The sequence below is a fragment of the Cupriavidus basilensis genome (assembly GCF_029335485.1).
GTDB lineage: Bacteria > Pseudomonadota > Gammaproteobacteria > Burkholderiales > Burkholderiaceae > Cupriavidus > Cupriavidus basilensis_E.
In genome coordinates, this window is sequence record NZ_JARJLM010000324.1 from 1 (window position 1) to 48,855 (window position 48,855).

Annotated in this window: 44 protein-coding genes; 20 read left to right on the forward strand and 24 right to left on the reverse strand. The window is 66.5% G+C overall.

Annotated elements, in window-relative coordinates:
* Positions 1-6: 6 nt before the first annotated feature.
* Positions 7-1,329: an MFS transporter gene (locus P3W85_RS19040; RefSeq protein WP_276265964.1), complete on the reverse strand. Its 1,323-nt coding sequence runs from the start codon at positions 1,327-1,329 to the stop codon at positions 7-9.
* Between the two features lie 264 nt (positions 1,330-1,593).
* Here P3W85_RS19040 and P3W85_RS19045 point away from each other — a divergent pair, with 264 nt between their 5' ends.
* The 3 genes from P3W85_RS19045 to P3W85_RS19055 all read left to right on the forward strand — a co-directional run bounded on the left by P3W85_RS19045 (position 1,594) and on the right by P3W85_RS19055 (position 4,053).
* On the forward strand, positions 1,594-2,139 hold the full coding sequence (locus P3W85_RS19045) for an ureidoglycolate lyase (RefSeq protein ID WP_430869570.1): 546 nt from the start codon (positions 1,594-1,596) through the stop codon (positions 2,137-2,139).
* 179 nt (positions 2,140-2,318) lie between these two features.
* Entirely contained in the window at positions 2,319-3,221 is a 903-nt protein-coding gene (locus P3W85_RS19050) for a Ku protein (RefSeq protein WP_276265937.1), read from the forward strand.
* Positions 3,222-3,228: 7 nt separating this feature from the next.
* Complete coding sequence (locus P3W85_RS19055; RefSeq protein WP_276265938.1) at positions 3,229-4,053, forward strand: tetratricopeptide repeat protein; 825 nt, start codon at positions 3,229-3,231, stop codon at positions 4,051-4,053.
* Between the two features lie 57 nt (positions 4,054-4,110).
* Here P3W85_RS19055 and P3W85_RS19060 read toward each other — a convergent pair whose 3' ends face one another.
* Positions 4,111-5,436: an MFS transporter gene (locus P3W85_RS19060; protein ID WP_035815317.1), complete on the reverse strand. Its 1,326-nt coding sequence runs from the start codon at positions 5,434-5,436 to the stop codon at positions 4,111-4,113.
* Positions 5,437-5,601: 165 nt separating this feature from the next.
* Here P3W85_RS19060 and cyoA point away from each other — a divergent pair, with 165 nt between their 5' ends.
* From cyoA to P3W85_RS19085, 5 genes are read left to right on the forward strand one after another with little or no spacing between them, the layout of a single operon-like run.
* Positions 5,602-6,675 carry a ubiquinol oxidase subunit II gene (gene cyoA, locus P3W85_RS19065; RefSeq protein WP_276265939.1) on the forward strand — a complete coding sequence of 358 codons (1,074 nt, stop codon included), beginning with the start codon at positions 5,602-5,604 and terminating at the stop codon, positions 6,673-6,675.
* Positions 6,676-6,732: 57 nt separating this feature from the next.
* Positions 6,733-8,736 carry a cytochrome o ubiquinol oxidase subunit I gene (gene cyoB / locus P3W85_RS19070; protein WP_276265940.1) on the forward strand — a complete coding sequence of 668 codons (2,004 nt, stop codon included), beginning with the start codon at positions 6,733-6,735 and terminating at the stop codon, positions 8,734-8,736.
* On the forward strand, positions 8,729-9,400 hold the full coding sequence (cyoC, locus tag P3W85_RS19075) for a cytochrome o ubiquinol oxidase subunit III (protein WP_017229466.1): 672 nt from the start codon (positions 8,729-8,731) through the stop codon (positions 9,398-9,400). The genes cyoB and cyoC overlap by 8 nt, the downstream gene beginning before the upstream one ends.
* On the forward strand, positions 9,397-9,801 hold the full coding sequence (gene cyoD / locus P3W85_RS19080; RefSeq protein ID WP_017229465.1) for a cytochrome o ubiquinol oxidase subunit IV: 405 nt from the start codon (positions 9,397-9,399) through the stop codon (positions 9,799-9,801). Before cyoC ends, cyoD begins: the two co-directional genes overlap by 4 nt.
* Positions 9,798-10,604, forward strand: a complete 807-nt coding sequence (locus tag P3W85_RS19085; RefSeq protein ID WP_430869571.1) for an SURF1 family protein — start codon at positions 9,798-9,800, stop codon at positions 10,602-10,604. Before cyoD ends, P3W85_RS19085 begins: the two co-directional genes overlap by 4 nt.
* A gap of 42 nt (positions 10,605-10,646) precedes the next feature.
* Here the strand turns inward: P3W85_RS19085 and ligD are convergent, their stop codons facing one another.
* The 10 genes from ligD to P3W85_RS19135 all read right to left on the reverse strand — a co-directional run bounded on the left by ligD (position 10,647) and on the right by P3W85_RS19135 (position 20,764).
* Positions 10,647-13,211 carry a DNA ligase D gene (gene ligD / locus P3W85_RS19090; RefSeq protein ID WP_276265941.1) on the reverse strand — a complete coding sequence of 855 codons (2,565 nt, stop codon included), beginning with the start codon at positions 13,209-13,211 and terminating at the stop codon, positions 10,647-10,649.
* Between the two features lie 66 nt (positions 13,212-13,277).
* Positions 13,278-14,405 carry an extracellular catalytic domain type 1 short-chain-length polyhydroxyalkanoate depolymerase gene (locus tag P3W85_RS19095; RefSeq protein WP_276265942.1) on the reverse strand — a complete coding sequence of 376 codons (1,128 nt, stop codon included), beginning with the start codon at positions 14,403-14,405 and terminating at the stop codon, positions 13,278-13,280.
* Between the two features lie 47 nt (positions 14,406-14,452).
* Complete coding sequence (locus P3W85_RS19100; protein ID WP_276265943.1) at positions 14,453-14,884, reverse strand: CopG family transcriptional regulator; 432 nt, start codon at positions 14,882-14,884, stop codon at positions 14,453-14,455.
* Between the two features lie 86 nt (positions 14,885-14,970).
* Entirely contained in the window at positions 14,971-15,432 is a 462-nt protein-coding gene (locus P3W85_RS19105; protein WP_017229394.1) for a RidA family protein, read from the reverse strand.
* A gap of 74 nt (positions 15,433-15,506) precedes the next feature.
* The gene (locus tag P3W85_RS19110) at positions 15,507-16,172 is read right to left on the reverse strand and encodes a helix-turn-helix transcriptional regulator (RefSeq protein WP_035815178.1); all 666 of its coding nucleotides are present in this window, start codon (positions 16,170-16,172) and stop codon (positions 15,507-15,509) included.
* Between the two features lie 157 nt (positions 16,173-16,329).
* On the reverse strand, positions 16,330-17,085 hold the full coding sequence (locus tag P3W85_RS19115; RefSeq protein ID WP_035815189.1) for an ABC transporter ATP-binding protein: 756 nt from the start codon (positions 17,083-17,085) through the stop codon (positions 16,330-16,332).
* An 86-nt stretch (positions 17,086-17,171) separates the two neighbouring features.
* Entirely contained in the window at positions 17,172-17,888 is a 717-nt protein-coding gene (locus P3W85_RS19120) for an ABC transporter permease (protein WP_035815192.1), read from the reverse strand.
* The gene (locus tag P3W85_RS19125; protein ID WP_017229398.1) at positions 17,885-18,571 is read right to left on the reverse strand and encodes an ABC transporter permease; all 687 of its coding nucleotides are present in this window, start codon (positions 18,569-18,571) and stop codon (positions 17,885-17,887) included. The genes P3W85_RS19120 and P3W85_RS19125 overlap by 4 nt, the downstream gene beginning before the upstream one ends.
* Before the next feature lie 66 nt (positions 18,572-18,637).
* Complete coding sequence (locus P3W85_RS19130) at positions 18,638-19,882, reverse strand: NAD(P)/FAD-dependent oxidoreductase (RefSeq protein ID WP_276265944.1); 1,245 nt, start codon at positions 19,880-19,882, stop codon at positions 18,638-18,640.
* A gap of 93 nt (positions 19,883-19,975) precedes the next feature.
* Positions 19,976-20,764, reverse strand: a complete 789-nt coding sequence (locus tag P3W85_RS19135) for an ABC transporter substrate-binding protein (protein ID WP_017229400.1) — start codon at positions 20,762-20,764, stop codon at positions 19,976-19,978.
* Between the two features lie 409 nt (positions 20,765-21,173).
* Here P3W85_RS19135 and P3W85_RS19140 point away from each other — a divergent pair, with 409 nt between their 5' ends.
* From P3W85_RS19140 to alr, 5 genes are all read left to right on the forward strand, one after another.
* A complete protein-coding gene (locus P3W85_RS19140) occupies positions 21,174-22,136 on the forward strand; it encodes a helix-turn-helix domain-containing protein (RefSeq protein ID WP_276265945.1) in 963 nt (320 codons plus the stop codon).
* A gap of 173 nt (positions 22,137-22,309) precedes the next feature.
* Positions 22,310-23,332 carry an arginine N-succinyltransferase gene (locus tag P3W85_RS19145; protein WP_017229402.1) on the forward strand — a complete coding sequence of 341 codons (1,023 nt, stop codon included), beginning with the start codon at positions 22,310-22,312 and terminating at the stop codon, positions 23,330-23,332.
* Positions 23,333-23,381: 49 nt separating this feature from the next.
* Positions 23,382-24,422, forward strand: a complete 1,041-nt coding sequence (astA, locus tag P3W85_RS19150; protein ID WP_276265946.1) for an arginine N-succinyltransferase — start codon at positions 23,382-23,384, stop codon at positions 24,420-24,422.
* Positions 24,415-25,836, forward strand: coding sequence for an N-succinylarginine dihydrolase (astB, locus tag P3W85_RS19155; RefSeq protein WP_276265947.1), 1,422 nt, complete (start codon positions 24,415-24,417; stop codon positions 25,834-25,836). Before astA ends, astB begins: the two co-directional genes overlap by 8 nt.
* A gap of 121 nt (positions 25,837-25,957) precedes the next feature.
* Positions 25,958-27,124, forward strand: coding sequence for an alanine racemase (gene alr, locus P3W85_RS19160; RefSeq protein WP_276265948.1), 1,167 nt, complete (start codon positions 25,958-25,960; stop codon positions 27,122-27,124).
* Between the two features lie 181 nt (positions 27,125-27,305).
* Here the strand turns inward: alr and P3W85_RS19165 are convergent, their stop codons facing one another.
* The 3 genes from P3W85_RS19165 to P3W85_RS19175 form a co-directional block, all read right to left on the reverse strand.
* Complete coding sequence (locus P3W85_RS19165) at positions 27,306-28,295, reverse strand: Bug family tripartite tricarboxylate transporter substrate binding protein (RefSeq protein WP_276265949.1); 990 nt, start codon at positions 28,293-28,295, stop codon at positions 27,306-27,308.
* Between the two features lie 69 nt (positions 28,296-28,364).
* The gene (locus tag P3W85_RS19170; RefSeq protein ID WP_346430276.1) at positions 28,365-29,591 is read right to left on the reverse strand and encodes a CaiB/BaiF CoA transferase family protein; all 1,227 of its coding nucleotides are present in this window, start codon (positions 29,589-29,591) and stop codon (positions 28,365-28,367) included.
* A 9-nt stretch (positions 29,592-29,600) separates the two neighbouring features.
* On the reverse strand, positions 29,601-30,584 hold the full coding sequence (locus tag P3W85_RS19175) for a hydroxymethylglutaryl-CoA lyase (protein WP_276265950.1): 984 nt from the start codon (positions 30,582-30,584) through the stop codon (positions 29,601-29,603).
* A gap of 321 nt (positions 30,585-30,905) precedes the next feature.
* Between P3W85_RS19175 and P3W85_RS19180 the strand changes: the two genes are divergently transcribed.
* Positions 30,906-31,808, forward strand: coding sequence for a LysR family transcriptional regulator (locus P3W85_RS19180; RefSeq protein WP_276265951.1), 903 nt, complete (start codon positions 30,906-30,908; stop codon positions 31,806-31,808).
* Positions 31,809-31,869: 61 nt separating this feature from the next.
* On the opposite strand, the gene P3W85_RS19185 is transcribed toward P3W85_RS19180, so the two are convergent.
* The 8 genes from P3W85_RS19185 to P3W85_RS19220 form a co-directional block, all read right to left on the reverse strand.
* Complete coding sequence (locus tag P3W85_RS19185) at positions 31,870-33,273, reverse strand: amidase (protein ID WP_276265952.1); 1,404 nt, start codon at positions 33,271-33,273, stop codon at positions 31,870-31,872.
* Positions 33,274-33,366: 93 nt separating this feature from the next.
* Entirely contained in the window at positions 33,367-33,861 is a 495-nt protein-coding gene (locus P3W85_RS19190) for a MarR family winged helix-turn-helix transcriptional regulator (protein WP_017228696.1), read from the reverse strand.
* 144 nt (positions 33,862-34,005) lie between these two features.
* Positions 34,006-34,584, reverse strand: a complete 579-nt coding sequence (locus P3W85_RS19195; RefSeq protein ID WP_276265953.1) for a hypothetical protein — start codon at positions 34,582-34,584, stop codon at positions 34,006-34,008.
* A gap of 253 nt (positions 34,585-34,837) precedes the next feature.
* Positions 34,838-36,337: an aldehyde dehydrogenase gene (locus tag P3W85_RS19200; RefSeq protein WP_276265954.1), complete on the reverse strand. Its 1,500-nt coding sequence runs from the start codon at positions 36,335-36,337 to the stop codon at positions 34,838-34,840.
* Between the two features lie 34 nt (positions 36,338-36,371).
* Entirely contained in the window at positions 36,372-37,613 is a 1,242-nt protein-coding gene (locus P3W85_RS19205) for a Zn-dependent hydrolase (protein WP_017228694.1), read from the reverse strand.
* A 2-nt stretch (positions 37,614-37,615) separates the two neighbouring features.
* Complete coding sequence (locus P3W85_RS19210) at positions 37,616-39,391, reverse strand: thiamine pyrophosphate-binding protein (protein ID WP_276265955.1); 1,776 nt, start codon at positions 39,389-39,391, stop codon at positions 37,616-37,618.
* Positions 39,392-39,501: 110 nt separating this feature from the next.
* Complete coding sequence (gene gabT / locus P3W85_RS19215; protein WP_276265956.1) at positions 39,502-40,764, reverse strand: 4-aminobutyrate--2-oxoglutarate transaminase; 1,263 nt, start codon at positions 40,762-40,764, stop codon at positions 39,502-39,504.
* Between the two features lie 175 nt (positions 40,765-40,939).
* Positions 40,940-41,086: a hypothetical protein gene (locus tag P3W85_RS19220; protein ID WP_276265957.1), complete on the reverse strand. Its 147-nt coding sequence runs from the start codon at positions 41,084-41,086 to the stop codon at positions 40,940-40,942.
* A 182-nt stretch (positions 41,087-41,268) separates the two neighbouring features.
* Here P3W85_RS19220 and P3W85_RS19225 point away from each other — a divergent pair, with 182 nt between their 5' ends.
* From P3W85_RS19225 to P3W85_RS19240, 4 genes are all read left to right on the forward strand, one after another.
* Complete coding sequence (locus tag P3W85_RS19225) at positions 41,269-42,006, forward strand: FadR/GntR family transcriptional regulator (RefSeq protein ID WP_276265958.1); 738 nt, start codon at positions 41,269-41,271, stop codon at positions 42,004-42,006.
* 477 nt (positions 42,007-42,483) lie between these two features.
* The gene (locus P3W85_RS19230) at positions 42,484-43,836 is read left to right on the forward strand and encodes an MFS transporter (protein ID WP_276265959.1); all 1,353 of its coding nucleotides are present in this window, start codon (positions 42,484-42,486) and stop codon (positions 43,834-43,836) included.
* A gap of 37 nt (positions 43,837-43,873) precedes the next feature.
* Positions 43,874-44,500, forward strand: a complete 627-nt coding sequence (locus P3W85_RS19235; protein WP_276265960.1) for an RraA family protein — start codon at positions 43,874-43,876, stop codon at positions 44,498-44,500.
* Positions 44,501-44,545: 45 nt separating this feature from the next.
* Positions 44,546-45,466, forward strand: a complete 921-nt coding sequence (locus P3W85_RS19240) for an HpcH/HpaI aldolase/citrate lyase family protein (RefSeq protein WP_276265961.1) — start codon at positions 44,546-44,548, stop codon at positions 45,464-45,466.
* A 181-nt stretch (positions 45,467-45,647) separates the two neighbouring features.
* On the opposite strand, the gene P3W85_RS19245 is transcribed toward P3W85_RS19240, so the two are convergent.
* Positions 45,648-46,643: a LysR family transcriptional regulator gene (locus P3W85_RS19245; protein WP_017228686.1), complete on the reverse strand. Its 996-nt coding sequence runs from the start codon at positions 46,641-46,643 to the stop codon at positions 45,648-45,650.
* Positions 46,644-46,768: 125 nt separating this feature from the next.
* On the opposite strand from P3W85_RS19245, the gene P3W85_RS19250 reads away from it, so the two are divergent.
* Together P3W85_RS19250 and P3W85_RS19255 are read left to right on the forward strand one after the other, a co-directional pair.
* Complete coding sequence (locus P3W85_RS19250; RefSeq protein ID WP_276265962.1) at positions 46,769-47,530, forward strand: hypothetical protein; 762 nt, start codon at positions 46,769-46,771, stop codon at positions 47,528-47,530.
* A 52-nt stretch (positions 47,531-47,582) separates the two neighbouring features.
* The coding region (locus tag P3W85_RS19255; protein ID WP_276265963.1) for an NAD(P)/FAD-dependent oxidoreductase at positions 47,583-48,855 on the forward strand (1,273 nt) is incomplete at its 3' end.

Below are 48,855 nucleotides of genomic sequence, written 5' to 3' on the forward strand. Positions count from 1 at the left end.
CTCCCCTTATTTGTTCACCAGCCGTGCCGGCACCGTATAGGTCAGCGCGGCGCCGCAGAGCAGCACACCCGCCAGCACGAACATGGCCATGTTCGTGCTTTGCGTCGCGTCCTTGATCAGGCCGATCATGTACGGGCTGACGAAGCCGGCCAGATTGGCGAACGAGTTGATCATGGCGATGCCGGCCGCGGCGCCGGCGCCGGACAGCAGCGCAGTGGGCAGGCTCCAGAACAGCGGCGAGGTGGCGAGGCTGCCGCCAGCCGCCAGCGCCAGCGCCGCGAGGGACAGCACCACGTTGTCGCTGAATATGGCGCTCAGCGCGAGCCCGGCGGCGCCACAGCAGAACGGCACGATCAGGTGCCAGCGGCGCTCGCGCATACGGTCGGAGCTGCGGCTGACCAGGATCATCGAACACACCGCGACGGAAAACGGAATCGCGGTCAGCAAGCCGATATTCAGCGCGCCGGTCACGCCGGCCTGGCGGATCAGCGAGGGCAGCCAGAACGTCAGCCCGTACTGCCCCATCACCGTGCAGAAGCAAATGCAGGCCATCTTGACGATGCGGCTGTCCGAGACCAGCTGGCGCAGGGACATGTGGCCGTCCTTGGCCGCGTTCTCGCTGGCGATGTTGCGCTCGAGCAGGTCTTTCTCGGCCTGCGTCAGCCAGCGCGCCGAGCGGATATTGTTGTCGAGATAGGCCAGTACGGCAATGCCGACCAGCAGCGAAGGCAGCGCCTCGATCAGGAACATCCATTGCCAGCCCCGCAGGCCGGCGAGGCCCTGCATCGACTCCATGATGAAACCGGAGAGCGGCCCGCCGAAGATGCCGGAGACCGGGATCGCGCACATGAACAGCGCCACCATGCGGGCGCGGCGATGCGACGGAAACCAGTAGGTGAGATACAGGATCATGCCGGGATAGAAACCGGCCTCGGCCGCGCCGAGCAGGAAGCGCAGCACATAGAACTGCGTGGTCGTCTGCACGAACACCATCGCCGCGGAGATCACGCTCCACATGATCATGATGCGCGAGATGGTCGCCTTGGCGCCGATCCGGTGCATCAGGACATTGCTCGGCACTTCGAAGAAGAAATACCCGATGAAGAACAGGCCCGCGCCCAGCCCGTAAGCGGACTCGCTGAATTGCAGGTCGGCCAGCATATGCAGCTTGGCGAAGCCCACGTTGACGCGGTCCAGATAGGCCACGACGTAACACAGCATCAGGAACGGCAGCAGCCGCCACGCTACCTTGCGGTAGACGGCTTTCTCCTGTGCCGCGGCGGCACTGGCGGCAGCGGGCTCGGGGGCCAGCGATGGGGCGGTGGTCAGGGACACTGCGGTTTCCTCCTCGGATGGTGTGGCGAGCCACTCTACTGGTATTACCAGTATGATTTGTTAGCGATGAAGGAGAATACGTCCACCAATAATCTCAGGAAACCGGCGTAAACCCTGTATTTTTGCCGACTTGACGATGTCGGCATTAGACCCGATACTGACATTACTGGTACTACCAGTTGAAATGTACAGATCTGCACCAGCCCAATAGCCGCCCTTCCGGCGCCCGTTGAATATCAGGAACCAAGAGGAAATAACGTGTCACCTCCCGACGAAACGGCGATCGATCGCCCAACGCCTTCCAGGCCGCCGGCGGCGCGCCTGCCGGTCGAGCCGCTGAGCGCAGCCGCCTTCGCGGCGTTTGGCGATGTCATCGAAAGCGAGGGGCGTGCGCCGATGGTCATCAATGGCGGCATGACGTTGCGCTACAACGACCTGGCCGGGATCGACGTCGGCGCGGGCGGCGGCCGCGCCTTGATCAGTTTCTTCGATGCGCAGCCCTACGCGCTGCCGCTCGTCATCGCGTCGATGGAAAGGCATCCGCTGGGCAGCCAGGCATTCGTGCCGATGGGAGAAGCGGTATTCCTGGTGGTCGTGGCGCCGGCGGGCGACCAGCTCGACGAGACCGCCATCCGGGCATTCGTCACCAATGGCAGGCAGGGCGTCAACTACGCGCGCGGCGTCTGGCACCACTCGCTGATCGTGACACAGGGCAGCGCCCGTTTCGTGGTCGTGGACCGGGGTGGCGAAGGGCACAACTGCGACGTCACCGAACTGCGGGCCGGACTCGAGATTTCGCCATGACCGGCGGGCCGGGGTGAAACCTCCGTGGCCAGTTCCCCGGCGGCGCCTGCGCCTCTTTTTCGGGCCGGGTTTTTCCAGGCGCGGACAGGAGTGCTCCCCACGTCACGGCAAGCGGGCTTTCCAAGCCCCGGGCACGGTATAAGCTGGTCAATATCGTTCGTGTTACCAAGGGGACTGCCATGGCCGCGCGCTCCATCGCCTCCCTCTCCCTGAGTTTTGGACTGGTCTCGATCCCGGTAAAGGTGTATTCCGCGACCGAAAGCAAAGCCGGGGTGAGCTTCAACCTGCTGCACAAGGGCTGCGGCTCGCGCCTGAAGCAGCAATACGTCTGCCTGCGCGAAGGCGTGGTTGTCGAGCGCGCCGACATGGTCAAGGGCTACGAGTTCGAGAAGGATCACTACGTAGTCTTCGAGCCGGACGAACTCGACGCGCTCGAAGCGTCGGCGCAGCACACCGTCGACATCGTTTCCTTCATGCCCGCCAGCGCCATCGACCCGATCTACTATGAGAAGGCCTACTATCTCGGGCCCGACAAGCGGGGCGCCAAGCCGTACCGCCTGCTGGCCGAGGCGATGAACCAGACCGGCACCTGCGCGCTGGCCAGGTGGGTATGGAAAGGCAAGCAGGCCATGGTGCAGGTCCGCACCGGCGAGGACGGCCTTGTCCTGCAGCAACTGCTGTACGCCGACGAGGTGCGGTCGATGGCCGAATTGCACGTGGAAAAGGCCGACCTGCAAGCTGCGGAACTGGCACTGGCCCGGCAGCTGATCGAACAGAACGCCGTGGCAGGCTACGACCCCACGGCCTACGCGGACGAAGAGAAGGAACGCATCCTCGCCGCCATCGACAAGAAGATCGCCGGCAAGAAGATCACCGTTACCGAAGAGCACCGGGCCGAAGGCGGCGGCGCCGAGGTCATCGACCTGATGGCAGCCCTTCGCGCGAGCGTGGGACAGAAAAAACGGGCGGCCGGCGCGGCCGCCACGTCGCATCTCGAACCCAAGGAGCGCAAAAGCGCGAAGCGTGCCACGCCGGCGACATCCGCACCGGCCCCCGCACGGCGCGCAGCGTCGAAGAAGTGACCAGCGGATGCCGACCTATACCTATACCCTGAGGGAAATCCAGGCGATGCTTGGCATCTCCCGGGGCATTGCCTCCCGGCTGATTGCGGCGGGGATCGTGACCCCGGCCAGGGGGCCGCGGCGCGAGTTCCTGTTCACGTTCCGCGATGTGGTCATGCTGCGCACGGCCCATTCCCTGCGCGCGGCAAACATACCGGGCCGGCGGATCCTTCGCGCATTGGCCCGGCTGAAAACATCGCAGGGCAGCGAACAGCCGCTGAGCGGAGTACGCATCGTCGCCGTTGGCAATGAGGTGGTGGTGAGAGAAGGCAACCGGCAATGGCACGTGGAATCGGGCCAGCAGCTGATGGATTTCAATGCCCAGGCAGGCAGCACAGCCAGCGCGACTGTGGCCCCGCTGCAACGGCAAGCCCCGACCGACAGCGCAGCAGGCTGGTTCCGTGCGGCCTGCGACCTGGAAAGCGCGTCTCCCGCCGAAGCCGAGGCGGTCTATCGCCAGGCCATCGCCGCCGATCCGGACTATCTCGATGCCTACCTGAACCTGGGCTGCATGCTATGCGACGCTAAAAGGTACGCCGACGCAGTGGACCTGTACCGCAACGCGCTGGCGCGTTTGCCGGACGAAGCGCTGGTCCATTTCAATCTGGCGGTGGCACAAGAGGACGACGGCCGCAGGCAGGAAGCACTGGCCAGCTATGAACGCTGCATTGCCCTGCAGCCTGACTTCGCGGATGCCCACTTCAATGCCGCGCGCCTGCACCAGGAACTGGGCGACACGCGGCGAGCGATCCGGCATTTCAACCGGTACCGCAAACTGCAGCCACGCGCGTGAGCCCGGTTGGCGCCGGTAGCGCCAACCCCATCACTCCATCCTGAATAAAACAGCCCCTCAGTCCCGCGACCCCAGCACCCGATTGATCCGCAGCGCCAACATAGTGCACGCAGTGCCCGAAAGCAGGTAAAGACTGACGGCGACAAGGCCAAACCTGGACGACAATCCAAGCGCCACCAGCGGCGCAAAAGCCGCACCAAAGAGCCACGCAAAATCGGAAGTCAGCGCCGCGCCGGTATAGCGGAAGCGCGTCTCGAAGTTCGACGTGACCGCACCCGCCGCCTGCCCGTACGACAAGCCCAGCAAGCCAAACCCGACCACGATGAAAATGCCTTGCCGGCCAAGGCCGCCGCCCATCAGGAACGGCGCGAACAGGCTGAAGATGCCGATCAGGACCGCCAGCACGCCGAGCGTGGTGCGCCGCCCGATACGATCCGCGATCCGCCCGGAGGCAATGGTGCCGAGGATGGCGACCGCGGCACCGACGATCTGGATCACCAGGATGCTGTTGACATCCTCATTGGTATTCAGCTCCACCCAGGACAGCGGAAACACCGTGACAAGGTGGAACAGCGCATAGCTCGCCAGCCCGGCGAACGCGCCCAGGAAGACGTTGTAACCCTGCCCGCGCACGATCGTCATGGTTTCGATCGGCTCCAGTTCGCCTTCGTCCAGCAAGCGGGTGTACTCTTCGGTCAGCACCAGCCTGAGGCGCGCGAACAAGGCCACCACATTGATGGCGAACGCGACGAAGAACGGATAACGCCAGCCCCAGTCGAGGAAGTCCCGGCCGTCCAGGTTGGTATGCAGGAACAGGAACAGGGCGCTGGCGACCAGGAAGCCGATCGGCGCGCCGAGTTGCCCAAGCGAGGCGAACCAGCCTCGCCGGTTGGGCGGTGCGTTGAGCGCAAGCAGCGAAGGCAGCCCGTCCCACGAGCCGCCGAAGGCGATGCCCTGCAGCACGCGGAAGAACGACAGCAGTACGATCGATGCGCCGCCGAGCGTGGCGTAGGTTGGCAGGAAGGCAATGCCGACGGTGGCGGTGCCAAGCAGGAACAACGCCGCCGTCAGCTTGACGCCGCGCCCCCACCGGCGCTGGATCGTCATGAACAGCGTGGTGCCGAACGGCCGGGCGATAAAGGCGAATGAGAAGATGGCGAAGGCATACAGCAGGCCTTCCAGGCGGTCCGCGAACGGAAAGTAGACGGACGGGAAGACCAGCACCGAGGCAATGCCGTAGACGAAGAAATCGAAGTACTCCGACGCCCGGCCTATGACGACACCGGCGGCGATCTCCGTCGGCGCCACGTGGGCGCGGTGCGAGGCGACTTCAGGCGCCGGGGGTACGGAAGGCGAGTGGTGCTGCTGTGTGACGCTTGGCATCATCGTCCCTGCTCGTGAGTCGTCGGGATCGTGCTTCGTATTGCAACCATAAGAATAGGCGAGAGCGATGCCGATGCGCCATAGGGAAAAGGTCCAATGCACGCAAAAAAATCGGCGGCGTAGAGTCAGCGGTCACCGTGACGGTCACGCTACCCCTTGCCGGCAATGCCCATTCTCCAAGCCAAGCGCGGACTGCTGTTACTTCCCGCCGTTGCACTGTTGACCGGCTGCAACGCCGTCCTCCTCTCCCCTTCCGGCGACCTCGCGGTTCGCCAACGTGATCTGATCATCATTTCAACCGGCCTGATGCTGTTGATCATCGTGCCGGTGATCGTGCTGACCCTGCTGTTCGCGTGGCGCTACCGCGCCTCCAACCAGCAAGCCGAATACGCTCCCGACTGGGATCACTCGACCCTGCTGGAACTGCTGATCTGGGCGGCGCCGCTGCTGATCATCATCGCGCTGGGCGCGCTCACCTGGGTCAGCACGCACAAGCTCGATCCCTACCGGCCACTGGCGCAGCTCGATGCCGAGCGCGAGCTGCCACCGGACAGCCAGCCGCTGACCGTGGAAGTCGTGGCGCTGGACTGGAAGTGGCTGTTCTTCTATCCGGAGCAGGGCATCGCCACCGTCAACGAGCTGGCGGCTCCCGTGGACCGGCCGATCCGTTTCAGGATCACCGCCTCCACCGTGATGAACTCCTTCTTCATCCCGGCCCTGGCGGGCCAGGTCTATGCCATGCCCGGCATGGAGACCAAGCTGCATGCGGTCATCAACCAGCCTGGCATCTACGACGGCTTCTCGGCCAACTACAGCGGCGCGGGCTTCTCCGGCATGCACTTCAAGTTCCACGGCATGAGCACCCGCGAGTTCGAGCAATGGGTGCAGCAGAACAAGGCCGGCGGCACCGCACTGACGCGCGACGCCTACCTGAAACTGGAGCAGCCCAGCGAGCGCGAGCCGGTGCGCCGCTACGCCAGCGTGGCGTCCGGCCTGTACGACGCGATCCTGAATCGCTGCGTGGAAGCCAACCGCATGTGCATGAAGGACATGATGGCCGTGGACGAGCGCAACGGCCGCGGCAGAGCCGGCGCCGACAGCTTCGCCGTGCCCGCGGCCGCCACGCGTACCAGCCTGGGCCTGTCGGACATGCCGGCGCGCACCTACGCCGGCCCCGTCTGCACTGCCAGCGACCCTGCCGGCACGGCCGGCGCGCCCGTCCCAGAGCGGGCGCAATGACGAACCGCAAGACGCCTCCCTGTTCTCCTTAAACGTGCCTAGCCGGTGTGGACCAATATGCCTGAGCGCCTAGACTTCACCAAGCTGATCTTCGGCCGCCTGACATGGGAGGCGATTCCGTTCCACGAACCGATCCTGCTGGCGACCTTCGCGGCCGTCGCGCTGGGCGGCCTGGCGCTGGTCGGCGCACTGACCTATTTCCGCGTCTGGGGCTACCTCTGGCGCGAGTGGTTCACCAGTATCGACCACAAGAAGATCGGCATCATGTACGTCATCCTCGGCATCGTGATGCTGCTGCGCGGCTTCTCCGATGCGATCATGATGCGCTTGCAGCAGGCCGTCTCCTTCGGCGACTCCATGGGCTACCTGCCGCCGCACCACTACGACCAGGTGTTCACCGCGCACGGCGTGATCATGATCTTCTTCGTGGCCATGCCGCTGGTCACCGGCATCATGAACTTCGTGATGCCGCTGCAGATCGGCGCGCGGGACGTGGCCTTTCCCTTCCTCAACAACTTCAGCTTCTGGATGACCGCCGGCGGCGCCGTGCTGGTGATGATGTCGCTGTTCGTCGGCGAGTTCGCCCGCACCGGCTGGCTGGCGTATCCACCGCTGTCCGGCCTGATGCAGAGTCCGGACGTGGGGGTCGACTACTACATCTGGTCGCTGCAGGTGGCGGGGATCGGGACCCTGCTCTCGGGCATCAACCTGCTGGTGACCATCGTGAAGATGCGCGCGCCGGGCATGACCATGATGAAGATGCCGGTATTCACCTGGACCGCGCTGTGCACCAACGTGCTGATCATCGCGGCTTTCCCGGTCCTGACGGCGGTGCTGGCGCTGCTCTCGCTCGACCGCTACGTCGGCACCAATTTCTTCACCAACGATCTCGGCGGCAACGCCATGATGTATGTGAACCTGATCTGGATCTGGGGCCATCCCGAGGTGTATATCCTGGTGCTGCCCGTGTTCGGCATCTTCTCGGAAGTCGTCTCCACCTTCAGCGGCAAGCGCCTGTTCGGCTACACGTCCATGGTGTACGCGACGGTGGTGATCACGGTGCTGTCCTACCTCGTATGGCTGCACCACTTCTTCACCATGGGTTCCGGGGCCAGCGTCAACTCCTTCTTCGGCATCACGACCATGATCATCTCGATACCGACCGGGGCCAAGATCTTCAACTGGCTGTTCACCATGTACAAGGGGCGCGTGCGCTTCGAGGTGCCGATGCTGTGGACCGTCGGCTTCATGATCACCTTCGTGATCGGCGGCATGACCGGCGTGCTGCTCGCCGTGCCGCCCGCCGACTTCTCGCTGCATAACAGCCTGTTCCTGATCGCGCACTTCCATAACGTGATCATCGGCGGCGTGCTGTTCGGCCTGATGGCCGGCATCACCTACTGGTTCCCCAAGGCCTTCGGCTACAAGCTCGACCCGTTCTGGGGCAAATGCTCGTTCTGGTTCTGGCTGGTCGGTTTCTATCTCGCCTTCATGCCGCTGTACGTGCTCGGCCTGATGGGCGTCACGCGCCGCCTGAGCCATTTCACGGACACGTCGCTGCAGATCTGGTTCCAGCTGGCGGCGGTCGGCGCCTTCCTGATCGCGCTGGGCATCGGCAGCTTCCTGATCCAGCTGGTGGTGAGCTACCGCCGGCGGGAATCGCTGCGCGACCTGAGCGGCGACCCGTGGGGAGGCCGCACGCTGGAGTGGTCGACCTCCTCGCCGCCGCCCCAGTACAACTTCGCCTTCACTCCCCTGATTCACGACAACGATGCATGGTGGCAGATGAAACAACGCGGATATGTCCGTCCCCGGGAGGGCTTCGTGCCCATCCACATGCCGAAGAACACCAGCGCCGGCATCATCCTGGCCGGTCTCAGCACGCTCTGCGGCTTTGCCCTGATCTGGCACATGTGGCTGCTCGCCGGCCTGTCGTTCTTCTCCGTCCTGGCCGTGGCCATCGGGCATACCTTCAATTACAAGCGGGAGTACTACATCCCGGCCGACGATGTGGTCCGCACCGAGGCAGAGCGCACGCGCCTGCTTGCCGGCCATGCATGACGCCATCGCGCCAGCCGGCCCAGGCGACTTCGACGCTGGCATCACCAGCACGCCGGGCAGCACCCGCCCCGAAGAACTGAGCTTCCACGTCGCCGGCGACTACCACCCGCCCAACGGCACCCTGCTCGGCTTCTGGCTCTACCTGATGAGCGACTGCCTGGTCTTCGCCTGCCTCTTCGCCACCTATGGCGTGGTGGGCCGCCGCTACGCGGCCGGCCCGTCGGGCGCCGACCTGTTCGACCTGCCGCTGGTCGCACTCAACACCACGTTCCTGCTGCTGTCCTCGATCACCTATGGCTTCGCCATGCTGGAGATGCAGAACAACCAGGTACGCAGGACCATGTCCTGGCTCACCGTTACCGGCTTGCTGGGCGCCGCCTTCATCGGCGTGGAACTCTTCGAGTTCGGGCACTTCATCCACGACGGAGCCGGGCCGCAGCGCAGCGCCTTCCTGTCCTCGTTCTTCGCCCTGGTGGGCACGCACGGGCTGCACGTGACCTTCGGCATTGTCTGGCTGATCACCCTGATGACCCAGCTTCGGCAGCACGGCCTGATCCCCGCGAACAAGCGCCGCCTGATGTGCCTGTCCATGTTCTGGCACTTTCTGGATGTGGTGTGGATCGGCGTGTTCACCTTCGTCTACCTGATGGGAGTGTTGCCATGAGCGCGCACGACAGTACCCTCCCGGCCCACGGCCAGGACGGACACCATGGCCACGAGGGCCATGACGACGGCGCCAGCCACAGCACCTTCAAGGGCTATATGACGGGCTTCGTGCTGTCGGTGATCCTGACGGCGATCCCCTTCACGCTGGTGATCGGCAAGGTGTTCGACAAATCCAGCACCACCGCCCTGATCCTGCTGAGCTGTGCCGCCGTGCAGATCGTGGTGCACATGATCTATTTCCTGCATATGAATTTCAGGTCGGAGGGCGGCTGGAACATGCTGGCGCTGATCTTTACGATCGTGCTGGTGGTCATCGCGCTTAGCGGCTCGCTCTGGGTGATGTTTCACCTGAATGAGAATATGATGCCGTCTTTGCACGACATGAAAAACCTGCCTTGACCACCCGACATCCGCACCAAGCACACGACGCCGCCAGTCCGGACCGCCCTTCCCGTTCCCGTGGCACCGCCACGCTGGTGGTGTTTGCACTGATCGCCGCCCTGGTTTTCGCTGGCTTCTTCGCGCTCGGCACCTGGCAAGTCCAGCGCCGGGCCTGGAAACTGGACCTGATCGCCCGCGTGGACCAGCGCATCCACGCGCCCGCCATCGCCGCGCCAGGCCGCGACCAATGGCCGCAGCTCAACGCGGCCAACGATGAATACCGGCGCGTGCGCGCCACCGGCACCTTCCTGAACGATCGGGAAACCCTGATCCAGGCCAGCACCGAACTCGGCACCGGCTTCTGGGTGCTGACGCCGCTGCGCATGGCCGATGGCGCCGTTGTGCTGGTCAACCGGGGCTTCGTGCCGCCCGAGCAGCGCGACCGCGCGGCGCGCGGCGCGACCGAAGCCAGCGGCGAGACCACCGTCTCCGGCCTGCTGCGGATCAGCGAGCCCAGCATGGCCTTCCTGCGCAGGAACGATCCCGCCACCAACCTCTGGTACTCGCGCGATGTGCCGGCGATTGCCGCCGCCCGTGGCCTGACCAATGTCGCGCCCTATTTCATCGATGCCGATGGCCCCGGCGTCCAGCCGCCGGCCGAAGGCGCCCAGCGCGCCTGGCCGGTTGGCGGCCTGACGGTGGTCTCCTTCTACAACAACCATCTCGTCTACGCGATCACCTGGTATGCGCTGGCCATCATGGTGGCCTGGGCCGCCTGGTACGTGGGCAGGGATATGTGGCGGAACCGCCGGAAACCATAGGCGCAGTGAAGACAAGCCCGCTTGCCGCCGGACGAGCGGGACTCATGCCCCCAGCATTCTGATCGCTGCCGCCAGCCGCTGGCCGGCCCGGACGCGGGGATACCCGGCCCACGGATCCGCCCGGGAGAAGGCCTCGGCACGCGCCGGAGCGCTCAGGATGGTCCACTGGTTGCCCGCCTTCAACTCCCCCAGTTCGTCCCACGACACCGGCATCGAGACGCCCAGCCCGGGACGCGCCCGGGCCGAGAATGCGGACACCGTGGTGGCGCCGCGGCCATTGCGCAGGTAGTCCACAAAGATCTTGCCGACGCGATTGCGCGGGCCGCTCCTGGAAACGAAGCGTTGCGGGATCGTGCCCGCCATATGGATCACGACGCTGCGCGCAAACGCCTTCACGTCTTCCCAGGGCAGCCGGGGCGCGATCGGCACCACCACGTGCAGGCCCTTGCCCCCGCTCGTCTTGAGAAAACCCTGCAGCCCCAGTTCGTCCAGCATCGTTTTCGTCAGCGCGGCGGCGTCCAGCACGTGTTGCCATGGCACGCCCTCGCCGGGGTCGAGATCGAAGACGAGGCGATCGGGCTTGCCAATGCTGCGCCTGGTTGCGTTCCAGGTATGGAACTCCACCACATTGAGCTGGGCCGCGGCGGCGATCGCCGCTTCGCCGTCGATCTCGAGCAAGGCCGGATGCCCGGGCCACAACGCGGGGTCCAGCAGCCTGATGCCGGGAATCCTGAGGGTATCGGCATGCTTCTGGAAAAACAGTTCACCCTGGATGCCGGCCGGCGCGCGCACCAGCGACACGGGACGGCCGCGCAGGTGCGGCAACAGCCAGGAGGCGATGCCCTCGTAGAAACGTACCAGGTCGCCCTTGGTCAGGCCGGTGGCGGGATCGATCACGCGGTCCGCGTGGCTGACGACGGTCTTGCGGCGTGCCGGCCGGCTTTCCGGCACGACCGCGACGGCCTTCTCGACCGTCACGGATTGCGGCGGCTTGTCGCTGCGCAAGCCGTGGTAGACGGCCTGGCGCACCCGCCGCTCCCTGGTCCAGTCGGCGAAGGAAACCTCCGCCACCAACCTGGGCTCGACCCAGTGCGCCTTGAGCGCGGGCGGCCGACCGAACGGGCACGCATCGGTGCGCAGCTTGCCGAGGCGCGCGCCCAGGTCTGCCAGCGTTCGCTCGTCAAACCCGCTGCCCACATTGCCCGCATAGGCCAGCCGCCCCTGCTCGTCATGCACGCCCAGCAGCAGCGAACCGAACCCGTGCCGCCCCCCCTTGGGATCGGTGAAGCCGCCGATCACGAACGCCTGCCCTTGCGTGCATTTGAGCTTGATCCAGCTCTCGGTACGCGCCGACACATAGGGCGCATCGGCACGCTTGCCGATCACGCCCTCCAGCCCCAGCCTGCACGCGGCGTCCAGCAGCTCGCCGGGCTCCGCGTCGAAGCTCTCGCTGAAATGCAGGCTGCCGGCCTTTGTGCCGTCCAGCAGGCGGCGCAATACGTCGCGCCGTTCGGCCAACGGCACCGCCCGAAGATCATGCCACTGGCAATACGGGATGTCGAAGAGGAAGTACTGGATCGCCTCCACGTGCGCGCTTTCGAAGGCGTTCTGCAGCGCCTGGAAATCGGTTGCGCCACGCGGGTCCAGCATCACGATCTCGCCGTCCAGCCAGGCGGAATCGAGCCCCAGGCCGGCGATCTGCGAGGCCAGCCCCTTCAGCCTGGATGTCCAGTCGTGGCCATTGCGCGTAAAGAGGTGCACCTGGGCGCCGTCGATGCGCGCCAGTATGCGGTAGCCGTCGAACTTGATCTCATAGCTCCACCGGCGCCCGCGCGGCGCGGCGGTGGCGAAGGTCGCTAGCTGGGGAGCGAGGGTCAGCGGCAAGGCCGCGGGGCTGGCTCCGCCTGGCAGGGACCGGCCGGCCCTCTCGCTTGACCCGGAGCGCCCGGCGGTGGCCGGCCGCGCCGTGCTACGGCCAGCGGCGGGCGCGGCCATCGCCCCCGACAGCACGCTGTCCGGCAAGGCCGCGGTAATGTCATATTCCGCCGCCGGCCGCGCGAATGCATCGCGCTCCTTGATCAGCAGCCACGGCGGCTGCCGCTCGTCCTGGCGGCCATGCATGCGCACCAGCGTCCAGTGGCCCTGCAGCTTGCGCCCGCGCAATTCGAACTTGAGCTTGCCATCGCGATAGCCGGCCACGGGATCGCCCAGCGGGATCCACAGGCCGCGGTCCCAGACGATGACCGTGCCGGCGCCATACTGCTTTTCCGGGATCACGCCCTCGAAGCCGGCGTACGCCAGCGGATGGTCCTCGACCTGCACGGCCATCCGCTTGTCCGCCGGATCCAGGCTCGGGCCCTTGGGCACGGCCCAGCTCTTGAGCGTGCCGTCCAGTTCCAGCCGGAAGTCGTAATGCAGGCGCCGCGCCGCGTGCCTTTGCACGACGAAGGACAGGGCCGGCGCCTCGGCTTCGCGCCCGCGCTGCCGGCCGCCGGGCTCCGCGCTGATGCCGAAGTCGCGCCTGGCCCGGTATGCATCGAGCGGATCGAGGGGATCCGGGAGATGCGCAGGCGGCTGCTCCGCCTTGCCCTGCTTCGTCTTCGCCATGTCGCCTCCGGCCGCCGGCGCGTGCCTTGCGCTATCCGCAAGGATAGCGGCAGCCCTTGCGCCGGGCTACTTCCGCATCGGGTGCGCGAGAAAGAAGCGCACCATCTCCGCACTGGCGTCGGGGCCGCTGGCATCGGTGTAAGACCCGCGCGCGCTGCCTCCCGCCCATGCGTGCGGCGCCCCGTGAATCAGCCAGTACTCCGCATCGATACCGTCGGGCGAAGTCAGGTGCCGCAAGGTAAAGGTGCGCCCGCCGCGGCTGCGTTGCGGCTTGCCGTCCAGGGAAACCCCGCCCTCGAACGCAAGCAGCAAGCGGCCGGCATTGGACACGTGCACCGTGGTGTCCGCATCGCCGTGGAAGACGATCAGGGGCCGCCGCGGCCCGGCCTCCGCCGCTCCCGCACCGGCGCCCATCTTCCCGCCATGCATCGCGGCGAGCGCCGACGGCAGATCATGCGCGCTGCCGCAGGGCAGGCCGGAATGAACTCCCGCGGCGGCATACAGTTCGGGATAGGCCTGGATCATCACGGCGGCCATGGCGCCGCCGGCGGACAAGCCAGCCACGTACACGCGATCGGCATCGACCTGGTGGCTGGCCATCACCTCGCGGGTAATGCCCGCGATCAGCGCGGGCTCGCCAAGGGCGCGCTGCTGATCGGCCGGGTTGAACCAGTTCCAGCATCGGGATGGATTGGCCGTCATCGGCTGGACGGGATAGGCAACCAGGAAGCCATGCCGCTCGGCCAGCGCGTTCATGCGGGTGCCCACGGCAAAATCGTCGGCGTCCTGGGTGCATCCGTGCAGCATCACGACCAGCGGCATGGGCCGGCCCTTGTCGCCGCCGGGCACATAGAGCTTGTAGCCGCGCTGCCCGGCGTGGTTCGCATAGGTCCTGGCACTGAAATGACCCGCGCCGTGGCTATCGCCATGCGGCGCGTGCTCCGCCTTGTCGGGCCGGACGCGCGTCTCCTCCCTTGCGGCGGGACGTTCTGCCCCGGCCGGGCGCGGCAGCAGCGCCTCGACCACCTGCGCCGGCTGCACCCTGGTCTCGGGCTGCGCCCGGGGCTGGGCACCGGCATCGATACCGCGCAGCGCGCGCTGGATAAACCCGGTGGCCTCCAGAGGACCCGCAGTACGCAGCAGTTCCATGGCTTCCCGCATCGAGGCCAGGAATTCTTCATTCATTTTCGTCATCGGGGTCCGCCGGTGGAGCTTCGGTTGCAGTCAGGTTGCAGTGCGGCTCAACGGATCCGCCCGGCCAGCGCGGCCTTGACGGCGGCGGGGGCATGAAAAGCGCCCAGCACCGCGACCGACTGGATCGTGGCAAGGGCAAGCTCGGGGGTCACGTCGGAGGCGATGCTGGCCAGGCCAAGCACGTGGATATCGAGACGCTGGCGGGCGGCCTGCGCGGCCTCCAGGTCCTGGCGGGAAAAGTGCTGCAGGCCGAGCACCAGCGCGCGGCGCGTCACGGTCTCGCTGACGGCCTGGGCATGCACGGCCAGCTGGTTGCGGATTGCCGTGCGGATCAGGTCCGTGCGGTTGGAGTAAAAGCCCTCCTCGACCAGCAGGTCGATCTGGCCGAGGTCGACGGGGCCGAGATTGATGGTGATCTTCTCGGTCTCGCCGCCTTTAGGCCTGGAAACCGAAAAAAGCGCCTCTTGCTGCTCCAGCATGATCAGATTCCATCCAAATCCCATCCAGTGGGATGGTTATAGGATGGATGGGGCTGCGGGTCAAGCAGGATGGGGCTTTGTTCGGCCTAGGCCACTTCCACCACAAGCTCGATCTCCACGCATGCCCCCATCGGCAACTGCGCCACGCCAAAAGCGCTGCGCGCATGGCGGCCCTTGTCGCCAAAGACCTGCCTCAACAGCGCGGAGGCGCCGTTCGTGACGATATGCTGCTCGGTGTAGTCCGGCGCGGAATTCACCAGGCTCATCACCTTGACGATGCGCGCGACGCGGTTCAGATCGCCAAGCGCTGCGTGCAATGTACCGATCAGGTCGATGGCCGCCGCTCTTGCTGCCAGGCCGCCCTCTTCCGTGCCCATGTCCTGCCCGAGCTTGCCGACCCACGGGGCACCGTTCCTGCGCGCGATGTGGCCGGAGACAAAGACGGTCTTGCCCGTCTGGGCCGTCATTTCAAACAGGGCGCCCGGCGCCGATACCGGTTCCAGCGTGATTTCCAGCTGGGCCAGCTTGTCATATACCGATTCACTCATGTTTCTCTCCGTCAGGTGATTGCGTTGATAAAACTGATTCGTCTAACTTCCGTGCGAGCGGATCCACCGCAGCGCTAGCCAATCGCATCCAGCGCCGCGTCGGCATCCTCGCGCATCCCCTTGAGGTGCTTGTAGACGGTAGCCCGCCCCATGCCCAGAATCGTCGCCACATAGTTCGCGGCGCTCTTGCCGTTGAACGCGCCCTCCGCGTACAGGGCCTCCACCAGTTCGCGCTTGTGGTCGCGGGTCAGCGTGTTCAGCGCCAGCTGGCGCTTCTGCAGCCATTCGTGCAGGAAGATATTGATGCGCTCCTGCCAGTCGTCCTTGAACAGGTCGACCGGACGGGACGCCACGCCAACCCCCTTTACAAACAGTTCCAGCGCGGCACCGATATCCTCGAACACGGCGATATTGAAATTCACGCACATGACGCCTGCCGGCTTGCCGTCTTCCCCATCGATCGTGACGCTGATCGACCGCATGCGCCGGCCGTCCCAGTTCAGCTTTTCATAGGGCCCGTAGATCTTCTTGCTGGCGTTGATATCCAGTTCATCGATCGACGAATCGTCGCCCACCTCGCGCCGCGACAGATTGTTTGCGATATGGATGACCTTACGGTCCGTCGTGTCGTGGATGACCACCTCGGCATATGGAAAAAACAGCGTGGAAATGCTGTCCGCAATGGGCGCATAGCGCTTCAGCAGCATCGCTCTCCTTGTCGTATCCCTGGCTTTCCTCATTGTCGTTCCCCGTTGGTATCTCTGGCCCGGCCCCGAGGGGCGCGCTGCGCGCCCCTCTCCATGTCCGCATCGTGCTGCATGGGTGCCAAAACCTCGAACGATACCTGATGATGGCGCCGCTGCCTGCCGAGCGGTAGCCCCCGGAGGAACGCCTGCGCTACTTGAGGTTGCTCGACAGGAATTGCTGCAGCCGCGGCGACTGCGGATTGGAGAACAGCGTCTCGCCGGCGCCCGTCTCCTCGACCTTGCCCTTGTGCAGGAACATCACCTGCGTCGACACCGAGCGCGCGAAGCCCATTTCATGGGTCACCACCACCATGGTGCGCCCTTCCGCGGCCAGTTGCTGCATCACCTTCAGCACTTCGCCCACCAGTTCCGGGTCCAGCGCGGAGGTCGGCTCGTCGAACAGCAGCACGTCGGGACGCATGGCCAGGGCGCGGGCAATGGCGACCCGCTGCTGCTGCCCGCCCGAGAGGTGCGCCGGGTAGGCGCTCATGGCCTGCTGGGTCAGGCCGACCTTGTTCAGGCAATGGGCCGCCCACTCCTGCGCTTCCTTCTTCTTCACCCCAAGCACGTGCTGCGGCGCTTCCGTGACGTTCTGCAGCACCGTCATATGGGACCAGAGATTGAAATGCTGGAAGACCATCGCCAGCCTGGTGCGAATCTGGCGCAACTGCCTGGCGTCCGTGACGCGGCGCTTGCCGTCCTTGCCAGTGTGCATCCGGACCTGCTCGCCATTCACCACGATCTGCCCGGCATCCGGCTGCTCGAGGAAGTTCATGCAGCGCAGGAAGGTGCTCTTGCCGGAGCCGCTCGAGCCGATGATGGAGATCACGTCGCCCGGCACGGCACGCAGCGAGACGCCGGTGAGCACCTGATGGCTGCCATAGCTCTTATGGATATCGCTTGCCATCAGCGCGGCGCGCGCCTGGGAATCCTGTGCGGCAGGCGCGTGGCGCGCCGATTCTTCCACCTTTGACTTCATGGCCAATGAGGGCATTATTTTTTCTCCACGGGCCGCAGGAAAGCGAGCCATTTGTGCTCCGCGCGGCGGAACAGGTGAACGATTGCGAGCGAGACGATCAGGTACAGCACGGCGGCAAAGCCAAAGGACTCGAACGAACGGTAAGTCGCGGCATTGGCGTCACGCGCCACCTTGAGCAGATCGGGAACGGTGGCGACGAAGGCAACCGTCGTGGCGTGCAGCATCAGGATGACCTCGTTCCCATAGTTGGGCAGCGAGCGGCGCAGCGCCGAGGGCAGGATCACGCGCAGGTAGAGCGTCAGGCGCGACATGCCGTAGGCCTTCGCCGCCTCCACCTCGCCATAGGCCGTGCTCGCAATCGCCCCCGCGAAGATCTCCGTCGTATAGGCGCAGGTATTCAGGCCGAACGCCAGCACCGTGCAATTGAAGCCGTTGCGGAAGAATTGGTTGAGCAGGTCCGCGTCCCTGACCACGGACAGCCCGTACACTCCCGAGTAGATCAGCAGCAGCTGCACGTACAGCGGCGTACCGCGAAAGAGGTAGGTATAGAGGCGGACCGGCATCGACAACGCACGGCACGACGAGGTACGCGCGACGGCCAGCGGCACGGCGGCCGCGAGGCCGATGGCGAGCGACAGGACCAGCAGCCACAGCGTCATGGCCAGGCCGGTCATCCTGGCGCCGTCCGAGTAGAGGTAAGCCTTCCAGTATTCGAGTAGCAGGTCCATCAGATTCTTGCCTCCCTTACGCCGAGCGAATAGCGCTTGCCCAGCCACACCAGCACCAGGTTGGAGACGGACGTCAGCGCCAGGTAAATGACCGCCGCGATCAGGATGAAGTTGAACATGCTGAACGTGCTCTTGCCGGCATCCAGCGCGACCTTCACCAGATCGGTCAGCCCGATCAGCGAGACCAGCGCCGTGGCCTTGACCAGCACCTGCCAGTTGTTCGCGATGCCCGGCAGGGCAAAGCGCATCATCTGCGGAAACAGGATGCGCCGGAACACCTGCAGCCCGCTCATGCCGGTGGACACACCGGCCTCGATCTGGCCCGCCGGCACCGACATGAACGCGCCGCGGAACGTCTCGGTGAAATAGGCGCCGTAGATGAAGCCGATCGTCATCACACCGGCCACGAAGGGATCGATATCGACCTGGTCGATCTGCATATAGTCCGTCATCCGGTTCAGCCACATCTGGATGCTGTAGAACAGCAACAGCATCAGCACCAGGTCGGGCACGCCGCGTATCAGCGTCGTATAGACCGACGCAACCTTGTTCAGGGCGGCGACCCTGGACACCTTGGCGCTCGCGCCAAGCAAGCCCAGCACGACCGCCAGCAAGAGGGAAAGCAGCGCCAGCTTGACGGTCTGCCAAGTCCCTAGCGCTATCACCCAGCCATATCCATGCAGCATTGGTAACTCCTGTCATCCTGTGTCTGTGGCCGGCGCCCCGGCCAACACCCGGCTCTTCTGCTTCCGCTATGCAAAGCGCCCGGGGCTGTACGGCGCCGGGTCCGTAAAGGGCTTGCCGTCCGTCATCATTTCCGCCAGCAGCCGCCCCGTGACCGGACCCAGCGTCAGGCCGTGGTGGTTATGCCCGAACGCAAACCAAAGCCCCTTGTGCCGCCCTGCCGCGCCAATCACGGGCCGCATGTCCGGCGTGCAAGGCCGGCGCCCCATCCACGGCTGCGCGTCCAGCCGCTCGCCCAGCCTGAAGATCCCCTTCGCCTTGCGCTCCGCCCGCTCCAGCTGGACCGGGGTCGGTGGGCACGAATCCGACGAAAGCTCGACCCCGGTCGTCAGCCGCAGCCCTCTTTCCATTGGCGCGATCACATAGCCGACTTCGCAGTCGGCGATCGGGAACCGTTGGGCGGTACCGGCTTCGGATCGATAGTGCATGTGGTACCCCCGCTTGCCCACAAGCGGAATGCGGTAGCCCAGTGGCGCGATCAGTTGGGTTGACCACGGCCCCTGCGCGATGACGACTTCGCTGGCCGCCATCTCTCCGCTGTCCGTATGCACACGCCAGGCGCTCCCGCTTTGCGCGAGCTGCGAGACAGCCGCCCGGACGATCGTCCCGCCCATGGACTGCAGCAGCGAGGCATAGCCCTTTGTCAGCTCGCCTGGGTCCGTCACACACTTCGGATCCACCCAGTGAATCGCACCGATGAAGCCAGGTGCGAGACCGGGCTCGGTCTGTTCCAGCGCCGCCTTGTCCAGCAGTTTCATGTCCAGCCGGTAGCGCAAGGCCAGCGGTTCGCAGACCGCCCGGCGCCGCGCAAAGGCTTCCGGGGTGCGGAACGCCTCGATCCATCCGCCGGATCTGACCAGGGGCTGCACGCCGGCAAGCGCGATCAGCTTGTCATGCTCGGAAACGCTGTGCGCTATCAGGGGCACCATGTCATGGCTCGCACGCGCCAGCCGCTTTGGCGCGGACTGATGCCAATAGCGCGCCAGCCACGGCAGGAACGACGGCAACGCCCGCGCGTCGTAGCGCAGGGCAGTCTGCCGGTTGCCCGCGTAGCGGACCAGCGTCGCCAGGTCCCGCGGAAAACCGTAGGGAACCACCGACGCCCGCTCGATCAGCCCCGCGTTGCCAAAGCTGGTTTCTTCCCCGGGAGCCCGCTTGTCCACCAGGATCACCTTGCGGCCACGCTGCGCCAGGTGAACCGCAACACTGACGCCGACGATCCCGGCTCCGATAACAACGACATCTGCATCCACGCCAACACTCCGAAAATCAACGCCTTCCGCCGTACTCCGCCGCACCGGTCCCGAGCGGCGGCAATGCCCGGCCTGCAGCCGGGCCCGCCCCGCTTACTCTTTGACGATGATGTCGCGCTTGAAGTACTTGTTGGACAGCGCCGACAGCGTCCCGTCCTTTTTCAGCGCGGCGATGGCACCGAGCAGCCTCTCCCGCAACGCGTCGTCGCCCTTGCGAGTGCCAAGGCCGGTGCCCACGCCAAGCGTGGCGGGGTCGACCAGCGCCGGGCCGGCGAAGTCGAAATCGCGTCCCTCGGGCTTGCCCAGCAGGCCGTCCAGCGCGGTCTGGGACTCCTGGACCGCGCCATCGATACGCCCGGCGATCAGGTCGGCGAACACTTGTGCCTGGTCCTGGTACGAGACGACCTCGACGCCGGCCTTGGCCCAGTGCTTCTGCAGATAGGCTTCCTGGGTCGTGCCGCGCATCACGCCAACCGTCTTGCCCTTCATGCTCTCCACGGTCGGCTGGAGTTTCGCCGAGCGCCTTGCCACCAGCTGGATCGGCACGATATAGAGCGGCGGCGTGAAATCGATGATCTGCCTGCGCTTCTCGGTGATGTTCATGGCCGAGTTCACGACATCGAACTTGCGCGCCTGCAGCGCGGGAATCAGTCCGTCGAAGTCGTTCTCCACCCACACGCATTTGACGTTCAGCTTCTTGCAGATGGCGTTGCCCACATCGATGTCGAAACCCTGCAGATCGCCCGACGGCGACTTGCTCTCGAACGGCGGGTAGGTCGGGTTCAGGCCCATGCGCAGGACCTGGGGCGGCTGGGCACTGGCGGACGACAGCATCGCACCCGATGCGATCAGTCCAAGGAAGAGCTTCATATTCCACTTCATAGCGTTTGCATCTCCGATGTCTTGCGAGCCTCGCGGCTCCCTGGAAGCACCTGACACCCAAGGGCGCCGCAGGCCTGTCAGGCTGTGGATCGACGTTCGCCGCGATTTCTCCTGGCGGATGGAATCGGCCGAACCCGGTATTGCGCGGCTTGGCGATATGCTGGCCTGACGCGGAAACGAAATATAGACACAATTTCCATTATGGACAATCGGGTATACGCTAGCATCCGGTACCGGCTCACGCCGTCGCCGGTCCCGCGCAAGGCGTGGCCTTATACCGGACCGGGAAATTGGCCCTTACCCGCGGCCGGGACTTTGATTAGGATGGATTGCGGGTGCGTCGCCGACATCGGCCCATGCATGGCCCGGGCACGCCCACCGGCACAAAGAAGCAAAGGAACAAGGAACCATGAGCGCGAGGATAGAAGCCGCTGTTGGCGGCCCCCCCTGGCGCAAGCTGCTCGGGGCAACCGGCATGGACGTGCTGCTTTACGGATGGAGCGCCCCCTTGCCCGCGGAGATCGCGTTCCTGCACCGCATCCTGCAGCTTGCCCAGGCACTCGGCAGCAATCACGGCATGCGTGTTTCCACGGCGATCGCTTCGGAAACCGGGGCTTGCCCGCCCTGCGATGTGCTCATCCTGTGGGAGCAGCCGCAGCCGTACAGCCCGGGCGCGCCCTCCGGCCGGCTCGACGAACTGATCGAGAAAGCCACCTACGTATGCGTGATCGGCAAGGCGGTGCTGTGGCTGCTGCAGACCCGCTGGTCAGCCGGCATGCGCGTCGCACTGCACTGGCATGACGCCATGGTGCTGGACGCGCCGGCGGACGATGCCATCCTGTCGCCGGCCATCATCGAGCACACGGGCAAATGGACAACCTGCTGCGGGGGCACGGCTGCCATCGACCTGGCCCTGGGTCTTGTGCGCGATACGCTCGGCACGCAACTGGCCAGCACCATCCAGGACATGCTGTGCATCGAGCGCATCCGCGAACCAGCCGAGCGCCAGCGTGTTGCGCTGCAGACGCAGTTCAGCGGCCTGACGCCCAAGCTGTCCGAGGCGGTCGCGCTGATGGAAGCCAATATCGAGGAGCCGCTGCAGGCAGAGGAAATCGCACGCCTGGTCGGCGTGTCGCGGCGCCAGCTGGAGCGGCTGTTCAAGCAGCACCTCAATGCCGTGCCGTCGCGCTATTACCTGGACATCCGCCTGGCCAGGGCGCGCCGGCTGCTGCGGGAATCCCGCCATTCCCTGCTGCAGATCGGCCTGATGTGCGGCTTCTCGTCGGGTCCGCACTTTTCCACGACCTACCGGACGGTCTTTGGGCTGACCCCGCGCGAGGAGAGGCAGCGGATTCTCCGCCCGGAGGCCTGAGCCGTTCGGCGAAGCCGGTTTCAGCCATGACGGCGCAGATCTGAAATGCGACGTCGCATCCGTGGATTGAGCGGCGTCCCGCAGCACGTACAGTTCGGGACGCTGCCAGGCCAGCCACACAGGCAGATTCACCGCGACCGATCGCGGCTCATCGTGACTTATGCAGGAACACCATGTGGATAGCCCGCCCCGCCGTTGAAAAGGATGCGTCCGCGCTGTTTGCACTTGCACAGCGCGCGACCCCGCACGTCCACACGCTGCCCCGCACGCGCGAGCGTATCGACGATGCCGTCTCGCGCTGCGCCGAAGCCCTGGCACGATCCGTCGACATGCCGGGAGACGAACGCTACCAGATGGTGCTGGAGCGCCCTGACGGCACGCTGGCCGGTGCCGCGTCCATCTCGGCCACCGCCGGCGCGGCGGGCGCCTATTTCTCCTACCGGAACGACGTCATCCACCATGTGTCGCGCGATCTTGGCATCAGCAACAACGTGCATGTGCTGACGCTGAGTTCGGATCTCACCGCGCATTCGCAACTGTCCGGCTTCCTGGTGGATGCGCCCGGGGAAGACGCCTGGGCGGGCCCCCTGCTGTCGCGCTCGCGCCTGATGCTGGCGGCGGCCGACCGGCGGCGCTTCGCCGACGAGTTCTTCGTCTGCCTGGCTGGCCAGACCCGCGCGGATCATTCATCGCCTTTCTGGGATGCGATCGGGCGCAAGTTCTTCAACATGGATTACCTGTCGGCCGAACGCGTGGTGCAGGGTGCCCGCAACGGCACGCTTTTCGTGGAACTGATGCCGCACTACCCCGTCTACGTTTCCCTCCTGCCCGACGAGGCCCGGGAGGTGATCGGCCAATTGCACCCGGCTGCCACCTATCCGTTCGACATCCTGAGCGCGGAAGGCTTCGAGGCGGAGCGCTATGTCGACATCTTCGACGGCGGCCCGGTGCTGGAAGCCCACGCATCCCGCCTGCAGACCCTCGCCACCGCCCGCACGCTGACCGCCGGGCTTGACGCCGGGAACCAGCCCGCCGAGACCTGCCTGGTGGCTTCCACCGGCCCGCTGGCCACGTTCCGCTGCACCATCGCCAGCGGCGTGGTCGAGCTGGACCGGGGCAGGATCTCCCTTGCCGCCCGAACGCTGGAATCGTTGCGCGTTTCGCCCGGCGATGCCGTCATCGTGGCGGCCGCATGACCCGGCCAGACACAGCGCGACACACTGTGATGCCCCCCCAGGAGCCCGCATGATCGTTCTACGCGCAATCCATGCCACCCACCTTCCCGCCCTGCTCTCGCTGGCGCAGAAGGTTGGCCCCGGCATGACCACCCTCAAGGCGGATGCCGCCGTACTGGGCAAGCGCATCGCCACCGCCGAGGCGTCGTTCAGCGGCGAACTGCCGCCCGAGCAATGCGACTATGTCTTCGTCCTCGAAGACACGGCAACCCGCCAGGTCTGCGGCGTCAGCGCCCTGAAGGCCGCGGTGGGCCTGGAAGATGCGTTCTACAGCTTCCGCCTCGGCCAACTGGTGCATTCCTGCCGCGAGATCGGCGTCTACTCCAACAAGAAGACGCTCTTCCTGTCGAACGACCTCACCGGCTGCGCGGAGCTTTGCACCCTGTTCCTCGACCCCGCCTACCGCAGCGGCAACAACGGAAAACTGCTGTCGAAAGGCCGCCTGCTGTTCGCCGCCAGCTTTATCGACCTGCTTCCCGAGGTGATCTGCGCCGAGCTCAGGGGATTCCTCCGCCCGGACGGCACTTCGCCGTTCTGGGAGAGTCTCGGCAAGCACTTCTTCAAGATGGATTTCTCCGTGGCCGACGACAAGAGCGGCGGCGGCGCCAAGTCGTTTATCGCGGAGCTGATGCCGCGCTTTCCCATCTACACCGACTTCCTGAGCGACGAAGCGCGCGCGGTGATCGGCCGCGCGCACGCCGATACCGAGCCCGCGCGGCGCATGCTGGAACAGGAGGGCCTGGACTACGAAGGCCTGGTGGATATCTTCGATGCCGGCCCGGTGGTCCAGGGGCACGTCAAGCATCTGCGCATCACCAAGGACAGCATGCTCGCGATCGCCCGCCCGGCAGCGGGCAGCGAACCCGCCGGCGCGCACCCGGTGCTGGTCGGCAATACCAGGCGCGGCGACTTCCGCGCCATCGTCAGCCATTCGGCGCCCGCCTTTGGCAGCCTGCCGCTGACCGGCGAAGAGCGCGAGGCGCTCGCCGTCAACGCCGGCGACCCCGTCCGCGTCGTCACGCTCAAGCCGGGAGAGAAGCTCAATGGATAACCATTGCGATCCGCAAGGCCAGCTACCGGACGATCCGTTCACGCTGGCAGGGAGCTTTGGCGCAGGAGGCAGACCGCGCGCGCAAGAGTTCAACTTCGACGGACTCGTGGGGCCCAGCCACCACCACTCGGGCCTCGCCACCGGCAATATCGCCTCCATGCGCAATCGCGGCACTGCCGCGAATCCGCGCAAGGCGGCGCTGCAGGGCCTGGAGAAGATGCTGGCCCTGCACCGCCGGGGCATTCCCCAGGCCGTGCTGCCACCGCTCGCCAGGCCGAACCTGCGGCTGCTGCGGGCGCTCGGCTTCAACGGCAGCGACGCGGCGGTGCTTGCCAAGGCTGCACAGCTGGAGCCGCAACTGCTGTCGGCGGCCTACTCCGCTTCGTCGATGTGGACCGCCAACGCCGCCACGGTCTGCCCTGCGGCGGACTCCGCCGACGGCAAGGTCCATTTCACCCCGGCCAATCTCAGCGCCAAGCTGCACCGGTCGCTCGAGCATCCGGACACGGCGCGGCTGCTCCGTCAGATCTTCAGCAACGAGCAGTATTTCGCCGTGCACGACGCCCTTCCCGGCGTTGCCGCCCTCGGCGACGAAGGCGCGGCGAACCATACGCGCTTTGCCCGCGCCCATGGAGAGCCCGGCGTCCAGTTCTTCGTCCACGGCGAAGACGCTTTCGCCGCCGCGGACGCGGCCCCGCGCAGGTTCGCTCCCCGCCAGTACGCCGAAGCCAGCCGCGCCGTGGCCCGGCTGCACCGGCTCGACCCGGCACGGACGGTCCATGCGCGGCAATCGGCGGTGGCAATCGATGCCGGCGTCTTTCACAACGACGTGATCGCCGTCGGGCACCTGGATACCTTGTTCTATCACCAGGCCGCCTTCGATGACGAGCCCGGCACAATCGCTGCGCTGACCAGGGCCTGCGACACAAGCGGCCTGGCGCTCAATTGCATCCGCGTAGCCGAAGACCAGCTCTCGCTGCAGGACGCCGTTGCCACCTACCTGTTCAACAGCCAGCTGCTCTGCGCTCCCGACGGCGGCAAGCTGATGGTCGTGCCCGCCGAGTGCCAGGATAATGCCGCGTGCCGGACCTATCTGGAGCAACTGTCGGCACCCGGGGCGCCGATTGCCGAAGTCCTGTCCTTCGACTTGCGCGAAAGCATGCGCAATGGCGGCGGCCCGGCCTGCCTGCGCCTGCGGGTGGTGCTGGACGCCGCGCAAGCGGCCTCCATTGGCAGCCATGTGTTCTTCAGCGAAGCGCTGCACGACACGCTGGTTGCGTGGGTCGCCCGCCACTACCGCGACCGCCTGCTGCCCGACGACCTGCGCGACCCGCAACTGCTGGATGAAATCCGGGTGGCGCTGCACGAGCTGGAACACATCCTGAATCTGCCGGGGTTCTACACCGTGGACTGACAGCGCGCCCGCACACGGCCACCCGGCCATTCCAACCATTTCCACTCCATCACCGCCCGATGCGGTGCGGCTTCGTACGCGCCGCATCCGGCCATCGCCACATCAGGAAACAAGAGTTCATATGGAAAGCAACGCGTGGTTTGAAGTCGATCTCGACAAGTTCGAAGCGAATGTTCGCGGCATCCAGGCGCTGATCGGCCCCCGGACCGAGATGTGCGCGGTCATGAAGGCCGATGCATGCGGGCATGGCATGGCCCTGCTGGTAGCCTCGGCGATAGCGCTCGGCGTTGCATCGATCGGCATCGCCAGCAACGAAGAGGCGGAAATTGTCCGCCATGCAGGCTTTCGTGGCCGGCTGCTGCGCGTGCGCGCGGCCACGCCGGTGGAAATCGAGGATGGCCTGCAATACCGGCTGGAGGAAATCGCCGGCAATCTCGAGTACGCGCACAAGATGAACGAGATCGCCGGGCGCCGCGGGCGTTCGGTGCGGGTGCATCTCGAGCTGAACTCCGGCGGGATGAGCCGGAACGGCTTCGACCTCAAGGCCCCCGAGGAACGCCGCAAGGCGCTCGCGGCGGCGGCGCTCGCCAACCTGGAAGTGGTTGGCATCATGACGCATTTCCCGGTCTGCGATGTCGCGGACGTGGAGCGCGGGCTGGCCAGCTTCCGCGAGGAAGCCGGCTGGATCGTCGAGAACGCGGGGCTGGACCGCGCCCGCGTGCAACTGCACTGCGCCAACTCCTTCGCCACCCTGGAAGTGCCCGGCAGCCACCTGGACATGGTGCGAACGGGCGCCATCCTGTACGGCTGCATGCCCGCCTACCCGGCGTTCCAGGCCATCGCCAGCCTGAAGTCCCGCGTGGCTTCGGTGAACGCCTACCCCGCCGGCAACACCGTGGCCTACGACCGCACCCTCACCCTGGAGCGCGACTCCCGGCTCGCCAATATCCCGATCGGCTACGCGGACGGGTACCGACGGGCCTTCTCCAACAAGGGATTCGCCCTGATCCGGGGCAAGCGGTTTCCGGTGGTCGGGCGGGTGACGATGAATACCCTGATGGTCGACGTGACCGCGTGCGAAGCGGTCTTTCCCGGCGACGAGGTTGTCCTCTGCGGCCGGCAAGGCGACGGCCGGATCGATGTGGCGGACATCGAAGCCATCTCCGGCACGATTTACCCAGACCTCTGCGTTGGCTGGGGCAATTCCGTCAGCAAGATTGCGACGCGCTCCGGGCAGCCAGGCACGGGAGACGCGCTCCCGGCATCTTTCCAGTCACCCGGCCGATAGCAGCGGGTCCCCTGCCTCCGATGCGCAGATCGGTTCTCCGCCGGCGGCCCCAACACCTCTCGCAAGGGGTTCATGCCTGGCCTGCGCGGCCTCCTTCGGCGTGCGTGCCCGATGACGTCGAGGCGGCGCACGCCGCAGCCCGAACACCGCGGCACCACCGCCCCTCGCCCGGACGTGGCGCCTACTCAAGGCTCACATTGGCCTTCCTGACCAAGGCCGCATAGCGCGCCGCTTCGCTCTGGAAGAACCTGGCGGCCGCCTCCGGCGTTCCCGGATTGATCGTATTGCCTTGCTTCTTCATGGCGTCCAGGACATCCGGACTGGTGAACGCCTTCGCGAATGCGGCCTGAAGGCGCTTGACTTCGGCCGGCGCAAGCCCGGCGGGGCCCACCACCGCGAACCAGCCCTCGACGGCATAAGCCGGCAACCCTTGCTCGGCGATGGTGGGAATCTCGGGCGCGGCGGGCGAGCGCGTCGCGCCGCACAGTCCGATCGCGCGCAGGGTGCCGTTCTTCAGATGCGGCGCAACGGCATTCAGCGCCACCACGCCCATCTCGACCTGACCGGCGATCAGGTCGGTGATCATTGGCCCGGTCCCCTTATAGGGAACGTGCCGGGCCTTGACGTGCGCCTCGTCGAGGAACATTTCGGCTGCAAGCTGGAGAATGGTGCCGTTGCCCGACGATGCATAGTTGAATGCATCTGGCCTGGCCTTGAGGAGCGCAACCAATTCCTGCACGTTCTTCGCCGGGACCCTGGCGTTGACCACCAGCACCAGCGGCGTCGAACCGATCACGCTGATGGGCGTGAAGTCCCTGATCGCGTCGAACGGCAACTTCCTGTACACGCTGGGATTGATGACGTGGTTGTTGGAGAACAGCCCCAGCGTCGTGCCGTCGGGCGAGGCCCTGGCTACGGCCGTGGCGCCGGTAATGCCGCCGGCGCCGGGCAGATTCTCGATCACCACCGGCTGGCCCAGGCTCCTGCCCAGCGCAGGCCCGGCGGCGCGTGCGATCGCGTCCACGCCGGAGCCGGCGCTGATCGGCAGGATCAGGCGCAGCGGCCGGCCCGAGCCCTGGGCCAGCGCGGTGCCGGCCGGCCAGGCGAGCGTGAGTGCCGCGGCCGATACGGCCATGCCGAGTGCTGCCCGGCGCGAAAGGGGGAATGCCATGTCTGTCTCCGTATCGTTATCGTCCTGGTCCGCGTGGCCGTCCAGGGCCACGCGGCAAGGCGGCAGTATTCAGCCCTGGGCCCGCGTGTCCAGGGCTGACAGGATTTCGTCGTTGTGCTCGCCGATGCCCGGCAGCGGCATGCGCACGCCGGGCCTGCGCCCACCCATCAGCAGCGGCAGCAGCACCACATCCGTCGTTCCGCCGTCGTCGATCTGCATCGGAACCAGGCCGCCGCTGGCTCTCAGGTGGGGATCCTCCAGCAACTGCTCCGGGCGCATGATGGGCGCATAGGGAATGCCGGCGGCTTCGAGTTTTGGCGAGAGGGTCTCCACCCGATGCGCCTTGAGAATCGCGCCCAGCCGCTCCAGCAATGCCGGCCGTACCGCAACACGCATGGCGTTGGTCGCGAGTTCGGGATCGGCAGCCAGGTCTGGGCGCTGCAGCACGTCGCACAAGGTGTTGAACTGCTTGTCGCTGACGGCGCCGATAAACAGTTGCTCGCCGTCGGCCAGCGTGAACACGTCGTAGACGCTCCAGGCGGAGACGCGGGACGGCATCGGCGGCGGCGGCTCGCCGGTCATCGAAAACTGCTGCATATGCTGGGACGACAGGAAGACGCAATTCTCGAACAGCGCGCTCTGCACTTCCTGCCCCTTGCCGGTACGGTCGCGTTCGCGCAAGGCGGCCATCACGCCGATGGCGCCAAACATGCCGCCCATGATGTCGTTCACCGAGGTGCCCGCGCGCAGCGGGCGGCCCTTCGGGCCGGTCATGTAGGACAGCCCCCCCATCATCTGCACGACTTCGTCGAGCGCCAGGCGGTTTTCATAAGGGCCGGGAAGGAAGCCCTTGTGCGACACGTAGATCAGCCCCGGGAACCTGGCGGACAAGGTGGCATAGTCGAGCCCGCATTTCTCCATCAGCCCCGGACGGAAGTTCTCCAGCAACACATCGCACTGGCCAACCAGTTCCGCCGCCGTGGCTTGTCCCTGCGGCGAGGTGATATCGATGACAACGCTCTTCTTGTTGCGGTTGAACGAGCGAAAGAAGCCAATGCCAAGGCCGGGCAGGTTGCGGGTCTTGTCGCCGCCAGGCGGCTCGACCTTGATGACTTCAGCGCCCAGGTCCGCCAGGATCATGCCGCAGGTCGGGCCCATCACCATATGGGTGAACTCGACGACGCGAACGCCGGCGAGCGGCAAGGCGGCATGCTCGGCGTGTGCAGTTTGTTCGGTGTGTTCCGTGTGTTCGGTGTGTTCGGTGTGTTCGGTGTGTTCGGTGTGTTCCGTGCTCATGGTTCGCTCTCAGGCGCTGGCGCCGGTGGTCTCGGTGGCGGTGGCCGCATCGGCAAGCGACGCAGGGAATGTCTTGGGCAGGCCGGCGCGCCACAGCGTGCCATGCAGGGTTTCATCCGTCAGCCAGCCGGCCACGCGCGCGCGCAATGCCAGCAGGCGGCCGATATCGATGCCGGTCTCGAAACCCATGCTCTCCAGCAGGAAGGCCAGGTCCTCGGTAGCGACGTTGCCGCTGGCGCCGGGGGCGTGCGGGCAGCCGCCGATCCCCGCGAGGCAGGCATCGAAGCGGGTCACCCCGGCCTCCAGCGCGGCATAGACGTTGGCCAGGCCAAGCCCGCGCGTGTCGTGGAAATGGCCGCACCAGAAGCGCTCGCCGGCAGTCGCCGAGGCACGTTCGAACAGGCTGCGCACCATGGCGGGGTCGGCGTAGCCCACCGTGTCCGCCAGGCTGACGCGATCGGCACCCGCATCCAGCAAGGCCTGCATCAGGCGCAGCACCTCGTCCGGATCCACATAGCCCTGGATGGTGCAGCCGAAGGCCGTGCCCACGCCGCCTTCGATCAGGGTCCGGGAGCCGGCCGCATCGCGGGCGGCACGGATCCTGGCCACTTCGGCCACCACCTCGCCGGGGGTCTTGCGCAGATTGGCCAGGCTGTGCGCGTGGCTGGCGGACAGCGGCACCAGCATCAGGTCAGCGCCGCTGGCAATGGCGTTCTCCGCGCCCCGCAGGTTCGGCACCAGCACCGAGACCAACAGTCCCGGCAGCGACCTGGCAAAGTCCACTAGTTCCGCGGTATCCGCAAGCTGCGGCAACCGCTTCGCCGGGACAAACGAGCCGACTTCGATTTCGCGCTGGCCCGCCGCATAGGCCGCCTGGATCCACTCGCGCTTGGCGGCAGTCGGCAGGATGGTGGCGATGCTCTGCAGCCCGTCGCGCAATCCAACCTCGCGGATCACGGCGCGGCGCGGCGCCAACTCAGTGAGCCTTGTCATTTTGTCTGTGTCCCCTCGGATGCCCGTGTTTCGGCCTGGCATAGGCACGCATCGCGCTCATGGCGCTCATTGGCACTCTATGCCGTTCCAACCCAAGCCTGAAGCGGTAAAGAGGAAGCGCTAGCATTCCAGATCGGAAAGCCTGTGCAGTCGCCCCGGACCTGTTGGCGGTATTCGGCGCAGCGGACTCCGGATAGCGTCTTGCCACCCCGTCTGGTCCCACTTCAGGGATTCCGGGACCAGTAAGGAAGCGCTAAGATGGCGGCACCAAGTTTCCAGATCGGAAACCCTGACCACGCCCCTCAACGTTGAAAGATCTCGATGCGCGATCTTGACCTGACCTCACTGCGCCTGTTCGTCGCGGTTTGCGAGACACGCAATATGGCGCGTGCCGGCGAGCAGCAGCACATCGTGGCTTCGGCCATCAGCAAGCGGCTGGCGCAACTGGAAGACACCGTAGGCGCCACGCTGTTCGAGCGGCGCCGGCGCGGGGTGATCCCGACCGCGGCTGGCGAGATCCTGCTTGAGCACGCGCGCGCCATGCTGGCCGCGGCCGACCGCGTGGAGCGCGACATGGCCGACTACGGCACCGGCATCAAGGGGCAGGTCCGCCTGCTGGCCACCGTCTCGTGCATGGCCGAATCGCTGCCCGACGATATCGCGAGCTTCCTGCAGGTGCGCGAGCATCGGGATATCCGCGTCACCGTCGAGGAGAGCCTCAGCCGCGACCTCGTCCGCTCATTGCGCGAAGGATCCGCGCCGCTGGGTATCTGCTGGGATGCCGCGGATCTCGAAGGATTCCAGACCCGCCCCTACCGCGGCGATGCCCTGGCAGCCATCGTGCACCCTTCGCATCCGCTCGCGCGCCAGGCGGGCTGTTCCTTCGAGCAGACCCTTGCATTCGACCACATCGGTCTGCCCGGGCAGACCGCGGTGCACACCATGCTGGCGCGCGCCGCGGCCATCATCGGCAAGCCGATGTCCTACCGGGTCGTGGTCTCCTCCTTCGATGCGTCCCTGCGCTGCGTGCGCGCCAATCTCGGCCTGGCGATCATGCCCCGCGAGGTGGTTGAACCGATTTCCGCCGGTCTTGGCGTACAGGCGATCCCGCTCACGGAGGTGTGGGCACAGCGCCGCTTCGCGATCTGCTTGCGCGACGAGGCGAGCCTGTCGCCGGCGGCAAGACTGCTGGTGGATTATCTGGTACGGAAGGCAGCGGCCTGACGGCCGCTCGGATTCAGCGGCGGAGCAATCCGCGCGGAATCAACCCGCCGCCCCGGCACGCTCAGGCTGTCGCCGCCGGCAGCTGCGGCCAGGGCCGTTGCGCGGGACGCATCTGCTCCCAGGCCCTCGCCATCTGCAGAACGCCCAGATCGTCGAAGCGCCGTCCGGCAATCTGCAGGCCGATCGGCAGGCCATCTGCCGCGTATCCGCAGTTGACGGACGCCGCGGGCTGCTCGGAGAAGTTGTAGACGACGGTGAAGCTTGCCTGGTGAATGGGCTCGACGCCCTCGTAAGCCACATGCGTCTGTTCCGCCCCGAACGCGGGCTGGGGAAACACAGGGGAAAGCACATAATCGAAATCGCGCGTGGCGGCCACGGTCGCCGCGCGTAGCGCCAGGCCCTGCGCCTGTGCCTTGTAGACCTGCTCGGCGGTAAAGTCCCCGCTCCTTTGCGCCGCCCACTGGATGAAGGCAGACGCCTTGGCGCGCCGTGCCTCGGGCAGCGAAGCCAGGTCCATGCGCGTGCGCATGGACCAGAAGGCGCCGACGCCCTCGAGCATGCCCGGCTCGATCCACGAGCGGATGGGTTCGACCACCGCGCCGGCCGCTTCGAATGCCCTGGCGGCCTGCGCCACCGCTTCGCGCACTGCCGGATCGACCGGGATGCCGCAGTCGAGTTCGAGCCACAGGCCAATGCGCAGGCCCTTGAGGCTGCGCTCCAGCCGGCTCCACCCGATGGGCTGGTAGGGCAGGCTCATATGGTCGCGCGCGTCAGGCAGGGACAGCACGTTCATCATCAGCGCGGCATCCGCCACGGTACGCGTCATGGGGCCGGCAGCGCGCCCCGTATAAGGCGGATCGATCGGAATACGGCCAAGACTAGGCTTGAAACCGAAGATGCCGCAGAAATTGGCCGGCCCGCGCACCGAACCGCCGATGTCCGTGCCGACATGCAGCGGGCCATAGCCGGCCGCCGCCGCCGCCGCCGCGCCCGAGCTGGAGCCGCCCGGATTGCGCCCGAGGTTCCATGGATTGCGCGTCAGCGGGTGAAAACTGGACATGGCGGCGCCAAGCATGCCGAGGTCCGGCATCGTGGTCTTGCAGACGAACACGGCGCCGGCTTCGCGCAGGCGCGCAGCCGGGGGAGCATCCTTCGCAGCCGGAATCAGCTCGGTCGCGGCGCAGCCCAGCGGCGTCGGCACGCCTTGCGTGGCAAGGTTTTCCTTGATGGTCACCGGCACGCCGTCGAGCGCCCCCTGCGGCGCGCCGCGCAGCCATCGCGCCTCGGACTCGCGCGCCATCGCCAGCGCGCGCTCCGCGTCGAGCGCGTAGGTCGCATGGATATGCGGCTCCCATGCATCGATGCGGGCCAGCACGGCTTGCGTCACCTCCACCGGCGATAACGCCTTGCTGGCGTAGAGGTCGAGCAGCGTCGTGGCGCTCAGTTCATTAAGGGCAGTTGTCATGGTGTCATCCCTGGGTGAAGGTGCGTCAGCCGGCACCGGATTGGCAGCCCCGGCCGGATAGCGCATGGGTGGCTATCCAGGGGCATGAAGAAACTAGGCAGCCCGCTTCCGCCCGACCCTGCCCGGCTCGCCGGCGGCGCCCTGCGCGCGGCGCTCGAGCGTCTCCGTCAGCTTGTCGATGCAGCGGTTGAAGGTCTTGAGCTCGGCTTCGGTCAGCGTGGCAAGCAGTGCTTTCTCGAGCGTGTTGCCACGCTCGTAGGTCCGCTTCACCATGCGCTCGCCTTCGGCGCTAAGGAAGAGATTGATCTGCCGGGCGTCGAGTTCGCCGATCTGCCGGCACAGGAGCCCTTGCCGCACCAGCGCGCTGACGAGCTTCGACACCTGCGTCTTCTCGAGCAAGGAGAGTTCGATGAGCCGGCTCAGGGTCAGCCCCGGCTCCAGTGCAACCAGCCGCAGCACGCGCAGATCACGCACCGTGACGCCAAACTCGTCTTCGTAGTATTTCGAACCCGCCGCTTTGCTCAGCTCGCTCAGCCGATCGAGTCGGAACGACAGGTATTCGAGGATGGGGTGATCGGAGGCGGACATGGCGGGCTTCGAGAATTTAGTCGATATCGACAATAAATTCTCTTAGCAATAGTTGATCGTTGCAACTAAGTACAAACACCTAGCCCGAGATGGGCCGGAGGATGCCGGGGATGCCTCAGCCCTTTGCCGGCCGCTCCACCCCGCCTATTCCACCCGATCCGCCGCCTGCCACAAGCCGGCATCCCCCCGTGCAGCGTTCCATGCTTCGAACCGGCTTCGCCAATCTTCAAACGGCTGGGTCAACGGCCGGCGGGGATCATCGCTCAGCGAATAGGCCATGCCTTCGATCAGCCACTTCGGCTTGCGCAACAGGGCAATGTTCCCGAGTTCCTCCGCTTGCCGGAAATGAATCAGCTCGTGGACAACGAAATAGGGCTTCCAGCCCCGGGGCGCAATGGCGACACCCCAGTCGGCCACGGCGGCCGCGGCCCTGTTGCCCAGGCCAAAATCCTCGCGGCATGCGTTCGTCGCGCAGAAGACAACGCTTGGCGGCTTGTGGAAAGGGCCAACCTTGCGAGAGGTGGCATCGACCGCCGCCGAGTAGAGGGTACGCGCCTGCTCGAGGCGGCTCATGTCATCGATGCAGATCCCGCTGTCGACACAGTGCACGCCCGGCACGAACTGAGGCGCCGCCGCCCGCAATGGCTTGACGAACGCCAATATCGACGCTGGCACGAAGACCGCCGCCGCCAGCACGCCCAGCACCATATTCCGCCTCTTCATCCTTCTCTCCTCTGCCGTTCAGGAATGCGCGTGGGAACAAAGCCCGGCATGATAGCGGATGGGTCCCTGTAGATTCTCCCTGGCGAGAGCCGGCGATACGCAATGCGCCGGAAACCGGTGAATAAAAAAGCCGGAGCAAGCTGCGTTGCGGCAGCGTCGCTTCCGGCCGGTGGCGGCAACGCTTCGCATGAAGGCTGCCGGCTCTCGGTTGTAGCCTGCTACGGCGATGTTCGCCGATCCTCGTCGTGGATCGTCACGCCAGGCTGATCCAGGTCGTCTTCAGGTCCGTGTACTTGTCCAGCGCGTGCAAGGACTTGTCCCGTCCCGAACCGGACTGCTTGACGCCGCCAAACGGCACCGTCACGTCGCTGTCCATATAGCAGTTGACCCATACCAGCCCCGCCTGCAGCTTGCGCGAAACGCGATGCGCGCGCGCCAGGCTGGCGGTCCACAGCCCCGAACCCAGGCCATAGGGCGAATCGTTGGCCATGCGGATGGCCTCGTCTTCCGTCTCGAAGCGGGTCACCGCCAGCACCGGGCCGAAGATTTCCTCGCGCACGATGGTAAGCGACTGCGTCGGGCACTCGAAGATGGTCGGCTGCATATAGAAGCCGCCGCTGTCCGCGTGCGCGCGCCTGCCGCCCGCGCGCAGGCGGGCGCCTTCGTCCTCGCCGCTTTTCACGTAGGACATCACGCGCTGCAGCTGCGCGCCGTCGACGATGGCGCCCATGGCGGTGGCGGGGTCCAGCGGGTCGCCCGGCTGCATCCGTGCGGCATGCGCTTCCAGCTTCTCCATGAACGCGTCATAGATGCCGCTCTGCACGTAGAGCCGCGAGCCGGCAATGCAGATCTCGCCCTGGTTGCTGAAGATGCCGATGGCCGCCGCCTGCGCGGCACGGTCCAGGTCGGGGCAATCGTCGAAGACGATATGCGGCGACTTGCCGCCGCACTCCAGCCAGACCCGCTTGAGGTTGGACTGGCCGGAATACTCCATGAACCGCTTGCCGGTCGCGGTGGACCCGGTAAAGGCAATGCAGTCCACGTCCGGATGGCGGCCCAGCGCCTGCCCGGCGGCAGCGCCCAGGCCCGGCACCACGTTGAGGACGCCCGCCGGAATGCCGGCCTGCTCGGCAAGTTCCGCCAGCCGCAGCGCGGTGAGCGGCGCTTGCTCGGCAGGCTTCAGCACCACGCTGTTGCCCGCCGCCAGCGCCGGCGCCACCTTCCAGCTGGCCATCAGCAGCGGATAGTTCCAGGGCACCACCGCGGCCACCACGCCCAGCGGCTCGCGCGTGATCGTTGCCAGCACACCGGGGCCGGTCGGCGCGATCTCGTCATAGATCTTGTCGATGGCTTCGCCGTACCAGGCGTAGGTGCGGCCGGCCTCGGGAATGTCGTATTGCAGCGTTTCGGCGATCGGCTTGCCCATGTCGAGCGTTTCCAGCAGCGCCAGTTCCTCGCGGTGCGCGTCGATCAGTTGCGACAGCCTGACCAGCACGGCCTTGCGGGCGCTGCGCGGCATTTCCGACCAGACGCCCGACTGGAACGCCTTGCGCGCCGCGGCCACGGCACGGTCGACGTCGGCGGCGCCGCAAGCCGCCACGCGCGCCAGCACCTTACCCGTTGCCGGGTTGACGGTCTCGAAGGTGGCGCCGTCGGCGGCGTCGCTCCAGCGGCCATCGATATATGCCTGCGCACGAACCGGCACGACTTCCGCCTGCCTGCGCCAGTAGGCGAGATCTCGTAAATCGCTCATCGTAGTTTCCTGGTTTTCATTGTGTCCGGCACGCTCAGGCGTTGGCCTGCGCAACCATGGCGCCCAGCAGCACGTTGGCACCAGCCTCGAGGTGCTCCGGTTTGGCGTCTTCGATCTCGTTGTGGCTGATGCCGTCCTTGCACGGCACGAAGATCATCGCGGTCCGTGCGATGCCCGCGATATAGACGGCATCATGGCCCGCGCCGGTCACGATGTCCTGGTGCGTATAGCCGCGCGCCATGGCTTCCTCGCGCACGTGGCGGATCAGTTCGGGCGCAAACGGCGTCGGCGCGAAGTACTGCACATCCTCCACGACGACATCCAGCGCCGTGCCGGTGGTCGTGCCGCCGGCCAGCGCCGCGCAGGCGGCGCGCAGGCGCGCGTCCATTTCCGCCAACCGCTCCGGATCCAGGTGGCGCAGGTCGACCGTGAACTTGACCGCCCCCGGGATGACATTGCGCGACGACGGATGCACATTGACCACCCCCACGGTGCCGCGTCCGTGCGGCGCGAAGTCATGGGCGATCCGGATGACTTCCTGCATCAGGAAGGTGGCGCCGTAGAGGGCATCCTTGCGCAGCGGCATCGGCGTAGGGCCGGCATGCGCCTCCATGCCCGTCACGGTGACGTCATACCAGCGCAGGCCGAGCGACCCGGTCACCACGCCGATCACGTTGTCCTGCGCTTCGAGCACCGGCCCCTGTTCGATATGGGCCTCGAAGTACGCGCCGATCCCGCGGCCGACCTCGGCATCGCCGGCATAGCCGATGGCCGCCAGTTCATCCGCCACGCGCTTGCCCTCGGTGTCGGTGGCGGACAGCGCAGTCTCCAGCGGGAAGACCCCGGCAAACACGCCGGAACCCATCATCACCGGGACGAAGCGCGAGCCTTCTTCATTGGTCCAGATCGCCACTTCCAGCGGCGCTTCGGTGGTGACGCCGTGGTCATTGAGGGTACGCATGACCTCGAGCCCCGCCAGCACGCCATAGCAGCCGTCGAACTTGCCGCCGGTGGGCTGCGTGTCGATATGGCTGCCGGTCATGACCGGCGCGAGCGCGTCGTTGCGCCCTGCCCTGCGGCCAAAGATGTTACCGACCTTGTCGACGGTCACGCTCAGCCCGGCTTCCCGCATCCAGCCGGTGACCAGGTCGCGGCCCTGGCCATCCAGCGCGGTCAGCGCCAGGCGCGCGTTGCCGCCCTTGGGCGTGGCGCCGATCGCCGCGAGATCCATCAACGATTGCCACAGCCGGTCGCCATTGATTGCCAGCGTATTCATCTCTAATCTCCTTGCGCATGCGGAACCGGCGCAGCGGTTGCGCCGTGTGGTGACTTTGCCCCGGCCTGCCGGGCGAATGCTTCGGAACGGATCTGCGACAGGGTCATGCCCGGCGCGATGCCGTCGGCGTCGTAGCGCAGCTCCAGCAGGGCCGGCAGTTGCCGGCTGTCGGCGAACGCAAGCGCCCGCGCAAACGCGGGGCCGAATTCGGCATCGCTGGAAACGACTTCGCCGTAGCCGCGATAGGCGCGGATCAACTCGCTGAATTCCGGATTGTCGAAGCCGAGGGCAACGGTGCGGCCGGGGAACTCGCGCTCCTGGTGCGCGCGGATGGTGCCCCAGATGCCGTTGTTGAATACCAGCACGACGATGCCGGCCCGGTACTGCATGGCCACGCCAAGCTCTTGCAGGTTCATCTGGAAGCAGCCGTCGCCCGCATAGCAGATCACGGTGCGCCCGGGATTCTCCAGCTTGGCGGCAATCGCCGCGGGCAGGCCGTAGCCCATCGACCCGACGGTGGGCGCCAGGCTGGTGCCGACGCCCTTGAAGCGGTAGTAGGCATGCGGGTACAGCGCGTAGTTGCCGGCACCCACGGTGATGCAGGTGTCCTCGGGCACGTTGTCGCGGACGTGGCACGCGGCCACATTCAGGTTCAGCGCGCCCGGCGCTGCCTTGGGCTCCTGCTCGGACAGGTACGCCTGGTGGGCTTCGTGGCCGGCGTTGCGCGCGCCCCGGGAGCCGGAGGGCGAAAGCGTGCTGACGGCGGCGGCGAACGAAACGACATCGGCGGCGATGGGCAGCGTCGGGTGGAACACGCGGCCAAGCTCGTTCGCATCGGGGTACACGTGGACCAGGCGCTGCCTGGGCAGCGGGCTTTCCACGACCGTGTAGCCCTCGCTGGTTGCCTCGCCCATGCGCGTACCGACCGCGATCAGCAGGTCGCTCTCCTGCACGCGCCTGCGCAGGGAGTCCGGCATGGCCCAGCCCACATGGCCGGCAAAATTGGGATGATGGTTGTCGAAGCACTCCAGGCGGCGCCAGGCCACCCCGACCGGCAGCGCGAAGCGCTCGGCGAAGCCTTCCATCTGCCGGGTGGCTTCCGGCGTCCAGCCGGAGCCGCCGATCAGCAGGAACGGGCGCTCGGCGCCCTCGATCAACTGGGCCAGCGCATCCATGGCGCCCGGCGTCGGCGCGCTGTACGCGCGGCGGTAGCGCGGCACGTCGGCCACCCTGGCCTTGCCCCACAGCGTGTCCTCGGGCAGCGCCAGCACGACCGGGCCGGGCCGGCCGCTGGCGGCCACCGCGAACGCGCGCGCGATGAACTCGGGGATGCGCTCGGTGCGGTCGATCTGCGCCACCCATTTGGTCATCTCGCCGAACATGCGGCGGTAGTCGACCTCCTGGAATGCTTCGCGCTCGTAGAAGTCGTTGCCGACCTGGCCGACGAACAGGATCATGGGCGTGGAATCCTGGTACGCGGTATGCACGGCGATGCTGGCGTTGGTCGCACCTGGGCCGCGCGTGACGAAGCAGATGCCGGGCTCGCCGGTCAGCTTGCCCTGCGCTTCGGCCATATAGCCGGCGCCGCTCTCCTGCCGGCATACGATGGGCTGGATCTTGTCCTGGTGATCGTACAGCGCATCGATGCAAGGCAGGTAGCTCTCGCCGGGCACCAGGAAGACGCGCTTCACGCCCTGGATAATCAGTTGGTCGATCAGGATCTGACCGCCGTTGCGCTCTGGCGGCGCGGGCAATGCGCGGGGCGATTGATTGCTCATGTCGTGGGTTCCGTTGCTTGATTCGTTTGCTGGCCAGGCCGCCGCGATGATCGCGGCAGCCTGGCGGCGGATGGGGTTGTCTGCAGGCGATTCTCTATGTCGCGATCCGGCTACCGAAGCAATGCGCCTGCCAGGATGCCGAGGCCCTCGTCCATCACCGCGTCGGAGATGGTCAGCGGGAACAGGAAACGAATGACGTTGCCGTACACGCCGCAGGAAAGCAGCAGCAAACCCTTCTCCAGGGCACGGGATTGCACTTGTTTCGTAAAGTCCGGGTCGGGACTGCCGTCGGCCTTGCGGAACTCCACGGCAATCATCGCGCCCACGCCGCGCACTTCGCCGATCTCCGGCACGCGCGACCTCAATCCATCGAGCTTGTCCTGCAGCCGGCGGCCGAGCGCGGCGCCGCGCTCGATCAGCTTTTCGCTTTCCAGCACATCCAGGACAGCCAGCGCGCTGGCCACAGCCAGCGGGTTGCCGGAATAGGTACCGCCCAGACCGCCGGGGGCCGGGGCGTCCATGACCTCGGCGCGCCCGCAAACCGCCGATAGCGGCATGCCCCCGGCCAGGCTCTTGGCCATGGTGGTCAGGTCGGGCACCACGTCATAGTGCTCCATGGCGAACAGCTTGCCGGTGCGGCCGAAGCCGGTCTGCACCTCGTCGGCGATCAGCAGGATGCCGTGCTCGTCGCAGATGGCGCGCAGGGCGCGCACGAACTCCGCGGGCGCCACGTTGAAACCGCCCTCGCCCTGCACCGGCTCGAAGATGATGGCGGCAACGCGCTTCGGATCGATCTCCGTCTTGAACAACTGCTGCAGCGCATCGATCGAATCCTGCACGCTCACGCCATGCAGGCCGTACGGATACGGCGCGTGGAACACGTCGGAGGGGAACGGCCCGAACCCGACCTTGTATGGCACGACCTTGCCGGTCAGTGCCATGCCCATCATGGTGCGGCCATGGAAGCCGCCGGCGAAGGCGATCACGCCGGGGCGGCCGGTCGCGGCACGGGCGATCTTGACGGCGTTCTCGACGGCCTCGGCGCCAGTGGTGAAGAAGGCGGTCTTCTTGGCGAACGCGCCCGGCGCGCGGACATTGATCTTCTCGGCCAGCTCGATATAGCTGGCGTAGGGGACGATCTGGTAGGCGGTATGGGTAAAGCGCGCCATCTGTTCCTGCATGGCCTGCACCAGGCGCGGATGGCGGTGACCGGTATTGAGCACGGCAATGCCAGCGGCGAAGTCGATATAGCGGTTGCCTTCGACATCCCACAACTCCGCGTTCTCGGCGCGCTCGGCATAGAAGTTGCACATCACGCCAACGCCACGGGGGGTGGCGGCATCTTTGCGGCGTACCAGGTCTGCGTTCTTCATGTCTTGCTCCATTGAATCCGGGTTGTGGTTGTCTGTCGGGGTCTTGGCCCCTTGCTGCCGCGTTGTGCCGTAGCCGGATGGCCAGCGTGTTCACGGCCCGCCCGGCATCGCCATGGCTTTGCTCGGCCCCCAGGCCGGCTCGCATCGGCTCGCCGTCCGGGAAGGCGCACCTCACTCAAAGCGCCCTTACATTGGCTTTTCCTGCCATGATGCTGACCAAACAACTGGTGGCCGGACCAATTCTATGGGTTTTGCCGAAAAACTGCCAAATATTTTTGCTTATTTGACTGGTGGTCAGTCCAATTTTGGCGACATCCTCCACGTCCCCTCTCAAATCCGCGCCCCGAAGCGCTGCCAACGGCACCGCGTAGCCGCATGGAATCGGCCGGACCATCCGTCCCATATCCCATCCAAATGACGAAACGCCCGGCCAGGCCCTTGAATTGCGACGGGGTTTTGCTGTATTGATCTGACCACCAGTCAATTTGCAGCAGCCTCCATCCCATGTCGTCACTTCAAGCAGTATCGGCGCAACGCCTCTACCGGCTGATCGCGGACCAGATCGCCAACAAGATCCGCGCCGGCGAATTTGCGCCGGGCGAGCGCCTGCCGGCCGAACGCGAGCTCGCCGAGCAGCTCAACGTGGCGCGCTCGACGCTGCGCGAAGCCCTGATCGCCCTTGAGATCGGCGGCTACATAGAAGTGCGCGTCGGCAGCGGCGTGTTCGTGGTGGAGCCCAGGGAAAACGGCCGCGCCGACGAGAGCGAGCCAGAAGCCCCCGCCGACAACACCCTTGCCGCCGCGCTCGAAGCCAGCCCCTTTGAACTGCTGGAGACAAGAACGCTCTTCGAGCCGGAATGCGCTGCCCTGGCGGCCCGGCACGGCACGCCGGAGCAGATCGGCGCCATCGAGGAAGCGCACCGGCGGATGAAGCCGGATCATTCGCCCCAGGCTGGCGATTTCTCCAGCGACCGCGCGCTCCATGAGGCCATCGCCGCCGCCTGCGGCAATGCCGCCCTGGCGTCGGTGGTCACCCATGTATGGGATCTGTGCGAGGCCAGCCCGCTGTACAAGCGCCTGGACAAGCACTTCGTCGATGCGTCGGCCTGGCGCTCCGCGGTGGGCGAGCACGACCGCATCGTTGCCGCCATCGTGGCCCGGGATCCCATCCGGGCGCGCCACGCCATGGCTTTCCACCTGCTGGCCATCGTGGCGCGGCTGTCCGAAGACATCTCCCAGTAGCCAGGAAACCAGGCACACTGGCCCGCGCTGCCTGCGGCGCCAGGCCGGCCGCGTCGTCAACGTGCGCAGCCCGGCCATTCATGGCGCGCGGGATCGCCCGCGCGATTCGCGGCCATCGCCATCCATAGCCCCCCCGCGCACCATCCAGGTGCAGGAACAGCGGCACTCCAACCGCCACAGCCACGCACATCCGCACCGCTCCCGCGCATTGCCCCGCGCAAGACGTGCCGATATATCCCCTTTTCGATGGCATGAGGTTTGCTCAAGGCATTGTGGTGCGCCAAATTTTGCCACATTTGGCCGGACCACCCATCCATCAGACCTAGAATAACTACCAATTTCCTTTAGAATTCGTATCTCGTACCATTTATTGGCCGGACCACCCGAACTCTGATTTGCAAACTGGCCGCCACGATGGCCTGACCGCCCCTGTTTTAACCCCCGATCCGGTATCCGGATCGCGCCCCTGGAAAGCCCATGAATCCCGATCACACCCCCGCCAATACGCCGGAAACAGGCCAGCCGCCCCGCAGCATGCGGAAGATCGCCGCCGCCAGTGTCATCGGCACTACGGTCGAGTGGTATGACCTGTTTATCTTCGCCACGGCTTCGGCCCTGGTGTTCAACAAGGTGTTCTTCCCGTCCTTCGATCCCCTGACCGGGACCCTGCTCGCCTTCGGCACCTTTGCCTCCGCCTATCTCGCCCGCATGGTCGGCGCCGCGCTGTTCGGCCACTTCGGCGACAAGGTCGGCCGCAAATCCATGCTGCTGGTGTCGCTCATCATGATGGGCTCGGCCACCTTCGCCATCGGCCTGCTGCCGAACTATGCGTCGATCGGCATCTGGGCTCCTATCCTGCTGCTGACCCTGCGCGTCATTCAGGGCCTCGCGCTTGGCGGGGAGTGGGGCGGCGCTGTGCTGATGGCGGTGGAACACGCGCCGGCCAACCGGCGCGGCCTCTATGGATCGTGGGTGCAGATCGGCGTTCCCGCCGGCACGTTGATCGCCAACCTGGCGTTCCTGTTCAGCAATGCGATGATGTCCAATGAAGCGCTGCTGTCCTGGGGCTGGCGCATCCCTTTCCTGGCCAGCGTCCTGCTGGTCGGCGTGGGCATGTACATCCGCCTGAATACGTCGGAAACGCCGTCGTTCAGCAAGGTCAAGGCCACCGCCGCGCAGGTGAAGATTCCCCTGGCGGAGGTGCTGACGAAATCGTGGAAGCAGGTGCTGCTGGGCGGCATCGCAACGATGTCCACCGGTACCGCCTTCAACCTGATCGTGGCGTTCGGCCTAACCTACGGCACCCAGACGCTCGGCTTCTCGCGCAACCAGATGCTGACGATCGCGCTGATTTCCTGCGCGCTGTGCATCGTGCTGCTGCCGCTGTTCGGCCTGCTGTCGGACAAGGTTGGCCGCAAGCCCGTCATCGTCGGCGGCATCATCGCCGAGGCACTGCTCGCCTTCCCGCTGTTCTGGCTGCTGGACACCAGGATGTTTGCCTTCGCCCTGCTCGGCTACCTGCTGATGATGAGCGCTTTTGCCGCGAACTACGGCCCCATTGCCACCTTCCTGGCCGAGCTGTTCGGCACCAAGGTGCGCTACTCGGGCCTGTCGATCAGCTACATGCTCTCCGGGCTGCTGGGCAGCGCCGCCACGCCGATCATCACCACCGCGCTGCTGTCCGCCACCGGCCGCGGCTCCTCGGTGGCCTGGTACATGATCGGCTCGGCGCTGCTTTCCGCCATTGCCCTGCTGCTGCTGGCCGAAACGCTGCGCAAGGATGCCCGCTCGGCAAGCTCCGCGGGAGACGCCAGGACATCGCTGTCCTGAGCCGCCGGGACGACTTCGCCATTACGCAAAACCGATCATGCAAAACCATATCGACGCCGCCCTGCTGAGCCGGCTTGAACGCGTGAGTTTCCCCACGCTGGGGCACTTCCTCGAAAACGGCTTTGCCAGCCACGTGATTCGCGCGCTCGTTCCCAACGTGAAGGTCGTGGGCCGGGCCGTCACCTTGCGGCTGGCCACGCCCAACGCCATTGCCGTAAACCGGGTGCTGGCCCGCCTCGCGGCCGGCGACGTGCTGGTGATCGATGCCTGCGGCGACCACGCCCATGCGCCCGTCGGCGCGGTCACCGCCACCGCGGCCTTGTGCGCGGGCGCCAGGGGGATCGTGGTCGACGGCGTGGTGACGGATATCCTGGAACTGCGCACCATGGGCATGCCCGTTTTCGCGCGGGGCACCAGCGTGCTCACCACCAAGCGGATCGACGAAGGCGGCAGCGCCATCGGCGAGCCGGTAGTCTGCGGTGGCGTCACTGTCAACGCGGGCGACATCGTGCTGGCGGACGATAACGGCGTGCTGTTCCTGGCGCCGGAGATCGCCGCCGGCATCGTCGGCCAGGCGCTCGCATCCGATGAGGCCGAGCCGGCGATCCTGGCCCGGCTGCAAGCAGGCGAACCCGCCGCCACGGTGCTGTTCCAGGGCCATTGAGGCCCGCCGCTGCCTTGCGCCCCCTATGGAGAAAGAGAAAACGCCATGAGCGCTCACCCCCGAACCATGACAAGACGTCCGGCGGAACTCAGGCGCAGCTGGCTGTTCGTGCCCGGGCTGGACCCGGTACGGCAGCAGGCCGCGCTGGAAAGCGGCCCCGATGTGCTGGTCGCCGACCTGGAAGAATTCACCTGCCCCGCGGACCGTCCGGCGGCACGCGCGCGGATAGTCGCGCTGATGGCGCAATGCTGGGCACGCGGCATCGTCGGCGCCGTGCGCATCAACAAGCTGGATGGCGACGGGCTGGACGACCTGCGCGGTGTGCTGCCGGGCGGCCCCGCGGCCGTCTTCCTGCCGCATACCGAGACGGCTGCACAGATCCAGGTGCTGGACCAGGAAATCACCGCGCTGGAACGCGAACTCGGCCTGCCCCACGGGCAGACGGAGATCGTGCCCACGCTGGAGTCCGCGCGCGGCGTGGTCGCCGCCGTGTCCATCCTGTCAGCCAGCACGCGCGTCAGCGCCTGCCTGCTGGCCGCCGAGGACCTGAGCGCCGACCTCGATGCCGTGCGCGGGCCGGACGGCATCGAGCTGCAGCACCTGCGCGCGCGCTTCCTGGTCGATTGCGTGGCGGTGGGCTGCGTGCCGATCGACTGCCCCTGCAACTACCAGGATCCGGCGGTGCTGGCCGCGGATCTCGCCTGGGCGCGCCGGATCGGGCTGAAGGCGAAATGCACGGTATTCCCGCCGCAGGTGGTTGACATCCACGCCGCGCTGACCCCTTCCGCACAGCAAGTGGTGCGGGCGCAAGACATCGTCCGCGGCTACGAAGCCGCTCGCGACGGGAAACCCACGGCTGGCCCGCGCATCGATCCGCCGGACTACAACACCGCGCGCCGCCTGCTGTCGCGCCATGCGAAGTTCGCGCAGTGGGCGCTGGGCGGCAGCGGCAAGGCACACGGCTAAGGCCCCCTTGGGAACGGGTAGGCCAGCGCCAACCCGGTCTCCCGCCAGCTCCCGGACTTGAAAGCGGCCTCCGGCCGCCGTGGCTCGTACTCCAGTTGCGCACCACTGGCCACGGCCGCGGGCCGCGCCAATGCCAGCGCAAGCGCCGCCGCGAGAGGCGGTATCGACATCCGGAACGCCATCACCGCTTCGCCTCGCCGGGCTCGCTCTTGCCCTGGCGCCTGGCGCGGGCGTGCAGCCGGCGCAGGATGCCGTCGAAGCTTTCCAGTTGCCGGTTGATCTCCGCCTGGCCGTTCTCCACCAGGAATGCGCGAAACGCCAGTGCGACGCGCGGCAGGCGCACGGCGGGCAGGTTCAGCACATACCAGTCGCGCTCGATCGGATTGCTCTGCAACGGCAGCAAGCCGATCAGTCCCGCCTGGAACTCCAGCGTGCAGGCGTGCAGCGACAGGAACGCCACGCCAAGGCCGGCGGACACCATCCGCTTGATGGCGGCGTTGCTGGAGAGTTCGGAACCCAGCGGCAGCCGCAGTCCGGCCTCCTTGAACAGGCGCTCCACCGTATTGCGGGTGCCCGAGCCGCGCTCGCGCACCATCAGGTTCTCGTGCATCAGGTCTTGCAGCGTGACATGGCGGCGCGCCATCAGCGGGTGGTCCGGCGCCGCGATGAACGCCATCGGGTGCTTGGCGAACGGCGTCGCGTGGGTGCGGATATCCGAGGGCGGCCGGCCGATGATGGCAAGGTCGATCTCGTGCATGGCAAGCATCCGCACGATCTCCTCGCGGTTGCCCACGTGGAGCTTGATCTTCACATCCGGCCGGTCCTCGGTAAAGGCCACCAGCATCGACGGCAGCAGATACTCCGCCGTGGTGATGGCGCCCACGCGCAGCGTGCCCGCCAGGCTGCCCTTGAGCGCCGTGACTTCCTCGGTGGCATCGCGCCACAGGCGCAGGATCTGCCCGGCGTAGTCCGCCATCACCTCCCCGGCGGGCGTGAGCTGCAGCCCCCTGCCAGCGCGCTGCACCAGCGGGGTGCCGGTTGCCTCCTCCAGCAGCTTGAGCTGCAGCGACACCGTCGGCTGGGTGAGATGCAACTCCTCCGCGGCACGGGACACGCCGCCCAGGCGGGCGATCGCATCGATGGCGTTCAGCTGCCGGAAAGTGGTGGTGCGATTCATAGTAGAAAACCTATCGGTCGGTTTTATAAACCAATTTTTCAATATGAGGGGGCTACCTTATAGTGACCTCACCCGAAACGCAATGCTGTGAGCGTATCGCAACGCAGTGCACATGGAGATGGAGAATGTCGCTTGAATTGCTGGTGCTAACCGTAGACGAAGTGCTTGTCAGGACCGACGAGCTGCACAGGGCCGCCATCAACGTGGCGCTGCGGGAATGCTACGACGATGCGGGTTGGACCAGCGAAGCCCATGCGATGTGGAAACGGGCCGGCGACTCCCGCCAGATGCTGCGGGCGTGGCTGCACGCACGGCACGGGCGCGTCCCGCCGGCACAGGATGACGCCTTGTACCGTGCTTACCAGAAAGCCTTTGTCGAGCGTTGCGCCCGGCAGGCTATCGGCATCCGTTGGCAGGCCTTGCGACTCATGGACAGTGCCGAGCAGGGCGGCGCGCGGCTCGCACTGGTCGCCCCGATGTCATCGCGCATGCTCTGCGCATTGCTCGATGGCGCGCTCGGGGCGGACTGGGTGGATCGCTTCTCCGTGGTAGCCACCGCCGACGCCTTGTCGGCCCAGGAGACCGAGGCTGATCTCTACCGGCTCGTCCTGCGTACCGCCGACGTGCCGGCGCACCGCGCCTTGCTGGCCGCCGCGACGGAATACGGCCTGCGCGCCGCGCAGGGCATCGGCATGCATGCGGTGAACGTGTTGCCGGAGGGCAGCGAGGCGCCACGCCTGGCCGCTGGCCTGGCGACGCTTTCCAGCGCGCCGCAGGCGATCTGGCCCGAGTTCCACGCCCTCGAGTCATTGGTGCCCACGCAGCCTCCTCGCGCGACCGACGCCTCCGATGGAAGCCGCGCCACGGCCGAGCCGCTGGCGAATTGATTCGCCCGCCACCACGGCAAGCACGAACCGGATACCCATTGCGGAGATGCCCATGAAAACCATCGTTATCGTCGGCGGCGGCGCCGCCGGGCTACAGGTCGCCACGCGCCTGGGCAAGCGGCTCGGCAAGCGCGGCCTCGCTGAAATCGTCCTGGTCGACCGCAGCCCGACCCACCTGTGGAAGCCCCTGCTGCATGAAGTGGCCGCGGGCAGGCTCGAGCCCGTCGTCCACCACACCTCGTTCGCCCTGCAGGCAGAGCGCCATCACTTCCGCTTCGTGCAAGGCGAACTGCATGCAGTGGATCGCGCCAGCCGGACCATCGCCGTGGCGACCGCCGGCGCGGGATACGGCCAGGGCGAACAGGTCCGGTCCATTGCCTACGACAAGCTGGTGCTCGCCGTTGGCGGCGTCACGCAATACTTCGGCGTGCCCGGCGCGCGCGAGCACGCCCTGACGCTGGACAGCGTCAGCAGCGCGGAAGAAGTGCGGGACCGGGTGCACGCGGTCCTGCGCCGCAAGACCGCGCTGCCAGGCGCCCCGGCACGGGCCGCCGCAGGGAAAGTCCGCGTCGCCATCGTCGGCGCGGGCGCGACCGGCGTACAGCTTGCGGCCCAGTTGCGCCGAACCTCGCACGTATTGAACCGCTACGGCATCCACGGGCTCGACCCCGTGACGGACGTGGACATTTGCCTGATCGAAGCCTCGCCCGCCGTGCTCCCCGGCATGGGCAACCGGATCGCAGCACGCGTGAGCGAGCAGCTCGCGCGGTTGAACATCCGCGTCCAGTGCAGCGCGCGGGTGACATCGGTCAGCGCAAGCGGCCTGGCGTTTGCCGGCCAACCGCCCATGCAGGCCGATGTGGTTGTGTGGGCGGCCGGCATTGCGGCGCCGGACATGCTGAGCACCTTCCAGCTTCCGGTGAACGCCAAAGGACAGATCCGCGTGCTGCCCACGCTGCAGAGTGTCGGCGACGAGCATATCTACGCCATCGGCGACTGCGCCAGCTGCCGGCCGCATGACCTCGACGCCGAACTCCCGACCCGTGCGCAGGTTGCCTGCCAGCAGGCGCTGTACCTGGCCGAAGCCCTGCCGCAGCAACTCGCGGGCCAGCAGCCGGAGGGCTTCAGGTATCGCGACTATGGTTCGCTGGTGTCCCTGGCGGGAAGCAGCGCCATCGCCAAACTGGCCGCGCCCGGCAAAGCGGAGGGCTGGCATATCGAAGGGACGCTTGCCGCCCTGCTCCATCATGCGGTCTATCGCCGGCACGTGCTCGCCATCCACGGCTGGGGACGGGCGATGGGGATGACGCTGGCGCAGGGGCTGG

Coding starts and splice junctions, on each gene's coding strand:
- P3W85_RS19050 (WP_276265937.1), top strand. CDS start 2,319: ATGGCCGCGCGCTCCATCGCCTCCCTCTCCCTGAGTTTTGGACTGGTC.
- P3W85_RS19055 (WP_276265938.1), top strand. CDS start 3,229: ATGCCGACCTATACCTATACCCTGAGGGAAATCCAGGCGATGCTTGGC.
- P3W85_RS19060 (WP_035815317.1), bottom strand. CDS start 5,436: ATGCCAAGCGTCACACAGCAGCACCACTCGCCTTCCGTACCCCCGGCG.
- cyoA (WP_276265939.1), top strand. CDS start 5,602: ATGCCCATTCTCCAAGCCAAGCGCGGACTGCTGTTACTTCCCGCCGTT.
- cyoB (WP_276265940.1), top strand. CDS start 6,733: ATGCCTGAGCGCCTAGACTTCACCAAGCTGATCTTCGGCCGCCTGACA.
- cyoC (WP_017229466.1), top strand. CDS start 8,729: ATGCATGACGCCATCGCGCCAGCCGGCCCAGGCGACTTCGACGCTGGC.
- cyoD (WP_017229465.1), top strand. CDS start 9,397: ATGAGCGCGCACGACAGTACCCTCCCGGCCCACGGCCAGGACGGACAC.
- ligD (WP_276265941.1), bottom strand. CDS start 13,211: ATGGCGAAGACGAAGCAGGGCAAGGCGGAGCAGCCGCCTGCGCATCTC.
- P3W85_RS19095 (WP_276265942.1), bottom strand. CDS start 14,405: ATGACGAAAATGAATGAAGAATTCCTGGCCTCGATGCGGGAAGCCATG.
- P3W85_RS19100 (WP_276265943.1), bottom strand. CDS start 14,884: ATGCTGGAGCAGCAAGAGGCGCTTTTTTCGGTTTCCAGGCCTAAAGGC.
- P3W85_RS19105 (WP_017229394.1), bottom strand. CDS start 15,432: ATGAGTGAATCGGTATATGACAAGCTGGCCCAGCTGGAAATCACGCTG.
- P3W85_RS19110 (WP_035815178.1), bottom strand. CDS start 16,172: ATGAGGAAAGCCAGGGATACGACAAGGAGAGCGATGCTGCTGAAGCGC.
- P3W85_RS19115 (WP_035815189.1), bottom strand. CDS start 17,085: ATGGCAAGCGATATCCATAAGAGCTATGGCAGCCATCAGGTGCTCACC.
- P3W85_RS19125 (WP_017229398.1), bottom strand. CDS start 18,571: ATGCTGCATGGATATGGCTGGGTGATAGCGCTAGGGACTTGGCAGACC.
- P3W85_RS19135 (WP_017229400.1), bottom strand. CDS start 20,764: ATGAAGTGGAATATGAAGCTCTTCCTTGGACTGATCGCATCGGGTGCG.
- P3W85_RS19140 (WP_276265945.1), top strand. CDS start 21,174: ATGAGCGCGAGGATAGAAGCCGCTGTTGGCGGCCCCCCCTGGCGCAAG.
- P3W85_RS19145 (WP_017229402.1), top strand. CDS start 22,310: ATGTGGATAGCCCGCCCCGCCGTTGAAAAGGATGCGTCCGCGCTGTTT.
- astA (WP_276265946.1), top strand. CDS start 23,382: ATGATCGTTCTACGCGCAATCCATGCCACCCACCTTCCCGCCCTGCTC.
- astB (WP_276265947.1), top strand. CDS start 24,415: ATGGATAACCATTGCGATCCGCAAGGCCAGCTACCGGACGATCCGTTC.
- alr (WP_276265948.1), top strand. CDS start 25,958: ATGGAAAGCAACGCGTGGTTTGAAGTCGATCTCGACAAGTTCGAAGCG.
- P3W85_RS19165 (WP_276265949.1), bottom strand. CDS start 28,295: ATGGCATTCCCCCTTTCGCGCCGGGCAGCACTCGGCATGGCCGTATCG.
- P3W85_RS19170 (WP_346430276.1), bottom strand. CDS start 29,591: ATGAGCACGGAACACACCGAACACACCGAACACACCGAACACACCGAA.
- P3W85_RS19175 (WP_276265950.1), bottom strand. CDS start 30,584: ATGACAAGGCTCACTGAGTTGGCGCCGCGCCGCGCCGTGATCCGCGAG.
- P3W85_RS19180 (WP_276265951.1), top strand. CDS start 30,906: ATGCGCGATCTTGACCTGACCTCACTGCGCCTGTTCGTCGCGGTTTGC.
- P3W85_RS19185 (WP_276265952.1), bottom strand. CDS start 33,273: ATGACAACTGCCCTTAATGAACTGAGCGCCACGACGCTGCTCGACCTC.
- P3W85_RS19190 (WP_017228696.1), bottom strand. CDS start 33,861: ATGTCCGCCTCCGATCACCCCATCCTCGAATACCTGTCGTTCCGACTC.
- P3W85_RS19195 (WP_276265953.1), bottom strand. CDS start 34,584: ATGAAGAGGCGGAATATGGTGCTGGGCGTGCTGGCGGCGGCGGTCTTC.
- P3W85_RS19200 (WP_276265954.1), bottom strand. CDS start 36,337: ATGAGCGATTTACGAGATCTCGCCTACTGGCGCAGGCAGGCGGAAGTC.
- P3W85_RS19205 (WP_017228694.1), bottom strand. CDS start 37,613: ATGAATACGCTGGCAATCAATGGCGACCGGCTGTGGCAATCGTTGATG.
- P3W85_RS19210 (WP_276265955.1), bottom strand. CDS start 39,391: ATGAGCAATCAATCGCCCCGCGCATTGCCCGCGCCGCCAGAGCGCAAC.
- gabT (WP_276265956.1), bottom strand. CDS start 40,764: ATGAAGAACGCAGACCTGGTACGCCGCAAAGATGCCGCCACCCCCCGT.
- P3W85_RS19225 (WP_276265958.1), top strand. CDS start 41,269: ATGTCGTCACTTCAAGCAGTATCGGCGCAACGCCTCTACCGGCTGATC.
- P3W85_RS19230 (WP_276265959.1), top strand. CDS start 42,484: ATGAATCCCGATCACACCCCCGCCAATACGCCGGAAACAGGCCAGCCG.
- P3W85_RS19235 (WP_276265960.1), top strand. CDS start 43,874: ATGCAAAACCATATCGACGCCGCCCTGCTGAGCCGGCTTGAACGCGTG.
- P3W85_RS19240 (WP_276265961.1), top strand. CDS start 44,546: ATGAGCGCTCACCCCCGAACCATGACAAGACGTCCGGCGGAACTCAGG.
- P3W85_RS19245 (WP_017228686.1), bottom strand. CDS start 46,643: ATGAATCGCACCACCACTTTCCGGCAGCTGAACGCCATCGATGCGATC.
- P3W85_RS19250 (WP_276265962.1), top strand. CDS start 46,769: ATGTCGCTTGAATTGCTGGTGCTAACCGTAGACGAAGTGCTTGTCAGG.